This is a genomic window from Embleya sp. NPDC001921 (genome assembly GCF_053594475.1).
In genome coordinates this window covers 57,672-107,772 of sequence record NZ_JBSFEO010000043.1, presented here as the reverse complement: position 1 = coordinate 107,772, position 50,101 = coordinate 57,672, and the positions used below count along the sequence as shown (strand labels likewise).

Sequence of the window (50,101 nt, the reverse complement as noted above, 5' to 3'; positions counted from 1 at the left end):
GGCTCGTGGCCGACCGCCCGGACCTGACCGTGCGGATCGAACCGGGTCGGGCGCTGACCGCCTACTCCGGCTGGTACGGGCCCGTCCGGCGCTTGCCCGTTCGGGGTGGCGACGCGGGTCGGCGTGGCGACGCGGGTCGGCTCCCGGCCCGCCGTCGGCGCACATCGGCACGGCTCACGTCCGTCGGCGCAGGCCGGGGTCTTCGACCTGGATCGGAGACGCTCGAAGCCACGCGGCGCGCATCGGGTCGCGGGCACTGCGCTCATGTGCGCCGGCTACCGACCAGGGCCTGCGCGATGCCACGCTGTAGGTATGGACGAGCAGATCCGAGACCCGCGCGAACCCGACGTCACCATCCATACGGGTGGCGCCATGTGGCCCTCGCCCGGCGAGATCCGCGCCGAACTCCCCGACGACGCCCGCGCCGAGTTCGAACAGGACTACGCCCACGCACTCCAGGTCGCGGCGGACCTCGGCGACCTCGCCCAACTTGCCAACATCCTCGGCCCCTGGCAGCGGCGCCTCCAATATCACCGCGCCGGGATCTACGACGACGTTCTCGACCGGGCCCGCGCCATCCGAGCCGGCGAAGACGTCGGCGCCATTCCGCTCGCAAGGCTCCGGAAGGCGGACCGGTGAGCTATTCCATCGAATACCACCCGAAGGCCGACCTCGTCAGGCGCACCCTGCCCCGCGACGCCCTCAACGCGCTCGATGTCCTCGAACGCCGGCTCCGACAGGACCCTTGGAGCGCCGGGAGCCGCATGGCCGGTGGCCTGAAGGACACCTTGGAAGCGCCGTTCGGCCGCTACGGCTTCGCCGCTTACGTGGTCCAGGACCGGCGCGTCACGGTCAGCGTCATCAGCCTCACCCGGACCGGTTGACCACGACCCGCTCACCTCATGGACGGCGAGTGCCCAACCCGTTTCCCTTCGGGCATGGAAACCCCCGATCGGGTTCCCGTCGTAGTCACGCTCGCCGCCCCGGGGCGCGTCCGGTCCCGTGACCGCCTCCTATGCTCCGACGCATGAGCGAATCCCGGGTGTTGTACATCGTCGCGGGCGCGGCGCCGCCCGTCCTCGACATCGCCACGCTCCTCGCCGAGGTGCGAGCGCGAGGGTGGGATCCTTGCCCGATCCTCACGCCGACGGCGGCCGACTGGCTGTCGAACGGCCTCGACACCCTCACCGCCGTGGCCGGCCGCCGGCCACGCACCCGCGACCGCCGACCGGGCGAGGAACGTCCCTTCCCCGCACCCGGCGCCCTGCTCGCGTGCCCGCTCACCTTCAACTCGCTCAACAAATGGACGCTGGGCCTGGCCGACAACGTCGCCCTGGGCACCCTCGCGGAATGGCTGAGCACGCACCTCCCGACCGTGGCCGTCCCGTGGTTCAACGACACCCTCGCCGCGCACCCGGCCTACGCCGACAGCATCCAGACGTTGTCCTCGTACGGCGTCACGATCCACCTGGACCCGAACGGCCGGCCACACAGCGGTGACGTCCCGGTGGACTGGTCGGCGATCGCGAACCTCCTACCGGCGAATCCGGGCTGAACCCATCGCCGGTCGTCGGGGGGCGCCACGAAAGCAGCCCGTCCCGCACTTGCGCGTTGTGGAGCGGCCCGCTTCCGAACACCGAAGGCAGGGCGGCTTCGGGATGTTCGGGGCCTGGGCAGTGGGCGGTGGATGTGCGGCGGGTCGCCGTGGTGAGGGAACTACTACCCGTCGAGTCGCCATCCTCCAGGCTTGCCCGGTAGATAGAGGGTCTGCCGGGTGCCGTCGATGCGCAATCGAAGGTCGTGCGGGGCGGGGGATCCGGCGGCCTGCCACTCCCGGTGGATCGCATCGATGGCGTCCCACAAGCGTCGGGGGCCGCCTTGGGCCACCGTGCCGGTGGCGTGCTCGAAGGTGGCCCAACTTCCGTCCGGGTGGCCGAGGTTGGTGCTGCGCCGGCCCGGCCTCGTTACTGGTGAAGCGGCTGCATCCGGGCACGGCGAGGCCGAGGATGAACCGCGTGTCGGCCCCGTCGAGGGCGGCCTGGGGTGTTTCGGATGCCCGCGTGGCGCCGTCGCGTCCCTCCGTTACGGCGGCCCATGCCGCTCGGATGTCGGGCGATTGCGGTCGGGAGATCATGAACGACGCGGTTGGGTCGGACAGGATCGGCCCGTCGGCCTGTCCCGAGCCGGTGACGGTCGGGCGGACCAGGGCGTAGGCGTCGAGCGGACCGGCCAGGGTGAGCAGCAGGACACCGCCGATGCGGGTGGCGTCGACCCATGCCGAGGGGACGCGGCGGACGCTGAAGGTCGCGATGAGTCGGTCGTATCGATCACGTGCGTCGCCGACCGCCACGACGGGTGGCATCGCGCGTTCGAGTGAACGATGCCCTTCTTCCGGCAGACATGTGGGTGATCTGCTTTGCTCACCTATCGTGAACTTCTCGCCACCGGGAACTCGCACGATCACCCACGGCTCCCTCATCTCATGGACGGCGAGTGCCCAATCCATTCCCTTCGCTCAAGGCTGCGCAAATGCTGAAGGTCCTCCTTGGTCTCGGCTATGTCGTGGTTCGGCAAAACGGCTCGCACCGTAGACTCAAGGCGGAAGGAATACCTCCGCTTACGTTCGCGTTCCACGACGGCGAGGGTTTGGCGCCCGGCGTTGTCCGCGACATCCTGGTGAAGCAGGTAGGTCTGAGCAAGGACGATGCGCTGAAGGCGGTGGGCGTGAAATGAGCGAACTCTTTCACCTGATCATTCGGGATACCCAGACCGGTTTCTATGCGACGTCACCGCAGGCACCCGGCTTTATGCTGGGCCGACCGACCGTCGACGAACTGCGCGCGGACCTGCTCGACGCCTTGGCCTTCCACTTCGAGGAGGCGCGCACGCTCGAAATCGTGGAGCACCACGAACGCCTTCACGACCTCGAAGCCGGCGAGCTCGTCACGCGATTGGCGGCGGACATGCATCACGACGAGCGGTTGGAGGTCTACACCCGCATCGCCACCGCTCTCGATGTCCCCGAGCAGGTCCCCGAGCTGCTGGGCGGGATCCGTAACGGGGTGGGTGAGGTTGTCTATGTCTGCGCTGTTCCTTCGGACACGCTCGGCCGGCTGTTCACCCAACTGGATGAGCAGGGTGACGCGTTCTCCGTCGCGCTGGCCATCTCGGAATTGTTCCTGATGACCTTTCCCCTCACCGTTGGACCGGAAGACGGGCCGGACAGCTCCGGGGAGTGCGTCACCATCGGATCTCGTGGCTACACCAAGGACACGACATTGGCCGAGGTCATGAAGCGCACGGCCATTGTGAGCCCGGTGAAATCCGTGGCCAGGGTGGCTTGCTGAGCGAGTACGGACCACGAATGCCCCTGCCACCGGTCGGTGGCAGGGGCATTCGTGGTCCACGAGACATCCGAAGCGGTCTGCGCGAGCGGTGCCGGCAGGCTCGACGCATCGAGTCGGCCGAGTGGATCGCCGAGAACTTGCCGAAGGCGGGCATGCTCGGTTCGCTGCGCTACGTCACGGGTGAGCCGAAGTGGCTTTGTGGCGCCGTTGGTCAGACCGGTCGGGTGAGGGGCCCCGCCTTGTACATCTCGGTGGCGGGCGCGGTGGCGGTTTCCCGGGTGCGGACGCCGTGTTCGTATTCGACCATCCATCGGGTGCCGTCGTGCCAGATGCGGGTGATGGTGCCGAGGTGGTGGTTGCGGGGGCCGAGCTTGCGCCAGAGGTGGTCGCCGATCGACCACGGGGGTGAGGCGGACATGATCTCTCCACGGAGGCGGAAGGGGGCGGTCGGGGCGGTCTGCGTCCTGTGCCGGCTGAGCGCGGGGGTGTGTTCGCGGTGCAGGATCATCCGTACGTAGCCGGGAGAGAAACCGACGATACGGGCGATGGTTTCGGTGGGGATGCCGACGTGGTGGGCGTCGGCGACCGCGGCGCCGGCGGTGCGGCACTGTTGGTGGTGGGCTTGCCGTTGGTGTGGCGTTGTCGCGGGGTTCGGTCGTCGGCCCTGGAGTCGGGTGCGGTCGGCGGCGGTTGCGGCGAGGTGAGCGAGGGCGGCCTGGCGGCCGTGGGGCGGTGGGTGCACGACCCTCCTTCCGGGCTGTGCTCGATGGCCTTGCCCGGCCGGGCGTGCGGGGGTCTTCAGGCACCCGGCCGGGCAAGGGATGAGGGACCGGTCCCGCAGCCGCGCCGGTGACTGCGGGACCGGGCGCCGCCCGCCGGTGTGTGGTCGGGCGCGGGCGGCGACAGGGGACTCAGCCGCCGACCGGCGGGGCTGGGAACGTTCGCATCAGGTGCAGCCGCGACTCGTGTACCAAAGCCGTCAGTTCGGCGCGCGTCACGTCGAGGGGATCGCGGTCCGGGGCGATGATCCGGATCGGGCGGCCCGGGTCTCCGGACGGTTGGACGGCTACGGGCTTTGACATGAAAACGGCCCCTCGCGCGTTGGAAACCTGCTGGTCAACAACGCTAGGGGCCGTCCAGTGACGGAGAGGCTACAGTTTGTATCCCTTCCGGGGCTTGCGTCAGGCCACCCCGACGCGCCTCGCGAACTCCATTCGACGCCCACTCCTGCGGTACTTCGCCGTCATCAGGCGCACGTTCTCCCGCACTGCGGGATGCATCCTCGCGTGCTGCGGCGCCAGGCGCTCCGCGTACTCGAACGCGTCCCATGCCGAGTCGTGGTCGCCGGCCAGGTAGTGCGCGCGGCCGGCGTCGATGTGGAAGTGGCTGCGGCGCTCCCTGCTGTAGTCCTGCGGCAAGACGATCCGCTCCAACCGGCGCACCGCGTCTCGCCCTCGGCCCAGTTCGACCGGCAGCGACACGCCCCAGATCGCCACATTGGTCGGGCCGAAGACCAACTCGAAGTCGTTGCGGTCCCCGCCTAGTTCGGTCGCCGACTTCTCGGCCTTCGCCCAGTGCGCCCATGCGGCGGCGTCGTCGTAGGCGCGTGCCGAGTTGAGGGATGCCTTCAGGTGGTAGGCGCCCGCGAGCGACAGAGACAATGGGTCGTCGCGGTGCTGCGGCTTGGACAACTCGGCCAAGCCGTCGTCGAGGATGGTCGCGGCCTTGTCGTGCTCGCCGATGCCGATGTACTCGCCCGACTCGTACCAGCGCGCGGCCAACATCCGTAGCGGATCCTCCGTACGCTCGGCAGCCCACAGGACCCGCTCGGTCGCAAGCGTCGCATCGCTGACCAGGCCCATTTTGTACAGGTACTGCATCGCCGCCTCGTAGGCCGAGCACAGCAGTCCGTACGCCTCGCGTCGGTCGTCCGATTCCAGGATGTGCGTTGCGATGCGGGTGTCGAGCAGCAGGTCTGGCAACACCTCGCCGGTTCGCGTCATCGCTGCGGCCTGCCGCCAGGCGTTTGCCTCGGCCACACGAGCGCGCAGTTCGGCGAGATCGACCTCGCGGGCCTGTGCCTCCGTCAGGCGGGGCGCTCGGTTGTAGCGGAGAAGTTCACGTTTGATCGCGGACACGGCTCCGTCATCCGATCCGGGCGCGTAGTAGGGCGCTCCGGTGATGTCCGTGGGGTGGCACTTCAAGGCACGCGCCAGGCTCAGGATGTTCGCGGGGCGGTCCAGGGATCTAGCGCCGCGTTCGTATGCCTTGATGGCGGCGAGGCTGAAGTTCGTCTCCATCGCGAGGCGGCTCTGCGTCCAGCCTCGGGCGGCACGCGCGGCGGCGAGTCTCGTGCCGTTGTGCGGTGCGAACGTCGGTGTTTCATCGTGGTCCGTTGGCATGGCCTGGATTCCCTCCGAGCAGGTCCACCCGAGCCGATGTGTGCGCCGTCGCGCCGGTGCTGCCCTGCGGCCGGTGACGGCGCCGCCCCGTACTCCGGCGGGATAATCAGGTACCGCCAGCGTACGCCGACGCACAACGCCGGCAGGTGAGTCTGCTCCGCTGCCATCCGTGGGAGCGGGGCGAAGTCATCTCCGGGCGCAAACCTGTTCGTGCTGCTCATGCTTCACCGGCTGCGGGCGTTGTGACCTGCGGCGACTCCGGGAGTCTCAGGGGCGCACGCCAGTTCGCGTGCTCCGCTCGTGTGCGCCGGCTATCGGTCGTCAACGGAGCGATGCCATTCTGGAAAGCCATCGCGAGCAGGAGGCCGCCATGCCCAGAACCACCGTCGTCCGTGGTGAGCGGATCGAGTTGCCGAATACGCTCGCCGAGATCCGGGCCGCGCTCCCCGAGGACCGTCGCGAGGAGTTCGACAAGGTCATGTACGAGACCCCGCTCGATCGGCTCGAACGCGACGCCATCCTGCACTGGGCGCTTCCTCCGGAGGCCCAGGAGGACGACGAGGCCGTGCACGAGCGCCTCAAGGCCGGCGACTTCGGCGACTGCGTGGACCGAGACGGGAACGCGATCACATGAGCTATCGCGTGCAATACACGAATGAGGCCGAAGACGGCCTCAAACCCCTGTCCTCCGGGCAGGTCCGGGCCTTCAAGAACGCCGTGGACTCGTCCATCGGCCGCGACCCCTACGGGTCCGGCTCCGTGCAGGTCGGCAGCGACCGAGACCGCCGGGAAACCACGATCTCCGGGGTGTTCGTCCGCTACACGATCAGCGCCGGAGTCCTCGTCGTCACCATCACCCGCACCGTCTCGCTGTGAAACCGCCCATCTGCCCAGGGCACTGACGCCGACCCGCCGGGACGACGTGCGTCCCGGAAGACCGGCCCCGATGTCCCGCCGGGCGAGGTCGGGTTTGGCCTTGGCGTCGCCGAGGTGTGGACTTGGTCAGTGCGGGATGTCCACCGGGGGCAGGACCTCGGCGGTGGGGGAGAAGCGGGTGGGGACGGCGAAGGTGCCCTTGGTGGGCGGGGGCTCTTGGTGGTCGGCGGCGGATTCGGCCCGGCGCAGGACGACCAGGGCGGCGATCGGCGGGGCCGGCGCCCCGGGGGCCAGGAAGGGCTCGTCGGCGACACCCGCGAAGGCCTCGCGGGCGGTGCTCGCCGGGTCGGGCGCGGCGTACTCCAGGATGTCGGCGCCCAGCCGCCGGCCGGTGTTGCGCAGGTGCAGGTACGCGGTCGTGCAGGCCTCGCGTTCGGCGGTGCCGTCCGCCTCGGCCAGCGCCCGTTCGTAGGCGGCGTGCACCTCGGGCGGGGTGGCCGCCGGGGTGATCCCGAGGACGTCGTAGGGCGATCGTTCCGCTGCGGGCATGGTCCGTGCTCCGGGTTCGAGGTCCGTGGTTTGTGATGTGGGCGGTGGGGTGCGGGGTACAGCCGGCCGGCCGGTCGGTCGACGCCCGGTCAGTAGTAGCCGTGGATCCGGGCCCGGATCTCGTCCAGGATCTCCCGGGTGCCGTCCGTGGGGTGGTACTCGTTCGCGCGCTCCAGGTGCACGAGCGCCGTGTGGTTGTGTCCCATGTTCGCCTGCCGCACCCCCTCGTTGTGCAACGCCAGCGCCAGCAGCACGGTGTTCTCCGGGGTCAACGGGATCGCCTCCAGCACCCGGATCGCGTCCTGATAGCGCTCCTCGCCCAGATACACCGCCACCAACGCGTCTCGCAGCCTCGGCTCCTCGTGCTCGGCGAGGGCGCGACCGAGCACCTCGATCGCCTCGTACGCGCGGCCCTTGGCGAGCAGGTCGTAGCCGCGATCGACCACCACCACGATCCACGCCTCGCGCAGCGGCTCGATTTCCAGGCCGTCGGCGATCTCGCGGCGCAACAACTCCTCGGCGACCTCGTAATGCCGCGCGTAGTAGTGGTTGAACGCCAACGCCCGGCGCGTGGGCGGGTCGTCGCCGTAGTGCAGGGCCTCCTCGAGCAGGGTGATCGCCCGCTCGAAGTCCTCCTCGCGTTCGCTCGTCCGCGCCGCCTCCACCAACAGCGCGGCCACCCGACGGCGCGCCTCGGCGGCCGGCGACTCGTTCTCCCCACCGGTGTCCGCGAGTTCGAGCGCCTCGCGCATCGCCGCCACCGCCTGCTCACGCGCGCCGCCGCGCAGCGCGAGTCGCTCGGCGCTCAGGAACAGCGCGTTGGTCAGCCCGATCCGACCCGCCTCGCCGGGATCGAGCGCGAACGCCTCGCGCATCGTCGCGACCGCCTCCTCGACCGCCGCGTCCGTGCCGGTCGCCAACAACTCCATCACCAGCCCGCGCAGCGCGCCGGCCGCCAACGCCCGCACGGCCGCGTCGTCCGGGGTCAGCTCCAACGCCCGGCGAACCAGTGCTATCGCGTCGCGGTACAGCTTGCGTTCGTGCGCCTGCCGGGCGAGTTGCGCGTACGCCCCGGCCAACGCCGCACGCAGGCCGGGTCCGTCCGGCGCCAGCGCCCACGCGCGGGACAACAACCGTGCCGCCTCCGCGTGTTCGTCCGGATCGGCGGCCAACACCGCTTGTGCGGCCCGGATTCCGACCCGGGCGGCCAACTCCGTCGCGTCCGCCGGCAGCGGCGCCGCCTGCTCCAGACACCCCAGCGCCGGCGCCCATTCCCCGCGTTCGCCCAGATCCCGGGCCCGGGCCAGGTGCGCCCGGGCCAGCAGCGCGGCCACCCCCGGCGTCGCGGCCGGCCCGGCCAACCCGGCCCGCGCGGTCAGGCCGGAGATCGCCTCGTCGAACCGGCCCGCGTCGATCAGATGGTGGTACAGGCCCAACGGGCCGAGCAGATCCGCGGTGTGCGCGTCCACCGCGGCCCGGACCGCGGCGGCCAGTTCGCGGCCCGCCGGCGACCCGTGCTCGGGGTCGGCGACCCGCTCCAGGAACATCGGTCCGCACACGATCGGGGCGGGTGCCGGCTCGGTGTGCGCGACGCGTTCGGTCGCGGCCACCTCCAACGCCCAGCGTTGTGCCAACTCGCGGTACAGCGCGGCCACCGCGCCCTCGCTCTGCCCGGCCCGCTCACGCAACTCGCGGTGCACCCGCTCGATCTGCTCGGTGCGCGCGATCCGGATCCGCTCCTCGGAGATCTCCCGCCCGGTGCGCGCCTCCAGATCGATCCAGAACCTGGGGCTGTACAGCACCGCGGCCCAGGTTCCGCACACCAGTTGCCACATCACGGTGGTGTGACCCGCGTCGTCGGCCAACCCGGCGCGCAACGCGGACAGCGCCAGACACTGGAGGTTGCGCACATCGGTGGGCACCGCGCGCTCCAGTTCGAGCCGGATCGCGATCGAGGCGTCGTGTCGCTGCGCCCGGGCGTGCGCGAGCGCCTGCCACGAGCGCAACAGCGGCCGGGCCCGCCGCACCTGCGGCAACTCCGGCACCAGGCCCGCCGCGCGCTCCACGTCCGACGACGCGGCGACCAGGTCGGCGCTGTGCGCGGCGGCCCGGCGCACATAGACCCGGGCCGCGATCAGCCTGCCCGCGTCGCTCGCCCCGGGACCGGCCAACAACTGCTCCAGACCGGCCAACGCCGCGTCGTGATCGCCGCGCTGGGCACGCAGCAGGGCCAACAGGTGGTGCGCCGAGGTACGCCCGCTGCCGCTCGCCCACCGGGTCAGCTCGGCCTCAGCCGCCGCACCCGTGCCGGCCTGGTGCGCGCACGCGGTCAGCGCGGCCAGCATCGCGTCCGCGCAGCCCCCGCAGCGGGCCGGCAGGTCGCCGGCGAGCACGCCGTGGTCGGCGCAATAGGCCCGCCCGCACTGCCCGCACACGGCCCGCGCCGACGCGACGCACCCGGCCGACTCGCACACCGCCGCGTGCGGCTGCGGCTCCACCGGTCCGGGCACCACCAGCGCCTGCCGGTACGCCTGGGCCGCGTCGCCCCAGCGGCGGGCCCGCGCGGCGTGCATCCCGCGCACCGCCCACGCGGCCGGTTCGGCCTCGGCCAGCGCGCCCAGCGGCACGGTGCCCGCGCCGAGCGCGAGTCGGGCCAGCGGCGCGAGATGCCCCACGCGCGGATCGGCCACCGGATCGAGCGCGGCCGACAACCGCACCGCGACCGCCGGTTCGTCCGCGTACAGCGCCGCGATCGCCAGATGCACCCGGATCCGCCGATCGCCCGGAACCAACGCGACCGCCGCGCCGAGCCGATCCCGCGCGGCCGTCAGCGGCGCGCCCCGGTCGCGGCCGAACCGCAACAACTCGGCGCCCTCGCGAAACAGCGTCTCGGCCAGCGCGATCCGATAGCCCTCGTGGTCGGGAAACGCGTCCCGGCACGCCTGCCAGTGCTCACGCGCGAGCGCGTGGTCGCCGGCCGTGAGCGCTGCCCTGGCCAGCAGATCGCGCGCGGTGGCCACGTTGTGCGCGCGGATCGCGTCGTTGACCCCGCCCGGCGCCGCCCACAACTCGTCCGCCCGGTCCACCCGACCCAGTCGGGCGTACCCCAGGCCCAGATGGAAGCGCGCCGCGCCGGTGGGCTCGGTACGCACCGGGCCCAGTACCTCGATGCCGTCCGTGATCCGCCCCGCCGCGATCCGGGCCGCGCCGAGCCGGACCACGCCCGGCGTCCAGTCCGGGCGGGCCGCCAACCCGCTCTCGTACGCCTGCGCCGCGCCCGTGTGGTCGCCGGCGTGCTCGCGGACCAGGCCCAACCCGAAGCGGGCCGGCGCGTACTGCGGATCCAGCCGGGCGGTGGTCTCGAACTCGCGCCGGGCCAGCGTCCACTCGTCCTCCAGGACGGCGAGCCGCCCGCGCGCGTAGTGGGCCCGCGCGTCGCCGGGCGCGGCGGCGACCGCGGCATCCGCGTCGGCTCGCGCCGCGCCCAGGTCGCCCTCGTCCCGATAGGCGATGCCGCGGAAGAGCAACGCCTCCGCGGCCAAGGGCGAATCGTCGTCCACCCGGTCCAACACCCGCCAGAACGACGCGATCGCGTCCTGGCGCCGCTCGCGCCGCAGCCGAACGCACGCCTGCCGGTGGTGCGCGAGCGCGCTGTCGTCGCCCGCCTCGATCGCCGCCGAGAACGAGGCGTCGGCCGCCTCGAGTTCACCGGTCGCGCTGTAGGCGCGGGCCAGCAGGTGATGCTGTGCCGCGTCGCGCTCGCGGATCTCGGCCAGATGCACCACCGCGCGCCCCGCGGCCCCGAGTTCGAACAGCGCCCGGCCCAGCCCGAAGCGGGCCCGCGCGCGCTTGGGCTCGGCGGCCACCACCCGCTCGAAGCACGGCGCCGCCGCCGCGAAATCGCCGTCCTCGTCGTGCAGCGTGCCCAGCGTCAGGTTGGCCTCGACGTGTCCCGGCTGCGCCGCGAGGACGCGCCGCAACACCGGGAAGGCCGCCATGCGGTCCCCCCGGGCCAGCGTGAGCGTGACGAACTCCAGTTGTACGTCCGCGTGCTCGGGCAGCAGATCGGCCGCCCGGCGGAGCGGCTCCAAGGCCGCCGCGTCCCGGCCCAGCGCGTGCTGCGCGCGGCCCAGACCCAGCCAGGCCTGCGCGTGCGTGGGGGCCAGCGTGCAGGTGCGGGTGAGCAGCGCCACGGCGGCTTCGAGCGCCGCGGCTCGGGACACCTTGTCGGCGGGCTTGCGGCGCAGATGGGTCAGCGCCATCGCGTACAACACCTCGGGCCGCTCCGGCTCGATGGTCAGCGAGCGCTCGAACGCGGCGAGCGCGTCGTCCGGGCGACCCGCGTCGCGGTACAGCCTGCCCAACTCGTAGCACGTGGACGCGCGCGGCACGAGCCGGTCGGCGCGCTCGAACGCGGCGGTCGCCTCGGCCGCCCGGCCGAGGTCGCGCAGCGCGCACGCGCGGCCGTACACCGCCCACTCGGTCCGCGGCGCGCCCGCCTCGATCCGGCCCGCGAGTTCCTCCACCGCGAGCAGTTCGGGCTTGGGCAGGCCGGGGGCGACCACGCACCGGGCCTCCAGGAAGTCGTACGCGGCGTGATCCGGATCGGTGTCGGTGCGAGTGACCAGGTCCACACAGATCGCGATGTCCAGCGCGCCGGGGGCGGCCCGCCGGGTCGCGTCGGCGGCCGTCAGCTCCAGCGCGGCGGCGGGCAGCGTGGTCAGCGCGAACGCGGTCCGGAAGGCGGTGATCGCGTCGGTCGAGCGGCCCTGCCGGCCCGCCACCTCGCCCAGGCCCACCAGCGCCCGCCCCCGGGTCTCGGCATGGGTGTCCGCGATGCCGGGCTTGACCAACGCCTCCGCGACGCGTCGATAGCCGCGCTCGGCCGCGGCCAACCGGCCCGCCCGGTGCGCGGCCTCGGCCTGGGTCAACAACGTCTCGGCGCGCGCCGCGATCGACGCGGGTCTGCGCCGGAAACCGAACCACATCAGAGCGGCCACCAAAGCGAGGAGGGCCGCGATGGCGGCGAGAAGCGGGACCGTCATCGGGCGGCCCGCGGGGTATGCCGAACTACGTCGATCAACGGGTCCCCCGACCGTTCAACCCAACAAACACCGTTCATCCCAGCATCGAGCGCTCATGCTAGAACACGCGTCATCCGACTTTCAGGTGCTTGGCGGCCCCGGTTTGGGCAAAAATCGCGCCGGGTGCGGACACGGCGACATCGATGGGCCGACCGCCGCCGACTACGCTCTGTGGCCATGAGCAGCACACCGCCCCCGGATCGACCGACCGAGCAGGATTTCCGCCGGCTGCTGGAGCGTACCGGTGCCGAGATCGCCTCGGGACTGACCGAGGACGAGTTCGAATCGGTGGAAAAGGAGTTCGGATTCCGATTCGCCGCCGATCACCGTCTGTTGTTGTCGGCCGGCCTGCCGGCCGGGAAGAGCTGGCCGAATTGGCGTGACGGCAACGCGCGGGGCCTCAAGGCGCAACTTGGCTGGCCGGGTGAGGGTGTGCTGTTCGACGTCGAGCACAACGCTTTCTGGCCCTCGACATGGGGCGCGCGTCCGGCGCAGCTCAAGCACGCGCTCAAGTCGGCGCGATATCACCTGGCGCGGGTGCCGACGATGGTGCCGGTGTACGGACACCGCTACCTGCCCGGTACCGAGGGCCAGTGGGGCCACCCGGTGTTGTCCATGATGCAGACCGACATCGTGGTGTACGGCGCGAACCTGGCCAACTACCTCGCGGCGGAGTTCGCCGGCGGGGCGATCGAGCAGGCACCGGTGACCGTGCCGTTCTGGCGCGACCTGGTCTCGTGAGCGGGTGCGTCCGGCGCGACGACGTCTGATGACCCGACCGCCGCCCGGGCCCGGCTGCCGCTTGGGCCCGACCACCGCCCGGACCCGGCCGAAGTGCCGCGGGTTCGGCCGCCGCGACGAACGCGCGGACCCGGGCGAGGTCCTGGTCCATCTCGCTCACCATGGGTGACAACCTTCGGTTGTCGGTGCGGGCGGACGGTTGTTGGCCCCGGGCACACCCGCCGATGTCTGCTGGATCCCGCCGGGTGCGCCGGGCGGCGCACCCGAGCGGTGGACCCGGGCACGCGGGCACCGCAATGCCAGGACCGACCCGGGAGCACACCACGATGCAGGCGCCGACACCGACCGGACCGGCGGGCCCGTCCGCCACCACCACGACCGTTTTCGAGTTGCCCGGATTCCTCCCGCAGTTCATCGCCGGAAATCGTTCCAGGGCGCTCGTCTGCGGACTGGACCCGTACGAGTACGACCGGGTCACCGGCGGCCTCGACACGCTCCGCGACTGGTTGCCCGCGTTCCGGCGGGTCGGCGAGAGCCACCGCCGCGCGGGCGAGGCATACGCGGCGGCCGGGCGCGTGGTGTCGGCGGGCGACGCGCTTCGCACCGCCGCGCGCTGGCTGCACTGCGCGACGTTCTTGCCGCTCGCCGAGCACGAGCACACCATCGCGGCGGCGCGCGAGGCGGACGCGGCGATGGCGCGGGCGTTCGCGTACCTGGACCCGGGTGCGGTGCGGATCGAGGGGGAGGGGTTCGCGGGATGGCTGCGTCGGCCTCCCGGGGCGGTCCGGCCGGCCCGGGTGGTGGTCGTGGCCCCCGGTCTCAACTCCGGCAAGGAGGAGTTCCACGCGGTCGACGAGGCGCTGCTGCGCCGCGGTGTCGCGAGCTTCTCCTTCGACGGCCCCGGCCAGGGCGTCCTGGTCGGCACCGCGCCGCGAGCCGACTACCACCGTGTGGTCGGCCGGGTGATCGACGCCCTGGAGACCCGCACCGAGCTGGACACCGGCGCCGGCGTCGGCCTGGTCGGGATGAGCCTGGGCGGCTTCTACGCGACCCTGACCGCCGCGTACGAACCACGCGTGGCCGCGACCGTCGCGGTCAGCGGCCCGTACCGGCTCGACTGGGCCGAACTCCCGCTGTTCGTACGGGAGACGCTCATCGTGCGCGCCGGGGGCGCGGGCGCCGCCGCGGAGTTCGTGCGCGCCGTCGACCTCGCCGGCATCGCGTCGGGCATCGGCACGCCGCTGCGGGTGGTCGAAGGCGGCGAGGACGTCACGCCCGGTGTGCTGCCGGCCGAACGCGCCGCTCACGAGGCGCCCGCGGGCGAGGCTGTCGTGGTCCCGTACGGCGACCACCTGCTGTGCAACGCGCAGTCCGCGTGGCTCCCCGACACCGCCGACTGGCTGGTGGAGCGACTCGGGTAGCCGACGGCTGCCGATCGATCCGCCCGCCGGAGGGCCTCGCTGTCCACCATCGCCACCTCGACGGTCCGATCGGACCACGCGAACCAACAAAGGCATCACCGCCGTTGCCACACGGCATCCCACCTCGGCCGATGCCGGTCTTCTTCCCACACGGCCCGCAACACCAGGGGCCCGTCCGGCGGATCCTGGCGGACAGGCCCCTGGTCCCGAGGAGGGCTCAGCGCTTGAGCGTGAAGGTGAAGTCTCCGGAGAGCTTGCCGCTCAGCCGGACTGCCGAGACGAGCTTCCCCTCCGCGATCAGCCTCTCGACCTCGGCTCGCGAAAGACCGCAACCTTCGGCGATCAGTCGCACCGGCCGGACCGGGATCCGCGCCGCGAAGCGGACCGAGACGTCCAGTACTTCGCGGTCGGAATGACGCGATCCGCCGGTGTCCAGGCGCCAGGCGCCGTCCCAGTCGAGGGCGATGCGATTACGGCGTCGCACGACCGGGTCCTGGAGCAACTCGACTGTCAGGCCGCGGTCGTTGTCATGCAGCCGGTCGAGCAGGTCGGGTCGTACGGAGCGCACATTCATCCGCTCCAGGACCGTGAGCTTGGCGGTTTCCCCGCATGCGGTACAGCGCACGAGGAGCCAGGCGTCGATGAGCTTGTGGTTCGCGTTGACGCGAAATTTGCCGCTTGCCCGGAAGCGCTCGGACGCGCACGCGTGACAACGGCGGAGAACGAGCGGCAGGCAGGTGGGTACGACCACCCAGGTTTCGAGCACAGAAGTACACCGTTTCCAGTGAGAAGTCCGCAGCAAAAAGCAGCGCGGCGCACATGTGCGGCGCGCGACGATTCATCGCTCGGGAGGTCTCACAGGGTGTACAACGGCACGTCCTTGCCCAGACGACTGGATTCGGCAGCACGGTAGGGCGCACAGAGGCGCGGCTCCACTGGTTTTCGAGCGCCTCGTCGTCGTCGGGTCTCGAAACTCTGCGGCTGGGCCTGGCACGACAAAAGCCCCGTCACAGCGGTCGGGCCGTGTGACGGGGCTCGGGTCGGCTCAGGGAGGCTTGGATCGCCTCGAAGATGTCGCAGTCGGTTTCCTGCCGCCGGGCCGGCGGATCGCGCCGGTCGGCGACATGGCCGGGCTCGGGTTCGCCCGGGAGGCGACGCGGTGGGCGGTGTGTCAGGTGCTGATGGTGGCGACGGGTTCGAGGCCGTAGGTGCGGGCGTAGCCGTTCTCGGTGCCGACGAGGAGGTCGAGGACCTCGAAGTAGCGGTCCCAGAAAGGGGTTTCGCGCAGTGCGTCGATGAGGAGCTGGTAGGAGTGGTGGTCGTCGGCTTCCCACACCCAGACGTCGGTGACGCGTGCGGAGTAGAACTCCGTGTCGTAGAAGCGTGACCGGACGCCGGAGGTCTTCGCCTTGATGGCCGGCAGAACGTGGGTGGTGAAGGCGTCCACGCGTTCCCGGACGGTCAGGGCGAGCCACTCGGGTGTGGTCTTGACCAGCATGAACGCCGTGACGGGCGGCTCGGTCTTTTCAGCGGGCATCGGGGTGCCTCCAAGGTGGCAAGTGGTTTGGGCGCGCCGGGCTTTGCGGGTTCCGGCGCCGGGTGCCGGACTTCAGGAAAGGACGGCGGGTTTCAGGGTCTGCGCGCACCACTGCTCGAAGCTGGTGGGGGAGGCGGTGTCCGGGGTGCGGGCGACGCCGGCGTCGAGGCCCTCGTCCTTGGCCCGCTTCATGTCGACGATGCCCTGGACGAACGCCTCGTTGAGGCCGTAGCCGACGAGCGTGGCGTACATCTCCTCGAGCGACTGGCGTTCGTAGCGGACGGGGCGGCCGAGTTGTTCGGTCATGATGCGGGCCAGGTCGTTGGGGGACAGGTCCTGCGGCCCCAGGACCGGGACGCTGCCGGTGCCGGTCCACGAGCGGTCCAGCAGCAGGCCGGCGGCGGTGGCCGCGATGTCGGCGACCGCGACGAGGGGGGCCTTGCGATCGGCGTCGACGGAGTCGATGAACAGGCCCTGCTCGCGGATCGAGTCGACCTCCTCCAGGAGGTTCTCGAAGAAGGACGGGTTGGCCAGGGCTCGGTAGGCGACGCCGGTGTCGGCGATGAGGTCGTCCATGGCGAGGGAGGCGGTGACGAGGCCGGCCCGGTCGGCGAGCGCGGTGCCGCGGCCGAGCGCGGAGACGCCGACGACGTGGCCGACGCCGTGGGCGGCGAGCGCCTTGGCGGCGGGGCGGGTGAAGCCGGTCCAGCCGTCCCGCGGGGTCAGCGAGGAGTCCGGGGGGACGAGCCAGAACACGGCGTCCGCACCCTCGAAGGCCCGGTCCAGGACCTCGGCGTCCGCGTGCGAGCCGGTGACCACGTCGACGCGTCCGCGCGCCGCGTCCGGAAGCCGGGCGGGATCGCGCACGATCACGCGCAGCTCCTCGCCCGCGGCGGGGGCGGACTCCAGGAGCAGCGAGAGCAGGTGGCGGCCGATGTTCCCGGTGGGAGCAGTGATGACGATCATGAAAACCTCGTAGGTCGCGCCGGTTCGTTACGCCTCGATCCTGCTGAGGACCGCCGTGCTGCCACAATGGGAACTTCGGCACGGAATCATTGACTGAAATGGAATAATGCTGGTGAGCAGCCCGGATCCGGTCATCGACGCCAATCTCGCCATCGCGCTGGATGCCCTGCTGGCCGAGCACAGCGTGACCCGCGCCGCCGCTCGTCTGCATACCTCGCCCGCCGCGATGAGCCGCACCCTCGCCCGGCTGCGGCGCATCCTCCAGGACCCCCTCCTGGTCCGGGCCGGACAAGCCATGGTTCCCACCCCACGCGCCTTGGCCCTGCGCGAGGAAGCCGCCGCGGTGGTCCGCAGCCTCGGAGCGCTGCTCAGTCCCGGGGCGAGCGTCGATCCCGCGGGCCTGAGCTGCACCTTCACCCTCCAAGCCGCCGACCTGGTCGGAGCGGCACTGGCCCCCGGACTGCTGCACATGGGCCGGCGGGAGGCGCCGGGGGTCTCGTTCCGGATCCAGGCCGAAGAACTGGAGGCCGGACCCGCGCTGCGCGACGGCCGGATCGACCTGGAGGTCGGATCCATCGACCACGTGGACCCCGAAACCCGGGTCGAAGAACTGGTCAGCCTCCGCATGGTGGCGGCCGTCCGACCCGGCCATCCGCTCACCGAGGGGCCGCTGACCCCGGCCCGGCTCGCCGCCGCCCAGCACGTCGCGGTCAGCCGCCGGGGCCGGTTCACCGGTCCCCTCGACACGGCCTTGGCCGAGTGGGACCTCCACCGGCGGGTCGGCGTCGTCCTCCCCAGTCACCTGGCGGCGATGACCCTCGCCGCCCGCAGCGACGTCGTCTGCCTCGTACCCGCCGCACTCCCCGGCGCCGCCCCCTCGCCCCTCACCCACGACGCCGACGCCCTCGGACTGCACCTCCTCGACATGCCCCTGGAACTGCCACCGGTGACCATCGGCATGGCCTGGCACCCCCGACACACCGCAGACGGAGCCCACCACTGGCTCCGCAACACCGTCCGCCGAACCCTCTGCCCCCCGACAACAACCCCCGAGACCACGGCGCCGAACACGCTCGACCCCGCGTAGCACGACACCCCCTGGCCCCTGCGGACGCCTGCCCGCCGGCAGCGATCCAAGGTGCGTGCGCGCCTGCCCGTCGGCACGTCCCGCACCCGGCCAGGCTCGGCAGCCTCGATGGGCCGGCGGCCCGTCAAGCGCGTACACCGGGCTCGCGGCGAAGCCTTGGTGCACTGCCTGAGCGCGCGTGTATTGCTCGCGCGCCGTCTTGTTGCTCTCGACGCCCAGACGACACACTCGGCTCATGGCGAAGCGAACAGCGATCGTGCTTGGCGAAGAGGTCGAGCTGCCGGAGACCCTTGCTGAGATCATGGCCACTGTGCGGCCGCATGAGGTGGCCGACTTCATGGCCGACGTGTGGAACACACCCCTCGACCAACTCGAACGTCGAATGTCTCTGGGGTGGGCGATCGGCCCAGCGGCTCGCGATGCGGACGAGGCAGCGGCCGAGCGCGTGCAAGCCGGTGACTTCACCGGTTTCGGCGACATCCATGGGGACTCGGTGAGGTGATGCGGTGAGCCGATACCGAGTGCAATACGCGAACGAGGCGCGCGACGCCCTCTCGAAGTTGAGTGACGGTCAACGCCGCTCGCTTGAGCGTGACGTCGAAAGCAGCATCGGCAATGATCCGTACGGCTGCGGTTCCTCACCGGTGAGAGGCAATCGCGATCGTCGAGACGTCACCGTATCCGGGGTGTTCCTGCGCTACGAGGTGAGCAACGCGGTTCTCGTGGTGAGCGTGCTACGAGCACAGACCTTCTGACCCGCATGGACCTCGGGGTCCCACGACGAAGCCCCGTCACGTGAGGTGACGGGGCTCGGTCGGCCGGTGGATCAGGCAGCGCGCAACGTGGACAGAAGCGCGGACCAGGATGCGGGGGCGACCACCAAGTGGCCGACGCTCGGGTCCTTGGAGTCCCGGACAGGCACGACCGAGAAGCCCGGTGCGACCTCCACGCACTCCGCTCCTTGGGGGGCGCTGTAGCTCGACTTACGCCACGTCGTCTGACCGAGTTCGGGCTCAAGAGTCATGTTCTTCACTCCCCCTATTGACCCTTGAGCGTGCGGACCAGTTCGAGCCATGCGCCCGGGCTGACTTCGAGGTGTCCACGGGATCGGTCCTTGGTGTCCCGTATGCCAGTCCTGGCCGGCAGTGGTGCGACCTCGACGCACGCGTCGTTGTGTGCCGACCGCTGACTCTTTCGCCACGCGTACGTCTCGACCGTGCTCAAAGTACGTCCAATCTCTTCAGGATCATCTGTCGCGACTCGGCCTCGGTTGCGGCAGCGAGTCGAACGTACTCAAGGCTGCGGCGATACCGTTTGACGCTTCGAGCGTCCTTGAGCAGTTGTGATCCGCCTTCGTACTCCACGTGTGCAACGGTGGAGTCGGCTTCGGGAAGCGTCAGCACGGTGATGGGTCCCAAGGACGGGGCGATCAGTGCGTCGAATGGCACGACGCGGAGGCTGACGTTTTCGAGTCGACTGAGTTCCACCAGATGATGCAACTGCGCTTGCAAGGCTACCGGTCCACAGAAACGCTGCCAAAGGGCCGCTTCCGACAGCGTTACGGTCATCCGTGCGCTTCCGTTCGTGATGATCTGGCGGCGCTGAAGCCGCACTTCCAGGAGCATCTCGGCGTCATCAGGGTCGGGCACGAACGCCCATGCGAACACATCCCCGTTGGGCGCAATCCAAGGCGCGTGCGCACCGGCCCGTCGACCGGCCCCGCACCCGGCCCGGCTCGCATCCGCGGACATGACGGCGTTTCCGAGTCCTGCGCGCCTTTGCCGTCGGATCTCGCGCCACGTAGGGCGATGAAAGCAGCACTCTCTGTACGATCGAAAGCTCGGCACCGGGGCGACATTTCGACGTACATGAGGAGAGTGGGAGTGCGATTCAAGCCACGACCCATCGATCCCGGGGCCGGACCTCGGGGTACCTACAACGAGTTGATGCGGGAACACCGCGAAGCCGCCGGATTTTCACTGGAGATCATGTCCGGGATGGTCGGATACGACGTCTCCACGCTTTCGCGGTTCGAGCGGGCTCAGCGGGCAATTCCGCCCGACATTCCCGCGAAGCTCGATGAACTGTACGAGACAGGACGGATGTTCCAGTCCATGTATCGGATGATCAAGGATGACCGGCACCCGGGGCGGTATCGGCTGGTCATGGAGTACGAGCAGCAAGCCGTACGAATCCACGCCTACGCGGCGCAGGTTATCCCGGGATTGCTTCAGACCCCGGACTACGCCCGAGCGCTCCTGCGCGAGGGATCGCCGGACGCGTCCGAGGGCGAGTTGGACGAATCGGTGGCCCTTCGCGAAGGTCGGCAGATCATCCTCGCTCGCAAAGACTCGCCGATCTACCTCGCGGTACTGGACGAAGCGGTCTTGCGCCGACCCGTCGGTGGCCCTTCGATCATGCGGGCGCAACTGGCGGCGCTTCTCCCGAGGGTTGCCGCGCCCCGAACGACCATCCGAGTCATCGCGTTCGCACATGGCGCGCACCCTCTACTGGGAAGTTCTCTCTTCTTGCTGACGCCGGCGGACGGCAAGGTCGGCGCGTGGCATGAGGCGAACAATCATGGATGGATGGTGGAAGACCCGGAGGCCGTTTTTGATCGACAGCGGGCATACGATCAGGTTTGTGCCTACGCCCTGACGCCGAGGGAGTCGGCAGACATGATCAAGTCTGCGATAGAGGAGTTCGACGCATGATCAGTGCCTCTGACCTGAGTGCCGCGCACTGGCTCAAGTCGACGTTCAGCAATCCCGACGGTGGGGAGTGCGTAGAGGTCGCTCCCGGCCTTGCACTCGTTCCGGTCCGTGACTCGAAGGACCCGAGCATTGGTCACGTGGCCGTCGCGCCGGCGTCCTGGTCGGCTCTGCTGTCGGCGCTGCGCACGACCTGATTCCACGTCGATACAGCCCCCGGCAAGCACGACTGGCCGGGGGCTGTTTCCTGTGCCGACTGTCTTTGAATCCGGCCCGAGGTCGATGGATTGCAACTTGAATCGCACATCCATTCTCATTGTCCTTGCCAAAAAACAATGCCCATGGCGCCGAGCTTTCGAGCGTAACGACCGTGGCGTAATCATGGGCTGACGCCAGTGAGGCAAGGGAAGGTCGGCGCGAAGCGTCGGCTGCGGTGGGGCCTTGTGTCGCCACCATTTCGACAGACAGCGGCCGGGCGTCTCGATTCCAGGCGTGAGCCCGGCCGCTGTCTTCCATCGATCCACCGTGAGGCGGTAATGGAGATTCAAGAGTATCGAACCGGCGGCGGAACGCCGATCGTTGTGGGATCTCGGGTGCGACACGTGGACGACCACGCGCAGTTGCCGGAGGGGACGGTGGTCGCGCTTCCCGCCGCGTCGACGCGGGTTGCCGTTGTGCAGCCGTCCCGGGCCGGCCGGTCGCCGTACCTGTGCCCGATCGGTCACCTGGTTGCGCTTGATTCGGATGGCGAACTCGCGCGAGTGGTGCAGGAATTGCGGCGCGTCGATCAGTTCGGGTGTGCTGTCGGCGGACCGCTTTCGGTGCCGATCGCACCCGGCGGCGAGTCCGTGCGGGAGACGAGTTGAGCAGGCGATACGGATGGCATGAACTGCACGGCCAAGTAGCCGAGTTGGTGGAGAAGGCGGTTGGGTCCGTTCATTGGGTCGAACCGGTCGTCGGGCCGCACGCCAGTTCCTTCGCTGCGACCGTCGGCACGCCGACCGGTCGTGTCTTCGTCAAGGCGGCCGAGGAGGCGACCGCGCCGTTGTCCGCTCGGGCGCAGACGAGTGAGATTGCGGCGAGTGGGGTCACCGGGGTTCTGTCGCCTCGGCTGTTGCATCACGGGGCGGTCGACGGGTGGCGGGTGCTTGTGTTCGAGCACGTGGACGGGCGGCCCGTGCGGATGCGTTTGGATTCCGGGGATCTCGCGCAGGTCGTCGGGGTGGTGGATCGGATCGGGCGGATTCAACCCGGCCGCAGCGCCGGGCTGCCCACCCTGGTCGGACGGCTTCGGGAGCATCTGCCGCCCGGACGGAGTGGGCCGCTGAGCGGGAATCGGCTCCTGCACACCGACCTGACCTCGGCCAACATGATCATCCGGCCCGACGGGCGACTGTCGGTCGTCGACTGGGGGCAGGTGGCGCTCGGTCCGAGGTGGGCGGAGATCGCCTACCTCGGCGCGGCCCTCTTGGCAGAGGGCCACAACCTCGGCGAAGTCCGGCGCTGGATGTGGCGATTCCCCGAATGGCGACGCACCTCGCTCACCGCCCGACGCGCCCTCGCCGACGCGATGGTCCGGCACTCCGCCGACCGCGCCGGCTGGTGGATCAGTCTCGTTCAGGCGCCGATTGCCGGCTGATGCCTACCCCGGCTTGCCCTGGGAGCCCAAGGCCGCGTTCGCCACCCTCGCCGAGTGCCACCGAACACACTGAGCGGGCCGGCCCGGGAGTCGACGTGAACCGGGGCCACGTCCCGACACGGCCTCCCGACGGTGCTTGTTTCCGTCGAATCTGCGACCCCTATGGTCGAATGATCCTCGCATCTGCAAGGATGGCGATCCGCAGGCGACGGCTTCTGCCGGTGTTTGTGGGTATCGGCTTCGCTCTGTGGGAGAGGCGCTCGTGACTAGGATCCCGGCCGTGAACATGTTCGGGATCGGTGATGCGGCGGCCCTGCTCGGAGTGAGCGCGGACACGGTGCGGCGGTGGGTGGACTCCGGTCGGCTCGACGCGCGGCGGGACGAGAACGGCCGGCGGGTGGTGGAAGGTGCGGCGCTGGCCGCGTTCGCACGCTCGGCGGCCGCCGGCGACGCCCGCGCGGACAGCGAGCGACTCGGCTGGTCGTCCGCGCGCAACCGCTTCCGCGGCATCGTCACCGACGTCCGCAAGGACACGGTGATGGCCCAGGTCGAGATCCAGGCCGGGCCGTACCGGGTGGTCTCGCTGATGAGCGCCGAGGCCGCGGACGAACTCGGCCTGCGGGTCGGGGTGCTCGCCACGGCAGTGGTGAAGTCGACGAATGTCATGGTGGAGCGGACCGAGGGCGCGCGTGAGCACTCCCTCGAATAGTGGGGAGTCGACACGATGGGTGCAATAGGCACGGTGCGGGCCGGACGCGCGGTCTCGGCGGCCCTGCTCGCGGGCACGCTGATCGCGCTCGCCGGATGCGGCGACGACAAGGACGACAAGAAGGTCGGCGGTGCCACGCCGCCGGTCGGTGCCGGATCGTCCGCGCCCGCCGCCGACGCCAAGCAACTCAAGGGCACCGTCACCGTGTTCGCCGCGGCCTCGCTGACCGAGACGTTCACCGCGCTGGGCAAGCAGTTCGAGGCCGCGCACCCGGGCGTCACGGTCAAGTTCAACTACCTCGGCAGCTCGGCCCTGGCCGCGAGCATCAACCAGGGCGCGCCCGCCGACGTGTTCGCTTCCGCCGACGAGAAGAACATGAAGCTCGTCACCGACGCCAAGAGCGCGGACGGCACGCCCACCGCGTTCGCCAAGAACACGTTGCAGATCGCGGTCGCGCCGGGCAATCCGAAGAACATCAAGTCGCTCGCCGACCTCAAGCAGGACGGCCTCAAGGTCGCCCAGTGCGCCCCGCAGGTGCCGTGTGGCGCCGCCGCCAAGACCGCCCTCGACGCGGCCGGCGTCAAGTTCACCCCCTCGACGCTCGAACAGGACGTCAAGGCCGCGCTCACCAAGCTCACCCTGGGCGAGGTGGACGCCGCCCTCGTCTACCGCACCGACGTCAAGGCGGCCGGTGCCAAGGTGGTCGGCGTGGACTTCCCCGAGTCCGCGCAGGCGGTCAACACGTACCCGATCGTCCCGCTCGCCAAGGCGCCCAACGCGGACGCCGCCAAGGCGTTCGTGGCGTACGTCCTGTCCGAGCCCGGCCGCACGGCCCTGACGGCGGCGGGCTTCCAGGCACCGTGAGCCGATTTCCCCGGGCCCGCCGCCGCGATCGAGCCGCACAGGATCGAGCCGCACAGGATCGAGCCGCACACGAGCAGGCCGCATACGAGCAGGCCGCACGCCCGCCGGCCCCGCGCGGGCGGGCCGGGCGCTCCGGGCGCTCCCGACGCGGCGGTGCGCCCCTGGCACTGCTCGTACCCGGTCTGATCGGCCTGGTGTTCCTGGTGCTGCCGCTGCTCGGGCTGCTGATCCGGGCACCGTGGAGCGACCTGGGGAGTCAACTCGGCAGTACCGAGGTCCGCGAGGCGCTCAAGCTCTCGCTGTTCACCGCGACCGTGGCCACCGGCGTCGTGCTGGTCCTGGGGGTACCGCTGGCCTGGCTGCTGGCCAGGACCGACTTCCCCGGCCGCCGGCTGGTCCGCGCGCTGGTCACGCTGCCGCTGGTGCTGCCGCCCGTGGTGGGCGGTGTCGCGCTGCTCCTGGTGCTCGGCCGCAGGGGCATCGTGGGCGAGTGGCTGGACGAGACCTTCGGCTACACGCTGCCGTTCACCACGACCGGCGTGATCGTGGCCGAGGCGTTCGTGGCCATGCCGTTCCTGGTGATCAGCGTCGAGGGCGCGCTGCGGGCGGCCGATCCGCGCTACGAGGAGGCCGCCGCGACGCTCGGCGCGTCCCGCTGGACCGCGTTCCGCCGGGTCACCCTGCCGCTGATCGCGCCCGGCGTGGCGGCCGGCGCGGTGCTCGCGTGGGCCCGCGCGCTCGGCGAGTTCGGCGCCACCATCACCTTCGCCGGCAACTTCCCGGGCGAGACCCAGACCATGCCGCTCGCCGTCTACCTGGCCCTGGAAACCGACCCGGAGGCGGCGATCGTGCTCTCCCTCGTGCTGCTGGCTGTGTCCGTGCTGATCCTGGCCGGCCTGCGCGAACGCTGGATGACCACCTCATGACCGGCCCGGACGAAGCGGCCGGCACGAGTGAATCGACCGCCCCGGACCACGCCGGCGGCCTCGACGCCCACCTCGTCGTCACCCGCGACGCGTTCCGCCTGGACGTCCACCTGACCGCCGCACCCGGTGAGGTGGTCGCGCTGCTCGGCCCCAACGGCGCCGGCAAGAGCACCGCGCTGCGCGCCCTGGCCGGCCTCGTCCCGCTCGGCCCCGGCGGCCACACCAGGCTCGCCGGCGTCGACCTGGAGGACCCGGAGCGGCGGCTGTACACACCACCCGAGCGGCGACCGGTGGGCGTGGTCTTCCAGGACTACCTGCTCTTCCCGCACCTGTCCGCGCTGGAGAACGTCGCCTTCGGCCCGCGCTGCCAGGGCGTCGGCCGACGCGAGGCCCGCGGCCTGGCGGCGGACTGGCTGGACCGGGTCGGCCTGGCCGAACACGCCGGCGTCAAGCCGGGCCGGCTCTCCGGCGGACAGGCGCAACGGGTCGCGCTCGCCCGCGCGCTGGCCACGCATCCGCGACTGCTGCTCCTGGACGAGCCGTTGGCCGCGCTGGACGCGCGCACCCGGGTGGAGGTACGCGCGACGCTGCGCCGGCACCTGGCCGACTTCGACGGGGTCGCGGTGGTGATCACCCACGACCCGCTGGACGCGATGGTGCTGGCCGACCGGCTCACCGTGATCGAGGCGGGACACGCGGTCCAGGACGGCACGCCGGCCGAGGTGGCCCGGCACCCGCGTACCGACTACGTGGCGCGCCTGGTGGGCCTGAACCTGTACCGGGGCACCACCTCGGCCGGCGGCGTCGACCTGCCCGCCGGGCAGCGCTTGGTGGTGGCCGAACTCCCGCACGCGGCCGAGGTGTTCGTGGCCTTCCCACCGGCTGCGGTAACGCTGTACCGGAGCCGGCCCGACGGCAGCCCGCGCAACCTGTGGCAGGTCGAGGTGGGCGGCATGGAACTGCACGGCGACACCGTCCGGGTCGAGCTGACCGGCCCCGTCCCGCTGCTCGCCGACGTCACCCCGCTCGCGGTCGCCGAACTCGAACTCGCGCCCGGCAAGCCGGTGTGGGCGGCGGTGAAGGCGACGGAGGCGCGGGCGTACCCGGCCTGAGCGAGGTCGGCCTCGTCGTGCTCGGGCGCGATGACAGTGCGACCGTGCACCATGGTGTTCGTGACGAGCCTGACCACCACGGATGCGACCCGCGCGCGGATGAGTCGCCAGCGCAGCAAGGACACCGGCGTCGAGGTCGCGCTGCGACGCGTGCTGCACGGCATGGGCCTGCGCTACCGCGTGCACCGCCGCCCGCTCAAGGGCGTGCGCCGCGAGGCGGACGTCGTGTTCGGCCCGGCCAAGGTCGCCGTCTACGTCGACGGCTGCTTCTGGCACGGCTGCCCGGTGCACGCGACCTGGCCCAAGCGCAACGCCGAGTTCTGGAAGAACAAGATCGAGGGAAACCGCACCCGCGACATCGACACCGACCGGCGGATGGCCGAGGCCGGCTGGCTGGTCGTGCGGGTCTGGGAGCACGAGGACCCGGTCACCGCGGCGGCCAGGGTGCGGGAGGCGGTGATCGCCCGACGCGCGGCCGGCTAACCTGTCCGCATGGCACGACCCATCACCATGATCGACCTGTTCGCGGGCTGCGGGGGAATGACGTCCGGATTCGCCGCCGCGAAGGGCTTTCGGCCGGTCATGGCGGTCGAGTGGAATCTGCACGCCGCCGCGACCTACGCCGCCAACTTCGGCGAGGCGCACATGCGCTGGGGCGACATCGCGGAGATCCCGGACAAGGACATCCCGCGCGCCGACCTGATCATCGGCGGCCCGCCCTGCCAGGGCTTCTCCAACCTGGGCAGCCGCAACGTCGAGGACCCGCGCAACAAGCTCTGGAAGGAATACCTGCGCTTCGTGCGCCGGGCCAGGCCCAAGGTGTTCGTGATCGAGAACGTGGACCGCTTCCAGAAGTCCGCCGAGTTCGCGCTGCTGCTCGCGGAGGCGCAGCCCGGCGGCCTCCTGGAGGGGTACGTGCTGACCGACGCGCTGCTCCCGGCGGTGGACTACGGCGTCCCGCAGCGGCGCAAGCGGGCGATCGTGATCGGCTCCCGGATCGGCGAGATCACCGTCCCCGAGCCGACCCACGGCCCCGGCCGCCCGCGGCGCTGGAACACCGTCCGGGACGCGATCGAGCACCTGCCGAGGGTCCCCGGAACGACCAGCCTGCCGGTCGCCAGAACCGAGTTCTTCGGCCGCAGCGTGCCCGGCGTGTTCAAGGAGGCCGACCTGCACCTGGCCCGCACGCCGATCGAGCGCTCGCTGCTGCGCTACGACTGCGTCCCGCCCGGCGGCGGCCGATTCGACCTGCCGGACCACCTGCTGCCGGACTGCTGGCGGAACAAGAAGACCGGCACGACGGACGTGATGGGCCGGATGCGCTGGGACCACCCGTCGCTGACCATCCGGACCGAGTTCTACAAGCCGGAGAAGGGCCAGTACCTGCACCCGCAGTGGAACCCGGACGATCCGACCGACCGGGTCAACCGCCCGATCACGCATCGCGAGGCGGCCCGGCTCCAGTCCTTCCCGGAGACCTTCGTGTGGTGCGGCTCCAAGACCGAGATCGCCCGGCAGATCGGCAACGCGGTGCCGCCCGGGCTCGCGGAGGCGATCGCCCGGCACTTGAAGCCGCGGTTGCAGGCGGCGCGGTAGCGCGCGGAGCGCACGGGCCAGGCGGGACCGCGGCCCGCCGGCCGCGGCTCAGGCGCTCGGGGCCCCCTCGTCGTCGCCCGCCCCCGCGTCGCCCGCCTCCGCGTCCAAGCCGTACATCCGGGGCGGGAGCTGCTGCTCCGCCCAGTCGAGGTCCGCGTCCAGGTCGAGCCAGATGCGGTCCCGGCGATCGCCCGGGGCATCGAGGTGGCTCGCGACCCAGGTGAAGATGCCGCACACCGTGGCCCGAGCCCGGTCCGGCGCGCTGATCTGCGCCGCGAACCAGACGGCCACGCCCGCGCGGGTGGGGATCAGGTACTGCTCGTCGTCCGGGGCGGGCCGGCCGGTGGTCGCGCAGCGCGGCGGTTCCAGCACCTTCATCCAGGTCAGCACCGCGCCCGGAGCCTGGTCCTCGAAGCACTCGGTGACCGACTCGCGGATCGCGCCCGCCGGGTCCTCGCCGAGCCAGCCGAACCACGCGTCGTCCTCGAGCAGCTTGGCGAAGTCGTCCCGCGGCGGCCCGTGGTGCGGGTTCTCCCGGTACTCGCCGGTCAGCAGCCCGTCCGGACCGACCACCCACGCCCCTCGGATCGCCTCACCGGGCACGTATCCGTTGGGGTCGTCGGCGAACGCCGGATCGCTCTCGGCGACCGAACCGCCCGGACTCCGCGCGGCGGCGGCGAGCAGCCCCTGATCGTCCGGAACCTGGCGCCGTGCTCCGGAACCGGTCGCCGAGGACTCTCCCATGCGTGCCACTCTCCCGTGCAGTTCGATGGCGTCGCGGGCCGGTCGGTTCGGCCCGGGACGAGTGCGCAATTCTCGCGCACGGGGCGCGGGCGTGGTCGGCCCGGGTCAGCGCCCCCAGGCCGCCGTGATCGCGGCGGTGTGCTCGGCGGCGCGCTCGCGAGCTTCGGCGGCCTCGGCGGACCGGCCCAGGGCGTCGGCCAGGCGCGCCCGGCCCTGCCAGTTGTACGGGCTGGTCGGGCGGAGGTTGATCCGCTCGCTGAGCAGCGTCCGGGCCAGGTCGTGCCGGTTCGCCCGCAGCGCGGCCTCGACCAGGGTCTGCTGGATCGCGTCGCGCTGCGCGTGGCTGCCGCCGAAGGTGTTCAGGTGGTGCCGGATCGGGACGAGGATGTCGACGGTGTCCGCGTACCGGCCCTGTTCGAAGGCGAGCAGCGCGCGGCAGACCGGCAGGCCGACCTGCGCCGTCATGCGGTCGTTGGCCACCTCCCGGTGGGGTGTGCCGAGCCGGTTCTCGCGATCCTCGATCACCGCCCGCGCCGCTGCGATGCGGCCGGCGCCGAGGTAGGCCATCACGGCGTGCGTGTCGTTGAACGCGTAGTACGCGACGTCCGCGCGGGCCGCCCACGCGTCGGCGAGCCGATTCCAGCGCTCGACCTGCGCGTTGCCGGCCAGGTGAATGCGCCACAACAGGGCCGAGGCGTCCAGGAGTTCCATCGCGACGCCGAGCGACTTGTCGTTGTGCAGCACCGCGTCGTGGATGGCCAGCGCACGATCGATCGCGCCGGCCTCGATCGAGAACAGGCCGTAGTGCCACCAGTTGTGCACGTTCAGGTAGTTGCCGCCCGTCCAGTCGGCGGTGCGACCGTCCAGGTAGCGGATCCCCTCGGCGAACCGGCCCTGCATCTCGTACGTGTGCACCACCGCGTGGATCGCCCACACATCGCGCGGATTGGCGGCCACGGCGGCCAACCCGGCCTCCTCGGAGCGCGCGTAGTGGCCCGTCTCCTCCAGGCCGAACGCGGCCATCCCCAACACCGGACCGTAGTGCGGATCGTCCCGGTCCCACGCGCTCAGCGCGCCGCCGACCCGATCGCGCAGGCGCGGCGCGTCGCCGGTGAGGAAGTCGATCTGATGGCCGACCAGCAGCGCGAGCGCGTCCCGGGGGTAGGCCACGACCAACTCGTGCAGGATGTCCCCGGCCCGGTGGATGTCGCCGGCCAGCCACGCCTCGGCGGCCCGCATGTGCGCGACTTCGCGGGCGCCGACCCGGGTGGGGGTCGGCACGAACGCGGCGTACCGCTCGTTCGCGGCGGCAGCGTCCACCGACTCGGTGCCCAGCAAACCCAGATAGGCCGCGAACACGTTGGCCATCGGCGCGTTCGGATCGGCCAGCAGCGCCGCCTCGACCTCGGTGCTCACCTCGGGGCGGAAGAACAACAGCGCGTCGAGAGCACGTTCGTAGTGTCGGACCGCCTCCGGACCCATGCCGGAGAGTTCGAGCCCGTGCCGATCCACCGTGGCCATCGCGGGTCCTTCCATCGCGCCGATGAGACCCGATTAAACACGCCTCGCGGGTCGCGCGAACTCAGGACGCGGCGGCTCCCCACGCGCCCGGGGACCGGAAGTGGTTGTTGTGGCCCGCCGCCAGGACGGTACGCAGGCGCTCGACGTCGGGGGTGTCGGCGGGCAGCCGCAGCCGGTCGAGCAGGGCGAGGCCGGCCGCCGTGTCGAGGCTGCCGTGGACGTCCCCGTAGCTGCCCCGAAGCCCCTGGAACAGGGCCGGGTGCAGCTCGGGTCGGGCCGCCGCGGCCTGGTACACCGGGTACTTGAGCGGCCAGGGAACCGGGCCCGAGCACTCCAGCACACGGCGGGCCCGCCGGAACAACGGCCCGTCCTCGGCGGCTCGACCCAGCCGGTCGAGGTCGTTGCCCAGCACCTCGGCGAACGCCCGCTCCACGGTGCCGCGATCCTCGAACCAGTCCACCCAAAGGGAGTAACCGACCGCCGCGTACTCCCGCTCCGCCTCCAGCCGAGCGCGGTAGCCGGCCCAGAACACGTCGGCGGGAGGCGGGTCGGTCTTGTTCGCCAGTGCGAAACGCATCTCGCAGGTCACCCAATAGTCGTCCAGCAGGTCCAGGAACCCGAACGCGAGCCGCAATCGCCCGGCCCCGTCCAGGTCCGGATCCGTGATCGCGACATCGGTCCAGGAATGCGCCAACTCGTTGCCGGTCATCGGCTCGTCGGGTGTCTCGGCGTCTCGCCACGTGCCGTCGTCGGACTCGGTGATCCCTTCGATGGCGAGCCAGGCCCGGGCGTGCTCCGCGTCGTCGTCCATGGGACAAGTGTGTCGGATCGGGACGCGGACACGGCCGGGCCGGGCGCGACGCCTACTCGCCCACCGGAGAGCCCAGTTCGCGCAGCGCGGTGTCCAGGGGTGACGCGGACACCTCCAGGATCTTCGTCGTCACCGTCGCGTCGAGGGTGGACGCGCCCTCGGTGAGGTAGAGCATCTCCTCGACCTCCGCCATGATCGGGTTCTCCAGGCCGATCGCGCGCACCTCCTCGGCCGTCATCCGGGTCAGTCGCGGGACGGGTGAGCCGGTCAGCTCGGCGAGGCGTGCGGTGAGGTCCCGGGTGGAGCTGGTCGACGACGGTACGTGCCACGCCCGGCCCCAGGATTCGGCCGACCGCGCCGCCGCGACCAGGGTGCGGGCCACGTCGCCGTTGTAGGACCAGCTCTGCGGCGCGTCCAGGTCGCCGGGGATCGCGGCCGGGGTACCGGCGAGCACCTGCGGGACGACCAGGAAGTTGTACAACGAGGCCACTCCCGCGCCCACGAAGTCGCTCGCGCGGACCTCGGTGACCAGGACCCGGCCCGCGTCGTGCGCGGCGAGCGCGTTCGTCCACATCTGCGCGCGGACGCGGCCCTTGACGGTGGTCGGCGCCATCGGCAGGTCCTCGGTCATCGGCCCGTCCACCGGTCCGTAGCCGTACACGTTGCCGAGCATCACATAGCGCGCCCCCGCGCGCTCCGCCGCCGTCAACATCGCCGCGGCCAGCGGCGGCCAGTCGGTGGGCCAGCGATCGTAGGTCGGCATCGCGCAGTTGAACAACGTCGCCGCGCCACGCGTGAGTTCGACCAGACGCGCGACGTCGGTCGCGTCGGCGGCGACGCGCTCGATCAGCGGGTGCACCGGGCCGCCGCCCCGGCGGGTGACCACCCGGACCCGCTCGCCGGACTCGGCGAGCAGCAGCGCGGTGGCCGAGCCGGTGGTGCCGGCACCGATCACGACGTGGAAGACGGAGGACGAGGACATGAGTGCTCCAGGAAGGAGAGGAGGGAAGGAGTGGTGTCCGAGGAGGACTGGTGTCCGAGGAGGACGTGATCACCCTCCCGCCCGCGCCCGGGCGTACGGTAGTGGCCGGAATGCCAAACATCCGGAGGTTCGGGCCATGCATCGAATAGCCGTCGTGGCCGTGCCACCGGTGACCACCTTCGACCTGTCCATCCCGGAACTGGTGCTCGGCGCGGTCGACGTGGTCGACGGCGCGGCCGGATACCGGGTGCGGGTGTGCACCGCCGAGCCCGGCGCGGTCGTCGGCACCGGCAGCCTGGACATCGTGGTGCCGCACGGCCTCGACGCGATAGACGACGCCGACACGGTGATCGTCACCGGCACGGGTGCCCGCGCGGACGCGGACCCGCGCGTGTTGGCCGCGCTGCGTGACGCCGCGGCGGCGGGAAAGCGGATGGCGTCGATCTGTACCGGTGCGTTCGTGCTGGCCCAGGCGGGACTTCTGGACGGGCGCGCGGCCACCACGTACTGGACGATGACCGAGGAGTTCCGCCGCCGCTTCCCGGCCGTGGACCTGCGGCCGGACGTGTTGTACGTCGAGGACGGCCCGGTCCTGACCTCCGCCGGCCTGTCCGCCGGGATCGACCTGTGCCTGCACCTGATCCGGACCGACTACGGCGCCGCCACCGCCAACACGGTCGCGCGTCTGGTCGTCGCCGCGCCGGTACGCCCCGGCGGCCAGGCCCAGTTCATCGAATCACCACTCCCGCCGGAAAGCGGTGTGTCGCTCGCCGGAACCCGGGCCTGGGCGCTGGCGCGGCTCGACGAACCGCTCACGCTGGCCGACCTCGCCGCCCACGCGAACACCAGCGTGCGCACCCTCACCCGGCGCTTCCACGCCGAGACGAGCCTCAGCCCACTGCAATGGCTCCTTCACCAACGAGTGAACCGGGCAAGGGAGTTGTTGGAGACCACCGACCTGTCCATGGAACTGGTGGCACACCACAGCGGCATCGGCACCACCGACTCGCTGCGCAAACACCTGGTCCACCGCACGGGCCTGACCCCCAGCGGCTATCGCGCGGCGTTCACCCGCACCCCCACCGAGCGGGCGGGCGCCTCCCCGCGCGGGGGCTGAACACCGACGAAGGGCGGGCGCCCCGGCCGGCCGTCGGCCCGCGCTCTCGGCGGCTGCCGGGCTCGCGGAGGGAGGGGGTTCCGGCTTACCCGACTCGTGGCCGCGTGGGATCGTCGGACGATGTACGAACCTGACCGGCGCGACAGCGCGGCGTCCGGGCCCGTTCGGGGGCACGGGCAGGACGACACGCCCTTCACGCATCGGGGCTTCGGGGATGCCGATGTGGTGCTGGATCTTCCGGTGCCGGGCCGGCCGGCCCTGTTGCAGATCGAGAGCGCGCCGGGGCGGCACGTGCGGTTGTGGCGCGTCGATCGGCCGGGTGGGCCGGTCGAGGAGTGCGTCTACGACGGGCCGCGCGAGGGCTCCGACGGCAGCGTCCTGATCTCGGACCAGGGGCGGCGGGCGGTGCGGGCGGTTCGGGTCCGGTGTTCCGGCGCGTGGTCCTTGCAGCTCAAACACCCGGACGTGGCAAGGGAGTTCGAGCGGTCGGCGGAGGGCTTCGGCAGTGAGGTGGTCTGCTATACGGGACCGCTCGGGGTGGCCAGGCTCACCGGCGCCCGGTCGGCCGGCCCAGTCGAGGTCCGGATGGTGGGGGCACCGGTGGGAACGGGTACCGGGGGATGGCGGGGGATCGACACACGGCGGGAACAACCCTGGCAGTCGGAGGAGTTCGAGCTGGCCGGACCACGGTTGCTGGTCGTCACCGCGGGTGGGGCGTGGTCGCTCGACGTCGATCCGACGCCGCCGATTCGACCCGATCTACCCGAGGGCACGTTCGTACTGCACGGCGTGGGCGACCTCGCGGCGATCGTGCCGATCACCCATCCGTCCGAGGTCTCGGCGTTGGAGGCGGTCTGGGTGTCGGGGGCCGAATTCACCTTGGTGTGCGGAGAGCCGGGGATCGCCGGAGCTCCCCTGCACCGGCTGGGGCCGGATCGGCCATGTCTGCGGATTCGGCCCGGCGTCCGCGTCCGGGGCGGGATGCCGATTCAGATCTTCGGGCGCGGGAGCGAATGGGAGATACGGACGACCACACCCACCGAAAATCCTTCGGGCACGGGCCTGGGCGTGGCCGACTATGACGCCGCCGACGTGGCCGGGTTCCGCGTACTCCCGACGCCGGTGACCTTCGGCCCCGACGAGCGCAGTTGGGACATGGGGGTGGCAACCGTGCGGTGGCGATTGCCGGTATACCTGCCCGAGCGTGAAGCCGACCCCGGGCCCGAGCCCGAGTCGCCGCAGGCGGGTCAGGCGTCGGACACGTCGAACCCACCCCGACCGAGGCACACGTGGCCCCGTCGCCTGCTCGACCGGCTGCGCCGGCGGCCTCCGTCCGGCGACTGACCGACACCCCACCCGGGAAACCCCCGGCGACCCGGGAGCCGCCCGACCACACCCGCGCGCGCCGGGTTCCTCACGCCACCTCGAATTCCGCCTCCCGCATGCCCAACAACCGTCCCAACGCGCTGCGCCCCTCCTCGGTCGCCCGGACCGCCCGACCCGTGCCGACCCGCTCCGTCCACCCCCGGGCACCGAACAGTCGGCACAGTTCGGCGCCGGCCGTGCCCGCGAGGTGGTGGCGGCGTTCGGTCCAGTCCAGGCAGGGCCGGGCCAGCGGGCGCTTGCGCGACGTGGTGAGGTCGGCGCCCAGGTCGGTGAGCCACGCGATGCCCGGGTCGGTGAGCGCGAAGCCGGCGTCCTGGCGGAGCAGGTCCCGGGCGGTGAGCGCGTCGGTGATCGCCACGCCCAGCCGGCCGGCCAGGTGGTCGTAGCAGGTGCGGCCCCTGGCCAGGGCCGCGCCGGCCGAGTGCGCGCGCAGCGAGTTCGCCGGACGGGTGGTCACGGGCGTCGCGTACGCGGCCAGGTCCTCGACCATGCGGGCCACACCCGGGTCCGCGAGCCGGACGTACCGGTGCCGGCCCTGCCGCTCCTGGACCAGCAGGCCGCCCTCGACCAACCGGGTCAGGTGCTCGCTGATGGTGGACGGCGCGACCCCGCAGTGCCGAGCCAGTTCGCCGCCGGTCCAGGCACGGCGGTCCAGCAGGGCCAGGCATACCGCCGCGCGCGTCTCGTCCGCGAGGAGCGCGGCGAGCGCGGCGAGTCGCGGGACCGAATCCGGGTCGGTGGCGCGTGCGATCGAGTCCATGCCGCCATCATCGGCCGGCGACGCTTCGGCACACGCCGAAGGGTCCGCGGGTGCCGCGTCGTACGCCTGACGCCCTGTCAAGATGGACGGGTGCTTCCACCTCTCGCAGGCGTCACCGTCGTCTCCCTGGAACAGGCCATCGCCGCGCCGTACGCGACTCGGCAACTGGCCGATCTGGGCGCGCGCGTGATCAAGATCGAGCGCCCGGGCGCGGGCGATTTCGCCCGTGCGTACGACGAGACCGTCGAGGGATTGTCGAGCCACTTCGTCTGGGCGAATCGCGGGAAGGAAAGCCTCGCGCTCGACCTCAAGGACGAGCGCGCGGCGGAAATCCTGGACCGCCTGCTCGCCCGCGCGGACGTGTTCGTCCAGAATCTCGCGCCCGGCGCGGCGGATCGACTGGGCCTGGGCGCGGCGGATTTGCGGGCCAGATTTCCTCGGCTGATCGTCTGTGGAATATCGGGTTATGGGACTTCCGGTCCCTATCGCGACAAGAAGGCGTACGACCTGCTGGTGCAATGCGAGGCCGGTCTGCTCTCGGTGACCGGGACACCGGACGCGCCCGCCAAGGCCGGCATCCCGATCGCCGACATCGCCGCGGCGATGTATGCCTTCACCGGCATGCTGACCGCGCTGTACGAGCGCCGGGTCACCGGCGAGGGCAGTTCGTTCGAGGTGTCGATGCTGGACGCGCTCGGCGAGTGGATGGGCTTCCCGTACTACTTCGCGACCTATGGCGGGACGCCTCCGCCGCGCACCGGCGCGCGCCACGCGGCGATCGCGCCGTACGGTCCGTACCGCGTCGGCGACGGCAGCCAGGTGTTCGTCGGTGTGCAGAACGACCGCGAGTGGGCCGCGCTGTGCGAGCGGGTGCTGGGTCGGCCGGACCTGATCGACGACCCCCGGTTTCGGAGCAACTCGCTGCGTGTGGCCGGCAACGAGCGGCTCACCGAGCTGATCGAGGCGGCCTTCGCGGACCGCGGCGCCGCGGAGATCGTGGCGAGCCTGGACGAGGTGGGCATCGCCAACGCCCGGATGCGCACCATCGCCGAGTTCGCCGAGCACCCGCAACACGCCGCGCGGGACCGGACGCGCACGATCGACTCGCCCGCCGGTCCGCTGCGCGCGCTGCTGCCGCCGGTCACGGTGACCGGTCGGGAGGCGGCGATGGGTCCGATCCCGGCGGTCGGCGAACACACGGCGGCGATCCTGGCCGAGCTGGGGATCGAACCCGGGTGAGGGGTCGGCTCCCGCGCGGGGGTCCGGGCGTGGGGTACGGCGTGCGGGATCCGCGCGTGGAATCCGGCGTGTGGCGTCCGGCGTGTGGCGTCCGAGCGCCGGTGTCGCCCGCGGGGCCCGCGTGCGGGGTCGGCGTGCGGGGTCGGCGTGCGGGGTCCGAGAAGAAATATTTCGCGCCTTCCGGGGTCGGCGACTTTTCCGTGCTAGCCTCGAGGCAGTTGCAGTAGTGGTTCCCATGAATTTTGTGAGCGCCTTACGGTCGTGACCGTCGGGCGCTTTTCGTTTATGTCGAACCGGGTTCATGTGAAAAATGGATTGCTGTTGCGACTTGGACTTGCGCACGTGCGTATTTCCATTTGGCACCACGAAGGAGATTTGTATGGCTACTGGAACCGTGAAGTGGTTCAACGCGGAAAAGGGCTTCGGCTTCATCCAGGCGGACGACGGCGGCCCGGATGTTTTCGCGCACTACTCGGCGATCCAGTCGCAGGGCTACCGTGAGCTTGTCGAGGGCCAGAAGGTCTCCTACGACGCTGTTCAGGGCCAGAAGGGCCCGCAGGCGGAGAACATCACCGTCTGACGGCACATCATCGCCGAGCGCGGCCCGCACCGACTCCGGTGCGGGCCGCGCTCGCGTGTGTCCAGGCCCGCGTCCCGCGTTGGATGATGCGTGCATGGGACACATCGGAAACGACGAGCACGCCGGCAGGCTGCGCGCGATCCGCGCATGCGGCCGGATCCTGTCCGGGGTACGGCCCACCACGGCCGCCGAACGGCTGGCCCGGCTGACCGCGTACGCGCACGACACGGTCGAACCCGGCGAGTGGCCGGACATGTACGGCGACGGCGGCACGGTCGCCCGGCTCGAGGCGCGTACGGCCGAGCTGCTCGGCACCGAGGCGGCGCTGCTGTTCCCCACCGGCACGATGGCCCAGCAGGTCGCGCTGCGCTGTCACGCGGGCGCGACCGGTTCGAACGTGGTCGGCATCCACCCGAGGGCGCATCCGCTGACCTACGAGCGCGACGCGCTGTCGGTGCTGTCCGGGCTCCGCCCGTTGACGCTGACCCAGGGCCCCGGTCAGATCACCGCCGAGGACGTCCGGGCCAGTGGTGAGCGCTTCGGCACCCTGTTCTACGAACTCCCACTGCGCGATCGCGGATTCGTGCTGCCCGAGTGGGACGAGCTGATCGCCGTCGTGCAGGCCGCGCGGGACCGCGACGCCGCGCTGCACCTGGACGGCGCGCGGTTGTGGGAGAGCACCACATACCTTCGGCGCGGACCGAGCGAGATCGTCGACCTGTTCGACTCGGTCTACGTCTCCTACTACAAGGGCCTGGGCGCGAGCGCCGGCGCGGCCCTGGCGGGTGGCGCCGAGCTGATCGAGGAGGCGCACGCGTGGCGGCACCGGTACGGCGGGCGGCCCTTCCAGGCCTGGCCGATGGCGCTGGACGCGCTCATGGCCCTGGAGGAGACGCTGCCCCGGCTGCCCGGCTACGTCGCGCACGCCGAGGTCGTGGCCGCCGGCCTGGCCCGGGTGCCCGGGACGACCGTGTTCCCGGCCGTCCCGCACACGCACCAGTTCCAGGTGTGGCTGCCGTACCCGGCCGAGCTGCTCAACCGGACCGGTCTCGAGTACGCCGCCGACCGGGGCGTGTGGCTGGTCGGCCGGTGGACCGAGCCGGGCCCGCCGGGGTTGTCGTTCGCCGAGATCACCGTCGCCGAACCCGCCCTGGAGTGGAGTGCCGACGAGGTCGCCGACGAGTTCGGAGCCTTCGTGGAGCGGGCGCGCGAGAACGGCTGACCCGAGAGCCGGCGGCGGACGTCGGCGGCCGGGCGGGCGGTGACATGTGTCACCACCGGCTCGGACGCCGATCGGGGCATGTTGCGTCAAGGCGGGCCGCTGAGCGATGCTGGCCCCGCGCCGGCCCTACCGGCGCGGGGAGGGCGTGGCAGGAACCCGGTGCGATCCCGGGACGGTCCCGCCACTGTGACCGGCTCCGCCGTACGGCGTCGTCCGACGCCTGCGACGGGACCGGGAGTCAGGAACTGCGCGTCTCACCCCGAGTCCGATGGGGCGAGGACCCCGGAGAGGCGCTCCAGGTGACGATTTCGTCCTGCCGGCGTTCTTGCATCCGCAGTTTCGACTGCGGCACCCACTCCAGCGGCATTCCCGCTCGCTTCCGCGGCACGTTCGACGGCGGCTCTCCCGTTCGCGACATCCACTCCGTGGTCCGCCACGCCAGCATCGGCGGAGGTACCCGGTGATCCTGCTCCTGTCGACATCCGACACCGACCTGCTCAGCGCGAAGGCGAGCGAGGGCGAATGGCGCCTGGCCAACCCGGCCCGCGTCGACGTCGCCGACCTGCCCGCGCTCCTGGACGGCACCGACCTGGTCGTGGTGCGCCTGCTCGGCGGGCGCCGCGCGTGGGAGGCGGGCCTGGACGCGCTGCTGGCCGGTCCGCGCCCGGTGGTCGTGCTCAGCGGCGAACTCACCGCCGACGCCGCGCTGATGGAACTGGCGACCGTACCCGCCGGGGTGAGCGCGCAGGCCCACGCCTATCTCGCCCAGGGCGGTCCGGACAACCTGACCCAGCTCCACCGCTTCCTCTCCGACACCCTGCTGCTCACCGGGCACGGCTTCGAGCCGCCCGTCGAGGTGCCCTCCTGGGGCCGGCTGGAGCGTACGGCGCGCGGGATCGACGGCCCGGTGGTGGGCGTGCTCTACTACCGCGCCCACCACCTGGCCGGGAACACCGCGTTCGTGGACGACCTGTGCGCGGCGATCGAGGACGCGGGCGGGCGGCCGGTACCGATCTGGTGCGCGTCGCTGCGTGGCGCGGACGAGTCGTTGTTCGCGGCGCTGGGCGAACTCGACGCGCTGCTGGTGACCGTGCTCGCGGCGGGCGGCGCGGGTGGCGCGAAGCCGGCCGAGGTCTCCGCCGGCGGCGACGACGAGCAGTGGGACGTCGGCGCGCTGGCCGGCCTGGACATCACCATCCTCCAGGCGCTGAACCTGACCACCAGCCGGGCCGAATGGGAGGCCGGCGACGCGGGCCTGTCCCCGCTGGACGCCGCCACCCAGGTCGCGGTGCCCGAGTTCGACGGCCGGTTGATCACCGTCCCGTTCTCGTTCAAGGAGACGAGCCCGGACGGGCTCACCCACTACGCCGCCGACCCCGAGCGAGCCGCGCGCGTGGCCGGGATCGCGGTGCGGCACGCCCGGCTTCGGCACATTCCGGTCGGCGAGCGCAAGGTCGGCATGGTGCTGTCCGCGTACCCGACCAAGCACTCCCGGATCGGCAACGCGGTCGGCCTGGACACCCCGGCCTCCGCCGTCGCGCTGCTGCGCGCGATGCGCGCGGCCGGCTACGACGTCGGCGCGCTCGACGGCGCCGACGCGCTGCCCGGGCTCGAACCGCCGGACGGCGACAAGCTCATCCACGCGCTGATCGCGGCCGGTGGCCAGGACCCGGAGTGGTTGACGGAGGGTCAACTCGAAGGCAACCCGGTGCGCATCTCGGCGGCCGATTACCGCGAGCGCTACGCGAAGTTGCCGCTCGGGCTGCGCGCGAACATCGAGGAGCACTGGGGCCCGCCGCCCGGCGAGCTGTACGTGGACCACTCGCGCGACCCCGAGGGCGAGATCGTGCTCGCGGCGCTGCGCGCGGGCAACGTGATCCTGATCATCCAACCGCCGCGCGGCTTCGGCGAGAACCCGGTGGCCATCTACCACGACCCGGACCTGCCGCCGAGCCACCACTACCTGGCCGCCTACTGGTGGCTGGACGCGCCCGCCGGCCCGGGCGGATTCGGCGCGCACGCGCTCGTACACCTGGGCAAGCACGGCACGTTGGAGTGGCTGCCGGGCAAGAACCTGGGCCTGTCCGCGGAATGCGGCCCGGACGCGGTGCTCGGCGACCTGCCGCTGGTGTACCCGTTCCTGGTGAACGACCCGGGCGAGGGCGCGCAGGCCAAGCGGCGCGCGCACGCGATCATCGTGGACCACCTGGTGCCGCCGATGGCGCGGGCCGAGACGTACGGCGACCTGACCCGCCTGGAGCAACTGCTCGACGAGTACGCCAACGTGCAGGCGCTCGACCCGGCCAAGGGCCCGGCGCTGCAGGCACAGATCTGGACGCTGATCCAGGCCACCAGGCTCGACCACGACCTGGGCATCACCGACCGGCCGCACGAGGCCGAGTTCGACGACCTGATCCTGCACCTGGACGGGTGGTTGTGCGAGGTCAAGGACGCGCAGATCCGTGAGGGCCTGCACATCCTGGGCAGCGCGCCCACCGGCGAGGGCCGGATCAACCTGGTCACCGCGATGTTGCGGGCGCGTCAGGTGTGGGGCGGCAAGGCCGCCGCGCTGCCCGGGTTGCGCGAGTCGCTCGGCCTGGTCGAGGGCGGCGGCGCGTCGCGCACCGAGACCGACGACGCCGAGGACCGCGCGCACCGCCTGGTCGCGGCGATGGAGGCGGGCGGGTGGGACCCGGCCCGGGCCCTGGCCGTCACGCACGAGGTGCTGGGCGCCGAATCGGCGGCGGTCGCAGAGGTGTTGGCGTTCGCCGCCACCGAGATCGTGCCGCGCCTGGACCGCACCGGCGACGAGATCGGCGCGGTACTGCACGCGCTGGAGGGCGGCTACGTCGCGGCCGGGCCCAGCGGTTCGCCGCTGCGCGGGCTGGTCAACGTGCTGCCGACCGGACGCAACTTCTACACCGTGGACCCGAAGGCGATCCCGAGCCGGTTGGCCTGGGAGACCGGACAGGCGCTCGCGGACTCGCTGTTGGACCGCTACCGCGCCGACAACGACGGCGACTGGCCGCGTTCGGTGGGCCTTTCGGTGTGGGGCACCAGCGCCATGCGCACCAGTGGCGACGACATCGCCGAGGTGCTGGCGCTGCTGGGCGTGCGGCCGCTGTGGGACGACGCGTCGCGGCGGGTGACCGGGATCGAGGCGATCCCGCTCGCCGAACTGGGCCGGCCGCGGGTGGACGTGACGGTGCGCATCTCCGGCTTCTTCCGGGACGCCTTCCCGCACGTGGTGCTGCTGCTCGACGACGCGGTGCGGCTGGTCGCGGAGTTGGCCGAGCCGGACGAGGACAACTACGTCCGGGCGCACGTGCGCGCCGACACGGCCCGACACGGCGACGCGCGCCGGGCGACCACGCGCGTGTTCGGCTCCCGGCCCGGCGCGTACGGCGCGGGGTTGTTGCCGCTGATCGACGCGCGCACGTGGCGCGACGACGCGGACCTGGCCGAGGTGTACGCGACCTGGGGCGGCTACGCCTACGGGCGGGGCCTGGACGGGGTGTTCGCGCGCGAGGACATGGAGGACGCCTACCGCAGGATCGCGGTCGCGGCCAAGAACACCGACACGCGCGAGCACGACATCGCCGACTCGGACGACTACTTCCAGTACCACGGCGGCATGGTCGCGGCGGTGCGCGCGCTGACCGGCACAGCGCCGGCGGCCTATATCGGCGACTCGACGATGCCGGACGCGGTCCGCACCAGGACGCTCCAGCAGGAGACCGCACGGGTCTTCCGCGCCCGGGTGGTCAACCCGCGCTGGATCGAGGCGATGCGCAAGCACGGCTACAAGGGCGCGTTCGAACTGGCCGCCACGGTGGACTACCTGTTCGGCTACGACGCCACGACCGGCGTGGTGGCGGACTGGATGTACGAGAAGCTCGCGGGCGAGTACGTCCTGGACGAGACCAACCGGGAGTTCATGCGCACCGCCAACCCGTGGGCGCTGCGCGGAATCGCCGAACGTCTGCTCGAGGCCGCCGACCGGGGCATGTGGGAGAAGCCGGAGGCGGCCACGCTGGACGGGCTGCGCGAGGTCTACCTGGATGTCGAGGGCGACCTCGAAGGCGGCGAGGACGCGGGGGATGCCTGAGGGGGGTTCCGGGGCCGGGGCCGGCGCCGGGGCCGGGGCCCGGCCCGGGTCCGTGGGTGGGTCCGGGCCTGTGTCGGGGCTTGGGCCTGTGTCCGGGGCCGGGCCTGTGTCCGGGCCTGGGCCTGTGCCGGGGCCTGGGCCTGTGTCCGGGTCTGGGGTCGGAACGGTATCGAGGACGGGTTCGGTGTCGGGGGCGCCGCTCTCGGGCAGCGGGCCGGTGTCCGTGGTCGGGATCGGGGACGACGGCTGGGCCGGGCTCTCCGAGGCGGCGCGGGCGCTGGTGGGCGGCGCCGACGTGTTGGTCGGTGGCGCACGGCATCTGGCCATGGTGGAGGGGGCGACTGCCGAGCGGGTCGAGTGGCCGTCGCCGTTCTCGGTGGCCTTCGTCGCCGAACTGGCCGTGTCCCGGAAGGTGACCGTGCTGGCCAGCGGGGACCCGATGTTCTATGGCGTCGGGGCCGCGCTGGTGCGCACGTTGGGCGCCGAGCGAGTCACCGTGCTTCCGGTTTCCTCGTCGGTCTCGTTGGCCTGCGCGCGGCTGGGCTGGTCGGTGCAGTCCGTTGCGGTGGTCAGCGCGGTGGGTCGACCGCTCGCCGCGTTGGCTGCGGAACTGGCCTCGGACGCGCGGGTGTTGGTGTTGAGCGCGGATGGGCTGACGCCGGTGCGGGCGGCCGTGTTGCTGTGTGAACGCGGCTTCGGAACGAGCACGGTCACCGTCCTGGAGCACCTGGGCGGCCCGGCCGAGTCGGTGTGGCGGGGCAGCGCCGAGGCGCTCGCGGCGGCCCCCGACCGGCGGTTCGCGGAATTGAACGTGGTGGCCGTCCGGTGCGAGGTGGGTCCTGGGCTGAGCCGGCTGGCGGGCCTGCCGGACGATGTCTACGAGCACGACGGTCAATTGACCAAGCGCGAGGTGCGCGCGATCACGTTGGCCGCGCTCGGACCGCGTCCGGGCGAACTGTTGTGGGACGTGGGCGCGGGCAGCGGGAGCATCGGGATCGAGTGGATGCGCACGCATTCGACCTGCCGGGCCGTCGGCTTCGAGACGCGTGCGGATCGGGCCGAGCGGGCCGCGGCGAACGCGATCAGGCTAGGCGTGCCGGACCTGCGGATCGTGGTCGGCCAAGGGCCGGACGTGCTCTTCGGCCCAACCCCGGACGCGATCTTCATCGGCGGCGGGTTGACCGTGCCCGGTGTGGTGGAGCGTTGCTGGGCCGCGCTGCGCCCGGGCGGGCGGTTGGTGGCGAACGCCGTCGTCGCCGAGACCGAGGCCGAGCTGTTGCGGCATCGCGCGGTGTTCGGTGGGGAGTTGACCCGCGTTCAGGTCACCCGGTCCGCACCGGTGGGCCGCTTCACCGGGTGGCGGGCGTCCATGCCGGTCACCCAGTGGGTGGCGGTCAAGCCCCGTTTCGAGTCTCTTTCCCAGCCTGATTCCCGCGAGGAGTAGTGCAGCCATGACCGTCCACTTCATCGGCGCCGGCCCCGGCGCGGCCGACCTGATCACGGTGCGGGGGCTGCGGATCATCGCCGCGTCGCCGGTGTGCCTGTACGCGGGCGCGCTCGTGCCGCGCGAACTGGTCGAGGCGGCGCCGCCCGGGGCCCGCCTCGTGGACACCGCCGAGCTGAACCTGGACCAGATCGTCGAGGAACTGAGGGCCGCACACGCGGCCGGGCACGACGTGGCCCGGCTCCAGTCCGGGGACACCTCGTTCTTCAGCGCGGTGGCGGAGCAGCAGCGCCGCCTCGACGCGCTCGGCATCCCGTGGGACATCACCCCGGGCGTGCCGGCGTTCGCCGCCGCTGCGGCGGCGATGGGCCGCGAACTGACGCTGCCCACGGTGGGGCAGACGGTGATCCTGACCCGGGTCGCGGGCAACGCGACGGCCATGCCGCCGGGCGAGGACCTGGCCACCCTGGGCCGTTCCGGCGCGCTGCTGGTGCTGCATCTGGCGGTGGGTCAGGTCGAGCGCGTGGTGGCCGAGTTGACCCCGCTGTACGGTGCGGACTGCCCGGTCGCGGTGGTCGCGCGCGCGTCGCGACCGGACGAGTTGATCGTGCGCGGTGAACTCGTCGACCTGGTGCCCCTGGTGCGGGACAACGGCATCAAGGCGGTGGCGGTCATCATGGTCGGCCGCGTACTGGGCGAACCGGGCTTCTGCGACAGCCACTTGTACAGCGAGATCCGCGACCGGACCGAGCCGAGGCCGATCGGGTGAGCCGGGTCGGCGGCGACCGGGCGCCGGCCGGATCGGGACCGGGGCTAGGCGGGCGCGGCCCGACCGACGATGGTGCCCGTGCGGTTGATCGCGATCACGTCGACGGTGATCGGGAGTTCGCTGCCGCGCAACAGGGCTCGCGCGGCGTCGCGGGCGGCCTCCGCGACGGCGTCGCCGAGCGGGACGTCCGCCTCGCGGGCCAGTTCCAGCGCGTGCAGGGCGGTGTTCGCGGCGCGGATGCGCGCGGCCAGGTCGGCGTCGCCGCCGACCGCCGCGGCCCGGTCGGCGAGCGCGTCCAGGTTCACCTGCGAACGGCCCGAGTGCAGGTCGAGATGGCCGTCGGCGAGCTTGGAGAGCTTGGCGAAGCCACCGGCGATGGTCAGCCGCGGGATCGGGTGCCTGCGCAGGTACTTGAGCAGCGCGCCGGCGAAGTCGCCCATGTCCAGCAGCGCGGTGCCGGACAGGCCGTACACCTCGGCGCCGACCCGCTCGGAGGTGGTGCCGGTCGCGCCGAGCACGTGCGTCTCGCCGGTGGCCAGCGCGACGTCGATGCCACGGCGGATCGAGTCGATCCAGGCCGAGCACGAGTACGGGATCACGATGCCGGTGGTGCCCAGGATGGACAGGCCGCCCAGGATGCCCAGCCGCGGGTTCCAGGTCTGTTCGGCGATCCGGGCGCCGTCGTCCACGGACAGTTCGACCTCGACGTCGCCGGTGCCGCCGTGCGCCGCGGCCACCCGGGCCACCGCCTCGCGAATCAGCTTGCGCGGGACGGGATTGACGGCCGGTTCACCGACCGCGAGTGGCAGACCGGGCAGGGTCACCGTGCCGACGCCCGGGCCCGCGCGGAAGATCACACCGGACCCGGGCGCGGCGTGCCGCACGGTGGCCCGGATCAGCGCGCCGTGGGTGACGTCGGGGTCGTCGCCGGCGTCCTTGACGACGCCGGCCATGGCGGCGTGGGGTGGGGGGTTCTCGGTTGGGGGGTCTTCGGCCGGGGGGTGTCGGGGCGTGGGCTGTTGGGTGGCGGGTTGTTGGGTGGTGCGTTCTTGGGTCGTGGGTTGTTGGGTGGCTCGTTCTTGGGTCGTGAGTTCTTGGGTCGTGAGGTTTCGGGTCGTGAGTTCTTCGACGGCGAGGGCGAACGCGGGCGTCTGGCCGCCGGGCAGCCACACGGTCACCGGATCGGGGAACTCGCCGGTCAGCAGGGCCTGGTAGGCGGCCGTCGCGGCGGCGGTCGCGCATGCTCCGGTGGTCCACCCTCGGCGCAACTGATCGGGGCGGGTCATCGGGGGAGGAGCCAATCGTGAGTGGGGCGGGGGCGGCGCGTGCGGTGAGTGGGGCGGGGGCGGCGCGTGCGGTGAGTGGGGCGGGGGAGGCGCGTGGGGTGAGCGGGGGGACGGAAGCCCGTACCGTCGACGCGCCGGTGATCGGGTCGGGCGACTCGCCCGGCCTCGGTTTCGATGGCTCGGTGGGCTCGGTGGGTTCCGGTGATTCGCTGAGTCCGGTGGACTCCGGTGATTCGTTGGGCTCCTGTGATTTGCCGGGCCCCGTTGACTCCCGTGATCCGGTCGGCTCCGCCGTCGCCGGCGACGGCGGCCGTGTGGTGCTTGTGCTGGGAGGTACCGCCGAGGCTCGCGTGCTTGCCGCGCGGTTGGTGGACGTCCCGGGATGGTGTGTCGTGTCCTCGCTGGCCGGGCGTACCAGCGCCCCCGTGTTGCCGGTCGGCGAGACCCGCGTGGGCGGCTTCGGCGGGGTGCCCGGCCTGGTCGCGTGGTTGCGGGCGCGTGCCGTGGCGGCCGTGGTCGACGCCACCCACCCGTTCGCGGCCCGGATCTCGGCGAACGCGGTCGCGGCCTGCGCCGAGGCCGATGTCCCGCTGCTGCGCCTGCAACGTCCGGGCTGGACCGCCGTGCCCGGCGACCGCTGGTACCCGGTCGACTCCGCCGACGAGGCCGCGCGGGTCCTGCCCGGTCTGGCTCGGCGGGTCTTCCTGACCACGGGCCGCCTGGAGACCGCGCCGTACGCGCACCTGGACGACCTGTGGTTCCTGCTCCGCAGCGTCGAGCCGCCCACGGGTGCGTTGCCGCGCGCGTGCGAAGTGCTGTTGTCCAGGGGCCCGTTCACGGTCCGGGACGAGATCGCGCTGCTGCGTGACCGGCGCATCGACGCGCTCGTGACCAAGGACAGCGGCGGTGCCCTGACGGCGGCCAAACTCACCGCCGCCCGTGAGCTGGGTCTGCCGGTGGTGCTGATCCGCCGACCCCGGGTGCGCGCGCCGGAGCAGGTCGCCGACGCGGACTCCGCCGCGCGGTGGGTCCTGGCCGGGCCGGCCGGGTCGGCTGAGTCGGCCGGCCCGGTCGAGCGGGCCGAGCGGGCCTCGGCGGCCGAAGGGTGAGTCGCGCACGCCACTCACTGTGACACAGGACGGCCCCGAGTCGATCTTGGCGACTTGGCCGAGCCGCCGGTCCGTCGTGCCGGGCCGGCCCGGTGGACGGCGCGGCTCGACCCGACGGACGTACGCGAACATGGCCGGCCCGATCGTCAGGCCGGGTAGCGCCGCGGCGTGTACACGCCGGTGCTGCCGTCCGGGCGACGGTAGGTGCGGGTCTGCGACGAGCCGATGATCAGCAGCGTACGCATGTCCACCACCTCCGGGTCCAGGTCGGCCAGCCGGACCACGCGCACCGACTCGGTCGGGCCGCCGACGTCGCGGCCCACCACGACCGGGGTGTCCGGTCCGCGGTGCTTGAGGAACAGGTCGCGGGCCTCGGCGACTTGGGTGCGCCGGGTCTTGGAGGCCGGGTTGTAGATCGCGACCGCGAGGTCCGCCTCGGCGGCGGCGGTCAGCCGACGCTCGATCACGTCCCACGGCTTGAGGATCGCGGACAGGCTGATCACACAGAAGTCGTGGCCCAGCGGCGCACCCGCGCGGGACGCCACCGCCTGCATCGCCGACAACCCGGCGACCACCCGGACCGGGACCTCGGTGGCCGTCTCGTGCGCCGCCTCCAGTACGGCCGACGCCATCGCGAACACGCCCGCGTCGCCGGAGGAGACCACCGCGACCCGGCCGCCCGCCTCGGCCAACGCGATGGCGTGGCGCGCGCGTTCGGCCTCGACCCGGTTGTCGGTGCGGTGCCGCTTCTGGCCGGGACGAGGTTGCACGCGGTCGACGTACGGGCCGTAGCCGACCACGTGATCGGCGGCGGCGAGCGCGGCGTGCGCGTCGGGGGTGAGCCATTCCGGACCGGCCGGGCCCAGACCGACCACGTCGATCGAGCCGATCTCGCCGGTGGGTTCGGGCAGCACGTACTCCGGTTCCGGCGCGCGCGGCGTGCGATTGGTCGCGAACTCGCCACCGGACGCGGCCGACGGAGTGATCACGAGGGAGAAGTACGGGACCTCGTCCGGGACTACGTCGGCGAGCGGCCGCACCTGCTGCCGATCGGTGGTCGCGCGCTCCACGTACCAGGTGCGATCGGCCAGCCCGGCCTGCTCGAACGCACCGCGTACCGCCGGGAAATGCCGCTTGCCGAGCTTGATCACCGCAGCCGAGTCGGCGGTCCGCAGCCGGGCCGCGAGCACGTCGGGCGGGAGCGTACCGGGCAGGATCGTGAGCACCTCGTCGTGCTGCACGAGCGGCCGGCCCAGCACGGCCGCCGCGCCGCTGACCGAGGTCACACCGGGCACCACCTCGACCTGGTAGCGGTCGGCGAGGCGTTCGTGCCAGTACATGTACGAGCCGTAGAAGAACGGGTCGCCCTCGCACAGCACCGCGACATCGCGACCGGCGTCCAGGTGCGCGGCGATCTCGGCGGCGGTCGAGTCGTAGTAGTCGGCGAGCGCGCCGTCGTACCCGCCCGGGTGATCGGTGCTCTCGGTGGTCACCGGGTATTCGAGCGGGAGGCGGAGCTGACTGTCGCTCAGGTACGGCTCGGCGATGGTGATCGCGACGCCGCGCGCACCCTTCTTGACCGGGTAGGCGACCACGTCGGCCGAGGTGATCAGGCGATGCGCCTTGAGGGTGATCAGCTCGGGGTCGCCCGGGCCGAGGCCGATGCCGTACAGGCGGCCGGTGGTGGTCACGCTGTTCTCCTGGGGGGTGGGTGGGGCGGTTCTCGTTCGCGACCTCTCGGCTTCGGGCTGTCGCCCGCCGCCTATTCCTGGTCGCTCGCCAGTGCGTTCAGGGCGGCGGCGGTCATCGCGCTGCCGCCGCGGCGGCCGTGTACGACGAGGTAGGGGATGCCGGCGGGGTGGTCGGCCAGGGCCTGCTTGGACTCGGCCGCGCCGATGAAGCCGACCGGGATCCCGATGATCGCGGCGGGGCGCGGGGCGCCCTGGTCGATCAGTTCGAGCAGCCGGAACAGCGCGGTCGGCGCGTTGCCGACCGCGACCACGGCGCCGGCGAGGTCGTCGATCCACAGGTCCACGGCGGCGGCGCTTCGGGTGGTGCGCTGTTCGGCGGCCAGGACCGGAGTGCGCGGGTCGGCGAGCAGGCAGCGCACGTCGTTGTCCTCGGGCAGCCGCTTACGGGTGACCCCGGAGGCGACCATGTTCGCGTCACACAGGATCGGCGCACCGGCACGCAACGCCTCGGCGCCGGCGCGGACCACGTCGGGGTGGAAGCCGACGTCCTGCGGGAGGTCGGTCATGCCGCACGCGTGGATCATCCGGACGACGACGCGCGAGACGTCCTCGGGAAAGCGGGACAGATCCGCCTCGGCCCGGATGGTCGCGAACGAACGCCGATAGATCTCGGGGCCGTCCTTGATCCAGTCGTCGTCCACGTCGGCTGCTCCTTTGCCCGGGGTGGTGGTGATGATCGTCGTCATCGTCATCGTCATCGTCGTCGTTGGTGTGGAGGCATGGTGGTTCGTGCCCGATGACCCTGCCGGGCGGGGTGTCCGTCGACGGTCATGCCGGGGTGGACGGTGCGGGTGGGCCCGGAGCGGGTGCCGGTGCCGGTGCCGGTGCCGGTGCCGGTGCCGGTGTCGGTGTCGATGCGGATGCCCGTCCGGGTCCGCGGCCGGGGCCGGGGCCGGAGGTGGGCGCTTGGCCGGGCGGGACGGTTTCATAGGTGCCGTCCTCGCGCGCGACCAGAAGCGTCGCACCGGCGGGCTTGCCACATGCGCGGGCACAGCCGACCCAGTGCGTGTCGGCGCGGCCGAAGGCTCCGGGGCGATCGGCGACCGGACGATCTGTGAGCAGACGGTCGGTGGCAGGACGATCTGTTGGAAGACGGTCGACGGGCTGATGGTCGGCTGGCGGACGGTCATCGGGCAGACGGTCGCTGAGCTGATGGTCGGCGGGTGGGCGACTGCTGACGGTCGGGTGGCGCGCCGCTGTGGCTTCGGTTTGAGCGTCGGCGGTCGAACCGTCGGCAGTCGGATCGCTTGTGGGCGCATGGCTGCCGCCAAGATGATCTCTGCTCAGGTGATCGGTATCGAGGTGATCGGTGCCGAGATGATCGAGAGTCGGACGATCGCTGCGCAGATGGTCGGCGTCCGCTCGATCGGAGCCTTGGTGATCGCTGCGCGGGTGGTCGCTGGTCAGATGATCTATACCCAGATGATCTACGTCCGGATGATCTTTGCTCGCGTGATCGGCGGCGAGGTGATCGTGGGCTTGATAATCGTCGGGAAGATGATCGATAGATAGATGATTGGCAAGCAGATGATCAGTAGGCAGATGATTGCCTGGAAGATGGTGGGTGGGCAGATGGTAGGCGTCGCGTGGATCGGGCGTCGGGAGCGCTTTGCGGGAAGGATCTTTGCTCAGATGATCTGCCGCCAGACGATTGGTGCTTGGCTGAGTGGCGGCAGTGGCGGCAGTGGAGGCAATAGGGGCGGTG

51 protein-coding genes and 1 riboswitch (1 of these 52 running past the window's edge) are annotated in these 50,101 nt (G+C 71.8%); of the genes, 31 read left to right on the top strand and 20 right to left on the bottom strand.

All coding sequences use genetic code 11. The features are described from left to right. Positions 1-312 precede the first annotated feature (312 nt). From ACWCPW_RS38455 to ACWCPW_RS38435, 5 genes are all read left to right on the top strand, one after another. Positions 313-639 carry a DUF6247 family protein gene (locus tag ACWCPW_RS38455; protein ID WP_449766235.1) on the top strand — a complete coding sequence of 109 codons (327 nt, stop codon included), beginning with the start codon at positions 313-315 and terminating at the stop codon, positions 637-639. After that, positions 636-884 (top strand): hypothetical protein, encoded by a 249-nt coding sequence (locus ACWCPW_RS38450; protein WP_449766234.1) that lies wholly within the window; start codon positions 636-638, stop codon positions 882-884. The genes ACWCPW_RS38455 and ACWCPW_RS38450 overlap by 4 nt, the downstream gene beginning before the upstream one ends. Before the next feature lie 143 nt (positions 885-1,027). After that, complete coding sequence (locus tag ACWCPW_RS38445; RefSeq protein WP_449766233.1) at positions 1,028-1,555, top strand: flavoprotein; 528 nt, start codon at positions 1,028-1,030, stop codon at positions 1,553-1,555. Between the two features lie 974 nt (positions 1,556-2,529). Next, positions 2,530-2,733, top strand: a complete 204-nt coding sequence (locus tag ACWCPW_RS38440) for a type II toxin-antitoxin system HicA family toxin (RefSeq protein WP_449766232.1) — start codon at positions 2,530-2,532, stop codon at positions 2,731-2,733. Continuing rightward, positions 2,730-3,347: a hypothetical protein gene (locus tag ACWCPW_RS38435; protein ID WP_449766231.1), complete on the top strand. Its 618-nt coding sequence runs from the start codon at positions 2,730-2,732 to the stop codon at positions 3,345-3,347. Before ACWCPW_RS38440 ends, ACWCPW_RS38435 begins: the two co-directional genes overlap by 4 nt. Before the next feature lie 211 nt (positions 3,348-3,558). Here the strand turns inward: ACWCPW_RS38435 and ACWCPW_RS38430 are convergent, their stop codons facing one another. The 3 genes from ACWCPW_RS38430 to ACWCPW_RS38420 form a co-directional block, all read right to left on the bottom strand. Continuing rightward, on the bottom strand, positions 3,559-4,089 hold the full coding sequence (locus ACWCPW_RS38430) for a hypothetical protein (protein ID WP_449766230.1): 531 nt from the start codon (positions 4,087-4,089) through the stop codon (positions 3,559-3,561). A gap of 169 nt (positions 4,090-4,258) precedes the next feature. Further along, positions 4,259-4,429, bottom strand: a complete 171-nt coding sequence (locus ACWCPW_RS38425) for a hypothetical protein (protein ID WP_449766229.1) — start codon at positions 4,427-4,429, stop codon at positions 4,259-4,261. Between the two features lie 99 nt (positions 4,430-4,528). Beyond that, entirely contained in the window at positions 4,529-5,749 is a 1,221-nt protein-coding gene (locus ACWCPW_RS38420) for a helix-turn-helix domain-containing protein (RefSeq protein ID WP_449766228.1), read from the bottom strand. Positions 5,750-6,119: 370 nt separating this feature from the next. On the opposite strand from ACWCPW_RS38420, the gene ACWCPW_RS38415 reads away from it, so the two are divergent. Further along, a complete protein-coding gene (locus ACWCPW_RS38415; protein ID WP_395859491.1) occupies positions 6,120-6,383 on the top strand; it encodes a hypothetical protein in 264 nt (87 codons plus the stop codon). Positions 6,384-6,391: 8 nt separating this feature from the next. Then, positions 6,392-6,625, top strand: a complete 234-nt coding sequence (locus tag ACWCPW_RS38410) for a hypothetical protein (RefSeq protein ID WP_395859490.1) — start codon at positions 6,392-6,394, stop codon at positions 6,623-6,625. Positions 6,626-6,751: 126 nt separating this feature from the next. Here the strand turns inward: ACWCPW_RS38410 and ACWCPW_RS38405 are convergent, their stop codons facing one another. Both ACWCPW_RS38405 and ACWCPW_RS38400 read right to left on the bottom strand, forming a co-directional pair. Continuing rightward, positions 6,752-7,174, bottom strand: coding sequence for a hypothetical protein (locus tag ACWCPW_RS38405; RefSeq protein WP_449766227.1), 423 nt, complete (start codon positions 7,172-7,174; stop codon positions 6,752-6,754). A gap of 89 nt (positions 7,175-7,263) precedes the next feature. Next, positions 7,264-12,219, bottom strand: a complete 4,956-nt coding sequence (locus ACWCPW_RS38400; protein WP_449766226.1) for a tetratricopeptide repeat protein — start codon at positions 12,217-12,219, stop codon at positions 7,264-7,266. A gap of 216 nt (positions 12,220-12,435) precedes the next feature. Here ACWCPW_RS38400 and ACWCPW_RS38395 point away from each other — a divergent pair, with 216 nt between their 5' ends. Together ACWCPW_RS38395 and ACWCPW_RS38390 are read left to right on the top strand one after the other, a co-directional pair. Further along, complete coding sequence (locus tag ACWCPW_RS38395; protein ID WP_449766225.1) at positions 12,436-12,999, top strand: hypothetical protein; 564 nt, start codon at positions 12,436-12,438, stop codon at positions 12,997-12,999. A gap of 326 nt (positions 13,000-13,325) precedes the next feature. After that, positions 13,326-14,420: an alpha/beta hydrolase family protein gene (locus ACWCPW_RS38390; protein WP_449766224.1), complete on the top strand. Its 1,095-nt coding sequence runs from the start codon at positions 13,326-13,328 to the stop codon at positions 14,418-14,420. A gap of 217 nt (positions 14,421-14,637) precedes the next feature. Here ACWCPW_RS38390 and ACWCPW_RS38385 read toward each other — a convergent pair whose 3' ends face one another. The 3 genes from ACWCPW_RS38385 to ACWCPW_RS38375 form a co-directional block, all read right to left on the bottom strand. Then, positions 14,638-15,186 (bottom strand): DUF1062 domain-containing protein, encoded by a 549-nt coding sequence (locus ACWCPW_RS38385; protein ID WP_449766223.1) that lies wholly within the window; start codon positions 15,184-15,186, stop codon positions 14,638-14,640. 405 nt (positions 15,187-15,591) lie between these two features. Beyond that, entirely contained in the window at positions 15,592-15,957 is a 366-nt protein-coding gene (locus tag ACWCPW_RS38380; RefSeq protein WP_449766222.1) for a darcynin family protein, read from the bottom strand. 72 nt (positions 15,958-16,029) lie between these two features. Continuing rightward, positions 16,030-16,923, bottom strand: coding sequence for an NAD(P)H-binding protein (locus tag ACWCPW_RS38375; protein WP_449766221.1), 894 nt, complete (start codon positions 16,921-16,923; stop codon positions 16,030-16,032). A 106-nt stretch (positions 16,924-17,029) separates the two neighbouring features. Between ACWCPW_RS38375 and ACWCPW_RS38370 the strand changes: the two genes are divergently transcribed. The 3 genes from ACWCPW_RS38370 (at position 17,030) to ACWCPW_RS38360 (ending at position 18,765) form a co-directional block, all read left to right on the top strand. After that, complete coding sequence (locus ACWCPW_RS38370) at positions 17,030-18,010, top strand: LysR family transcriptional regulator (RefSeq protein WP_449766220.1); 981 nt, start codon at positions 17,030-17,032, stop codon at positions 18,008-18,010. Between the two features lie 235 nt (positions 18,011-18,245). Next, complete coding sequence (locus tag ACWCPW_RS38365) at positions 18,246-18,512, top strand: hypothetical protein (RefSeq protein WP_449766219.1); 267 nt, start codon at positions 18,246-18,248, stop codon at positions 18,510-18,512. Between the two features lie 4 nt (positions 18,513-18,516). Continuing rightward, entirely contained in the window at positions 18,517-18,765 is a 249-nt protein-coding gene (locus ACWCPW_RS38360) for a hypothetical protein (protein ID WP_449766218.1), read from the top strand. A gap of 71 nt (positions 18,766-18,836) precedes the next feature. Here the strand turns inward: ACWCPW_RS38360 and ACWCPW_RS38355 are convergent, their stop codons facing one another. The 3 genes from ACWCPW_RS38355 to ACWCPW_RS38345 are packed head-to-tail and all read right to left on the bottom strand — an operon-like array spanning position 18,837 to position 19,659. After that, on the bottom strand, positions 18,837-19,034 hold the full coding sequence (locus ACWCPW_RS38355; RefSeq protein ID WP_449766217.1) for a DUF397 domain-containing protein: 198 nt from the start codon (positions 19,032-19,034) through the stop codon (positions 18,837-18,839). Positions 19,035-19,048: 14 nt separating this feature from the next. Then, positions 19,049-19,234, bottom strand: coding sequence for a DUF397 domain-containing protein (locus ACWCPW_RS38350; protein WP_449766216.1), 186 nt, complete (start codon positions 19,232-19,234; stop codon positions 19,049-19,051). Next, on the bottom strand, positions 19,231-19,659 hold the full coding sequence (locus ACWCPW_RS38345; protein ID WP_449766215.1) for a DUF5753 domain-containing protein: 429 nt from the start codon (positions 19,657-19,659) through the stop codon (positions 19,231-19,233). The genes ACWCPW_RS38350 and ACWCPW_RS38345 overlap by 4 nt, the downstream gene beginning before the upstream one ends. A gap of 297 nt (positions 19,660-19,956) precedes the next feature. Between ACWCPW_RS38345 and ACWCPW_RS38340 the strand changes: the two genes are divergently transcribed. The 10 genes from ACWCPW_RS38340 to ACWCPW_RS38295 all read left to right on the top strand — a co-directional run bounded on the left by ACWCPW_RS38340 (position 19,957) and on the right by ACWCPW_RS38295 (position 27,567). Continuing rightward, positions 19,957-20,724: a helix-turn-helix domain-containing protein gene (locus ACWCPW_RS38340; RefSeq protein WP_449766214.1), complete on the top strand. Its 768-nt coding sequence runs from the start codon at positions 19,957-19,959 to the stop codon at positions 20,722-20,724. Next, a complete protein-coding gene (locus ACWCPW_RS38335) occupies positions 20,721-20,918 on the top strand; it encodes a DUF397 domain-containing protein (RefSeq protein WP_449766213.1) in 198 nt (65 codons plus the stop codon). The genes ACWCPW_RS38340 and ACWCPW_RS38335 overlap by 4 nt, the downstream gene beginning before the upstream one ends. Before the next feature lie 405 nt (positions 20,919-21,323). Then, positions 21,324-21,587 (top strand): hypothetical protein, encoded by a 264-nt coding sequence (locus ACWCPW_RS38330; protein WP_449766212.1) that lies wholly within the window; start codon positions 21,324-21,326, stop codon positions 21,585-21,587. Continuing rightward, a complete protein-coding gene (locus ACWCPW_RS38325) occupies positions 21,584-22,360 on the top strand; it encodes a phosphotransferase (RefSeq protein ID WP_449766211.1) in 777 nt (258 codons plus the stop codon). Before ACWCPW_RS38330 ends, ACWCPW_RS38325 begins: the two co-directional genes overlap by 4 nt. Positions 22,361-22,646: 286 nt before the next feature. Beyond that, entirely contained in the window at positions 22,647-23,069 is a 423-nt protein-coding gene (locus tag ACWCPW_RS38320; protein WP_449766237.1) for a TOBE domain-containing protein, read from the top strand. A gap of 15 nt (positions 23,070-23,084) precedes the next feature. After that, a complete protein-coding gene (gene modA, locus ACWCPW_RS38315; protein WP_449766210.1) occupies positions 23,085-23,933 on the top strand; it encodes a molybdate ABC transporter substrate-binding protein in 849 nt (282 codons plus the stop codon). Beyond that, positions 23,930-24,859: an ABC transporter permease gene (locus ACWCPW_RS38310; protein WP_449766209.1), complete on the top strand. Its 930-nt coding sequence runs from the start codon at positions 23,930-23,932 to the stop codon at positions 24,857-24,859. The genes modA and ACWCPW_RS38310 overlap by 4 nt, the downstream gene beginning before the upstream one ends. After that, complete coding sequence (locus ACWCPW_RS38305; RefSeq protein ID WP_449766208.1) at positions 24,856-25,971, top strand: ABC transporter ATP-binding protein; 1,116 nt, start codon at positions 24,856-24,858, stop codon at positions 25,969-25,971. The genes ACWCPW_RS38310 and ACWCPW_RS38305 overlap by 4 nt, the downstream gene beginning before the upstream one ends. A gap of 51 nt (positions 25,972-26,022) precedes the next feature. Further along, on the top strand, positions 26,023-26,454 hold the full coding sequence (locus ACWCPW_RS38300; protein ID WP_449766236.1) for a very short patch repair endonuclease: 432 nt from the start codon (positions 26,023-26,025) through the stop codon (positions 26,452-26,454). A gap of 9 nt (positions 26,455-26,463) precedes the next feature. Beyond that, entirely contained in the window at positions 26,464-27,567 is a 1,104-nt protein-coding gene (locus tag ACWCPW_RS38295; RefSeq protein ID WP_449766207.1) for a DNA cytosine methyltransferase, read from the top strand. A gap of 48 nt (positions 27,568-27,615) precedes the next feature. Here the strand turns inward: ACWCPW_RS38295 and ACWCPW_RS38290 are convergent, their stop codons facing one another. From ACWCPW_RS38290 to ACWCPW_RS38275, 4 genes are all read right to left on the bottom strand, one after another. Beyond that, entirely contained in the window at positions 27,616-28,311 is a 696-nt protein-coding gene (locus ACWCPW_RS38290) for a hypothetical protein (RefSeq protein WP_449766206.1), read from the bottom strand. Between the two features lie 105 nt (positions 28,312-28,416). Continuing rightward, complete coding sequence (locus ACWCPW_RS38285; RefSeq protein ID WP_449766205.1) at positions 28,417-29,832, bottom strand: tetratricopeptide repeat protein; 1,416 nt, start codon at positions 29,830-29,832, stop codon at positions 28,417-28,419. Between the two features lie 61 nt (positions 29,833-29,893). Beyond that, positions 29,894-30,643 (bottom strand): hypothetical protein, encoded by a 750-nt coding sequence (locus tag ACWCPW_RS38280; RefSeq protein WP_449766204.1) that lies wholly within the window; start codon positions 30,641-30,643, stop codon positions 29,894-29,896. 52 nt (positions 30,644-30,695) lie between these two features. Beyond that, the gene (locus ACWCPW_RS38275) at positions 30,696-31,625 is read right to left on the bottom strand and encodes an NAD-dependent epimerase/dehydratase family protein (RefSeq protein WP_449766203.1); all 930 of its coding nucleotides are present in this window, start codon (positions 31,623-31,625) and stop codon (positions 30,696-30,698) included. A gap of 136 nt (positions 31,626-31,761) precedes the next feature. Here ACWCPW_RS38275 and ACWCPW_RS38270 point away from each other — a divergent pair, with 136 nt between their 5' ends. Next, the gene (locus tag ACWCPW_RS38270) at positions 31,762-32,742 is read left to right on the top strand and encodes a GlxA family transcriptional regulator (protein ID WP_449766202.1); all 981 of its coding nucleotides are present in this window, start codon (positions 31,762-31,764) and stop codon (positions 32,740-32,742) included. Between the two features lie 120 nt (positions 32,743-32,862). Next, positions 32,863-34,086, top strand: a complete 1,224-nt coding sequence (locus ACWCPW_RS38265) for a hypothetical protein (RefSeq protein ID WP_449766201.1) — start codon at positions 32,863-32,865, stop codon at positions 34,084-34,086. Positions 34,087-34,156: 70 nt separating this feature from the next. Here the strand turns inward: ACWCPW_RS38265 and ACWCPW_RS38260 are convergent, their stop codons facing one another. Further along, positions 34,157-34,888 (bottom strand): ArsR/SmtB family transcription factor, encoded by a 732-nt coding sequence (locus tag ACWCPW_RS38260; protein ID WP_449766200.1) that lies wholly within the window; start codon positions 34,886-34,888, stop codon positions 34,157-34,159. A gap of 90 nt (positions 34,889-34,978) precedes the next feature. Here ACWCPW_RS38260 and ACWCPW_RS38255 point away from each other — a divergent pair, with 90 nt between their 5' ends. The 6 genes from ACWCPW_RS38255 (at position 34,979) to cobM (ending at position 44,250) form a co-directional block, all read left to right on the top strand. Further along, on the top strand, positions 34,979-36,127 hold the full coding sequence (locus tag ACWCPW_RS38255) for a CaiB/BaiF CoA transferase family protein (protein WP_449766199.1): 1,149 nt from the start codon (positions 34,979-34,981) through the stop codon (positions 36,125-36,127). A gap of 379 nt (positions 36,128-36,506) precedes the next feature. Continuing rightward, positions 36,507-36,707, top strand: coding sequence for a cold-shock protein (locus ACWCPW_RS38250; protein ID WP_026218153.1), 201 nt, complete (start codon positions 36,507-36,509; stop codon positions 36,705-36,707). Between the two features lie 94 nt (positions 36,708-36,801). Next, positions 36,802-37,929 (top strand): threonine aldolase family protein, encoded by a 1,128-nt coding sequence (locus ACWCPW_RS38245; RefSeq protein WP_449766198.1) that lies wholly within the window; start codon positions 36,802-36,804, stop codon positions 37,927-37,929. Positions 37,930-38,078: 149 nt separating this feature from the next. Continuing rightward, positions 38,079-38,177, top strand: a riboswitch (cobalamin riboswitch). Positions 38,178-38,389: 212 nt separating this feature from the next. Continuing rightward, entirely contained in the window at positions 38,390-42,037 is a 3,648-nt protein-coding gene (gene cobN / locus ACWCPW_RS38240; protein WP_449766197.1) for a cobaltochelatase subunit CobN, read from the top strand. 184 nt (positions 42,038-42,221) lie between these two features. Further along, the gene (gene cbiE / locus ACWCPW_RS38235) at positions 42,222-43,481 is read left to right on the top strand and encodes a precorrin-6y C5,15-methyltransferase (decarboxylating) subunit CbiE (protein WP_449766196.1); all 1,260 of its coding nucleotides are present in this window, start codon (positions 42,222-42,224) and stop codon (positions 43,479-43,481) included. 7 nt (positions 43,482-43,488) lie between these two features. Further along, a complete protein-coding gene (gene cobM / locus ACWCPW_RS38230) occupies positions 43,489-44,250 on the top strand; it encodes a precorrin-4 C(11)-methyltransferase (protein ID WP_449766195.1) in 762 nt (253 codons plus the stop codon). A 44-nt stretch (positions 44,251-44,294) separates the two neighbouring features. Here the strand turns inward: cobM and ACWCPW_RS38225 are convergent, their stop codons facing one another. Next, positions 44,295-45,536 (bottom strand): cobalt-precorrin-5B (C(1))-methyltransferase, encoded by a 1,242-nt coding sequence (locus ACWCPW_RS38225; protein WP_449766194.1) that lies wholly within the window; start codon positions 45,534-45,536, stop codon positions 44,295-44,297. Between the two features lie 314 nt (positions 45,537-45,850). Here ACWCPW_RS38225 and ACWCPW_RS38220 point away from each other — a divergent pair, with 314 nt between their 5' ends. Continuing rightward, on the top strand, positions 45,851-46,645 hold the full coding sequence (locus tag ACWCPW_RS38220; RefSeq protein ID WP_449766193.1) for a cobalt-precorrin-6A reductase: 795 nt from the start codon (positions 45,851-45,853) through the stop codon (positions 46,643-46,645). A 146-nt stretch (positions 46,646-46,791) separates the two neighbouring features. On the opposite strand, the gene ACWCPW_RS38215 is transcribed toward ACWCPW_RS38220, so the two are convergent. The 3 genes from ACWCPW_RS38215 to cobG form a co-directional block, all read right to left on the bottom strand. Next, entirely contained in the window at positions 46,792-48,336 is a 1,545-nt protein-coding gene (locus tag ACWCPW_RS38215) for a precorrin-2 C(20)-methyltransferase (protein ID WP_449766192.1), read from the bottom strand. A 71-nt stretch (positions 48,337-48,407) separates the two neighbouring features. Next, positions 48,408-49,088 (bottom strand): precorrin-8X methylmutase, encoded by a 681-nt coding sequence (locus tag ACWCPW_RS38210; RefSeq protein ID WP_449766191.1) that lies wholly within the window; start codon positions 49,086-49,088, stop codon positions 48,408-48,410. A gap of 76 nt (positions 49,089-49,164) precedes the next feature. Further along, on the bottom strand, positions 49,165-50,101 hold the 3' portion of the coding sequence (gene cobG, locus ACWCPW_RS38205; protein WP_449766190.1) for a precorrin-3B synthase. It continues 1,190 nt past the right edge of the window; the window shows 937 of its 2,127 coding nt (coding positions 1,191-2,127); the start codon falls outside the window, past its right edge; it ends in the stop codon at positions 49,165-49,167.

Coding starts and splice junctions, on each gene's coding strand:
- ACWCPW_RS38455 (WP_449766235.1), top strand. CDS start 313: ATGGACGAGCAGATCCGAGACCCGCGCGAACCCGACGTCACCATCCAT.
- ACWCPW_RS38445 (WP_449766233.1), top strand. CDS start 1,028: ATGAGCGAATCCCGGGTGTTGTACATCGTCGCGGGCGCGGCGCCGCCC.
- ACWCPW_RS38440 (WP_449766232.1), top strand. CDS start 2,530: ATGCTGAAGGTCCTCCTTGGTCTCGGCTATGTCGTGGTTCGGCAAAAC.
- ACWCPW_RS38435 (WP_449766231.1), top strand. CDS start 2,730: ATGAGCGAACTCTTTCACCTGATCATTCGGGATACCCAGACCGGTTTC.
- ACWCPW_RS38425 (WP_449766229.1), bottom strand. CDS start 4,429: ATGTCAAAGCCCGTAGCCGTCCAACCGTCCGGAGACCCGGGCCGCCCG.
- ACWCPW_RS38420 (WP_449766228.1), bottom strand. CDS start 5,749: ATGCCAACGGACCACGATGAAACACCGACGTTCGCACCGCACAACGGC.
- ACWCPW_RS38415 (WP_395859491.1), top strand. CDS start 6,120: ATGCCCAGAACCACCGTCGTCCGTGGTGAGCGGATCGAGTTGCCGAAT.
- ACWCPW_RS38405 (WP_449766227.1), bottom strand. CDS start 7,174: ATGCCCGCAGCGGAACGATCGCCCTACGACGTCCTCGGGATCACCCCG.
- ACWCPW_RS38400 (WP_449766226.1), bottom strand. CDS start 12,219: ATGACGGTCCCGCTTCTCGCCGCCATCGCGGCCCTCCTCGCTTTGGTG.
- ACWCPW_RS38395 (WP_449766225.1), top strand. CDS start 12,436: ATGAGCAGCACACCGCCCCCGGATCGACCGACCGAGCAGGATTTCCGC.
- ACWCPW_RS38390 (WP_449766224.1), top strand. CDS start 13,326: ATGCAGGCGCCGACACCGACCGGACCGGCGGGCCCGTCCGCCACCACC.
- ACWCPW_RS38380 (WP_449766222.1), bottom strand. CDS start 15,957: ATGCCCGCTGAAAAGACCGAGCCGCCCGTCACGGCGTTCATGCTGGTC.
- ACWCPW_RS38375 (WP_449766221.1), bottom strand. CDS start 16,923: ATGATCGTCATCACTGCTCCCACCGGGAACATCGGCCGCCACCTGCTC.
- ACWCPW_RS38370 (WP_449766220.1), top strand. CDS start 17,030: ATGCTGGTGAGCAGCCCGGATCCGGTCATCGACGCCAATCTCGCCATC.
- ACWCPW_RS38365 (WP_449766219.1), top strand. CDS start 18,246: ATGGCGAAGCGAACAGCGATCGTGCTTGGCGAAGAGGTCGAGCTGCCG.
- ACWCPW_RS38355 (WP_449766217.1), bottom strand. CDS start 19,034: ATGACTCTTGAGCCCGAACTCGGTCAGACGACGTGGCGTAAGTCGAGC.
- ACWCPW_RS38340 (WP_449766214.1), top strand. CDS start 19,957: ATGCGGGAACACCGCGAAGCCGCCGGATTTTCACTGGAGATCATGTCC.
- ACWCPW_RS38335 (WP_449766213.1), top strand. CDS start 20,721: ATGATCAGTGCCTCTGACCTGAGTGCCGCGCACTGGCTCAAGTCGACG.
- ACWCPW_RS38320 (WP_449766237.1), top strand. CDS start 22,647: ATGTTCGGGATCGGTGATGCGGCGGCCCTGCTCGGAGTGAGCGCGGAC.
- modA (WP_449766210.1), top strand. CDS start 23,085: ATGGGTGCAATAGGCACGGTGCGGGCCGGACGCGCGGTCTCGGCGGCC.
- ACWCPW_RS38305 (WP_449766208.1), top strand. CDS start 24,856: ATGACCGGCCCGGACGAAGCGGCCGGCACGAGTGAATCGACCGCCCCG.
- ACWCPW_RS38300 (WP_449766236.1), top strand. CDS start 26,023: ATGGTGTTCGTGACGAGCCTGACCACCACGGATGCGACCCGCGCGCGG.
- ACWCPW_RS38295 (WP_449766207.1), top strand. CDS start 26,464: ATGGCACGACCCATCACCATGATCGACCTGTTCGCGGGCTGCGGGGGA.
- ACWCPW_RS38290 (WP_449766206.1), bottom strand. CDS start 28,311: ATGGGAGAGTCCTCGGCGACCGGTTCCGGAGCACGGCGCCAGGTTCCG.
- ACWCPW_RS38285 (WP_449766205.1), bottom strand. CDS start 29,832: ATGGCCACGGTGGATCGGCACGGGCTCGAACTCTCCGGCATGGGTCCG.
- ACWCPW_RS38280 (WP_449766204.1), bottom strand. CDS start 30,643: ATGGACGACGACGCGGAGCACGCCCGGGCCTGGCTCGCCATCGAAGGG.
- ACWCPW_RS38275 (WP_449766203.1), bottom strand. CDS start 31,625: ATGTCCTCGTCCTCCGTCTTCCACGTCGTGATCGGTGCCGGCACCACC.
- ACWCPW_RS38270 (WP_449766202.1), top strand. CDS start 31,762: ATGCATCGAATAGCCGTCGTGGCCGTGCCACCGGTGACCACCTTCGAC.
- ACWCPW_RS38265 (WP_449766201.1), top strand. CDS start 32,863: ATGTACGAACCTGACCGGCGCGACAGCGCGGCGTCCGGGCCCGTTCGG.
- ACWCPW_RS38260 (WP_449766200.1), bottom strand. CDS start 34,888: ATGGACTCGATCGCACGCGCCACCGACCCGGATTCGGTCCCGCGACTC.
- ACWCPW_RS38250 (WP_026218153.1), top strand. CDS start 36,507: ATGGCTACTGGAACCGTGAAGTGGTTCAACGCGGAAAAGGGCTTCGGC.
- ACWCPW_RS38245 (WP_449766198.1), top strand. CDS start 36,802: ATGGGACACATCGGAAACGACGAGCACGCCGGCAGGCTGCGCGCGATC.
- cobM (WP_449766195.1), top strand. CDS start 43,489: ATGACCGTCCACTTCATCGGCGCCGGCCCCGGCGCGGCCGACCTGATC.
- ACWCPW_RS38225 (WP_449766194.1), bottom strand. CDS start 45,536: ATGACCCGCCCCGATCAGTTGCGCCGAGGGTGGACCACCGGAGCATGC.
- ACWCPW_RS38210 (WP_449766191.1), bottom strand. CDS start 49,088: ATGACGATGACGACGATCATCACCACCACCCCGGGCAAAGGAGCAGCC.